Source organism: Streptomyces sp. NPDC048142 (assembly GCF_043202835.1).
GTDB lineage: Bacteria > Actinomycetota > Actinomycetes > Streptomycetales > Streptomycetaceae > Streptomyces.
In genome coordinates this window covers 56,138-113,265 of record NZ_JBIDBC010000025.1, presented here as the reverse complement: position 1 = coordinate 113,265, position 57,128 = coordinate 56,138, and the positions used below count along the sequence as shown (strand labels likewise).

General features: G+C 71.0%; 50 protein-coding genes and 1 pseudogene (2 of these 51 running past the window's edge). 35 read left to right on the top strand and 16 right to left on the bottom strand.

What is annotated here, in order from left to right; all coding sequences use genetic code 11:
• Window positions 1-238, bottom strand: partial view of a pseudouridine-5'-phosphate glycosidase gene (locus ACGF2Y_RS27095; RefSeq protein WP_392952469.1) — the 5' portion only. 764 nt of this gene lie to the left of the window's left edge; 238 of the gene's 1,002 nt are visible here — the first part of the coding sequence; it begins with the start codon at window positions 236-238; its stop codon lies off the left edge, out of view.
• Between the two features lie 104 nt (window positions 239-342).
• On the opposite strand from ACGF2Y_RS27095, the gene ACGF2Y_RS27090 reads away from it, so the two are divergent.
• On the top strand, window positions 343-705 hold the full coding sequence (locus ACGF2Y_RS27090; protein ID WP_392952466.1) for a cupin domain-containing protein: 363 nt from the start codon (window positions 343-345) through the stop codon (window positions 703-705).
• A 512-nt stretch (window positions 706-1,217) separates the two neighbouring features.
• On the opposite strand, the gene ACGF2Y_RS27085 is transcribed toward ACGF2Y_RS27090, so the two are convergent.
• Both ACGF2Y_RS27085 and ACGF2Y_RS27080 read right to left on the bottom strand, forming a co-directional pair.
• On the bottom strand, window positions 1,218-1,775 hold the full coding sequence (locus ACGF2Y_RS27085; RefSeq protein WP_392952463.1) for a methylated-DNA--[protein]-cysteine S-methyltransferase: 558 nt from the start codon (window positions 1,773-1,775) through the stop codon (window positions 1,218-1,220).
• 86 nt (window positions 1,776-1,861) lie between these two features.
• A complete protein-coding gene (locus tag ACGF2Y_RS27080) occupies window positions 1,862-2,737 on the bottom strand; it encodes a glycerophosphodiester phosphodiesterase family protein (RefSeq protein ID WP_392952460.1) in 876 nt (291 codons plus the stop codon).
• A gap of 230 nt (window positions 2,738-2,967) precedes the next feature.
• Between ACGF2Y_RS27080 and ACGF2Y_RS27075 the strand changes: the two genes are divergently transcribed.
• The 5 genes from ACGF2Y_RS27075 to ACGF2Y_RS27055 all read left to right on the top strand — a co-directional run bounded on the left by ACGF2Y_RS27075 (window position 2,968) and on the right by ACGF2Y_RS27055 (window position 10,429).
• On the top strand, window positions 2,968-3,834 hold the full coding sequence (locus ACGF2Y_RS27075; RefSeq protein WP_392952457.1) for an MHYT domain-containing protein: 867 nt from the start codon (window positions 2,968-2,970) through the stop codon (window positions 3,832-3,834).
• A 39-nt stretch (window positions 3,835-3,873) separates the two neighbouring features.
• Window positions 3,874-6,003, top strand: coding sequence for an excinuclease ABC subunit UvrB (gene uvrB / locus ACGF2Y_RS27070; protein WP_392952455.1), 2,130 nt, complete (start codon window positions 3,874-3,876; stop codon window positions 6,001-6,003).
• A 285-nt stretch (window positions 6,004-6,288) separates the two neighbouring features.
• The gene (locus ACGF2Y_RS27065; RefSeq protein ID WP_392952452.1) at window positions 6,289-6,867 is read left to right on the top strand and encodes a TerD family protein; all 579 of its coding nucleotides are present in this window, start codon (window positions 6,289-6,291) and stop codon (window positions 6,865-6,867) included.
• Between the two features lie 298 nt (window positions 6,868-7,165).
• Entirely contained in the window at window positions 7,166-9,169 is a 2,004-nt protein-coding gene (locus tag ACGF2Y_RS27060) for a TerD family protein (protein WP_392952478.1), read from the top strand.
• A gap of 240 nt (window positions 9,170-9,409) precedes the next feature.
• Window positions 9,410-10,429, top strand: coding sequence for a TerC family protein (locus ACGF2Y_RS27055; RefSeq protein WP_392952449.1), 1,020 nt, complete (start codon window positions 9,410-9,412; stop codon window positions 10,427-10,429).
• Between the two features lie 161 nt (window positions 10,430-10,590).
• Here ACGF2Y_RS27055 and ACGF2Y_RS27050 read toward each other — a convergent pair.
• Window positions 10,591-10,776: pseudogene (locus ACGF2Y_RS27050) on the bottom strand (MBL fold metallo-hydrolase); the annotation flags it as partial.
• A 543-nt stretch (window positions 10,777-11,319) separates the two neighbouring features.
• On the opposite strand from ACGF2Y_RS27050, the gene ACGF2Y_RS27045 reads away from it, so the two are divergent.
• Window positions 11,320-12,102 carry a hypothetical protein gene (locus ACGF2Y_RS27045; protein WP_392952447.1) on the top strand — a complete coding sequence of 261 codons (783 nt, stop codon included), beginning with the start codon at window positions 11,320-11,322 and terminating at the stop codon, window positions 12,100-12,102.
• 151 nt (window positions 12,103-12,253) lie between these two features.
• Here ACGF2Y_RS27045 and ACGF2Y_RS27040 read toward each other — a convergent pair whose 3' ends face one another.
• Window positions 12,254-12,907: an MBL fold metallo-hydrolase gene (locus ACGF2Y_RS27040; RefSeq protein ID WP_392952444.1), complete on the bottom strand. Its 654-nt coding sequence runs from the start codon at window positions 12,905-12,907 to the stop codon at window positions 12,254-12,256.
• Window positions 12,908-12,917: 10 nt separating this feature from the next.
• A complete protein-coding gene (locus tag ACGF2Y_RS27035; RefSeq protein ID WP_392952441.1) occupies window positions 12,918-13,607 on the bottom strand; it encodes a maleylpyruvate isomerase family mycothiol-dependent enzyme in 690 nt (229 codons plus the stop codon).
• A 175-nt stretch (window positions 13,608-13,782) separates the two neighbouring features.
• On the opposite strand from ACGF2Y_RS27035, the gene uvrA reads away from it, so the two are divergent.
• Together uvrA and ACGF2Y_RS27025 are read left to right on the top strand one after the other, a co-directional pair.
• Entirely contained in the window at window positions 13,783-16,866 is a 3,084-nt protein-coding gene (gene uvrA, locus ACGF2Y_RS27030; protein WP_392952438.1) for an excinuclease ABC subunit UvrA, read from the top strand.
• Window positions 16,867-17,115: 249 nt separating this feature from the next.
• Window positions 17,116-17,544, top strand: coding sequence for a Rieske (2Fe-2S) protein (locus tag ACGF2Y_RS27025; protein ID WP_392952436.1), 429 nt, complete (start codon window positions 17,116-17,118; stop codon window positions 17,542-17,544).
• A 145-nt stretch (window positions 17,545-17,689) separates the two neighbouring features.
• Here the strand turns inward: ACGF2Y_RS27025 and ACGF2Y_RS27020 are convergent, their stop codons facing one another.
• Complete coding sequence (locus ACGF2Y_RS27020; protein WP_392952433.1) at window positions 17,690-18,616, bottom strand: hypothetical protein; 927 nt, start codon at window positions 18,614-18,616, stop codon at window positions 17,690-17,692.
• Between the two features lie 227 nt (window positions 18,617-18,843).
• Here ACGF2Y_RS27020 and ACGF2Y_RS27015 point away from each other — a divergent pair, with 227 nt between their 5' ends.
• The 15 genes from ACGF2Y_RS27015 to ACGF2Y_RS26945 all read left to right on the top strand — a co-directional run bounded on the left by ACGF2Y_RS27015 (window position 18,844) and on the right by ACGF2Y_RS26945 (window position 34,572).
• Window positions 18,844-19,452 (top strand): papain-like cysteine protease family protein, encoded by a 609-nt coding sequence (locus tag ACGF2Y_RS27015; protein ID WP_392952430.1) that lies wholly within the window; start codon window positions 18,844-18,846, stop codon window positions 19,450-19,452.
• A gap of 4 nt (window positions 19,453-19,456) precedes the next feature.
• On the top strand, window positions 19,457-20,383 hold the full coding sequence (locus tag ACGF2Y_RS27010; RefSeq protein WP_392952427.1) for a hypothetical protein: 927 nt from the start codon (window positions 19,457-19,459) through the stop codon (window positions 20,381-20,383).
• 119 nt (window positions 20,384-20,502) lie between these two features.
• A complete protein-coding gene (gene uvrC / locus ACGF2Y_RS27005; protein ID WP_392952425.1) occupies window positions 20,503-22,542 on the top strand; it encodes an excinuclease ABC subunit UvrC in 2,040 nt (679 codons plus the stop codon).
• Entirely contained in the window at window positions 22,542-23,579 is a 1,038-nt protein-coding gene (gene rapZ / locus ACGF2Y_RS27000) for an RNase adapter RapZ (protein WP_392952422.1), read from the top strand. Before uvrC ends, rapZ begins: the two co-directional genes overlap by 1 nt.
• Entirely contained in the window at window positions 23,576-24,610 is a 1,035-nt protein-coding gene (gene yvcK, locus ACGF2Y_RS26995) for a uridine diphosphate-N-acetylglucosamine-binding protein YvcK (protein ID WP_392952419.1), read from the top strand. Before rapZ ends, yvcK begins: the two co-directional genes overlap by 4 nt.
• Entirely contained in the window at window positions 24,601-25,590 is a 990-nt protein-coding gene (gene whiA, locus ACGF2Y_RS26990; RefSeq protein WP_032790781.1) for a DNA-binding protein WhiA, read from the top strand. The genes yvcK and whiA overlap by 10 nt, the downstream gene beginning before the upstream one ends.
• A 261-nt stretch (window positions 25,591-25,851) precedes the next feature.
• Entirely contained in the window at window positions 25,852-26,862 is a 1,011-nt protein-coding gene (gene gap, locus ACGF2Y_RS26985; RefSeq protein WP_392952415.1) for a type I glyceraldehyde-3-phosphate dehydrogenase, read from the top strand.
• Window positions 26,863-26,977: 115 nt separating this feature from the next.
• Window positions 26,978-28,189: a phosphoglycerate kinase gene (locus ACGF2Y_RS26980; protein WP_392952413.1), complete on the top strand. Its 1,212-nt coding sequence runs from the start codon at window positions 26,978-26,980 to the stop codon at window positions 28,187-28,189.
• Window positions 28,190-28,195: 6 nt separating this feature from the next.
• Window positions 28,196-28,972, top strand: a complete 777-nt coding sequence (gene tpiA, locus ACGF2Y_RS26975; protein WP_392952410.1) for a triose-phosphate isomerase — start codon at window positions 28,196-28,198, stop codon at window positions 28,970-28,972.
• A gap of 115 nt (window positions 28,973-29,087) precedes the next feature.
• Window positions 29,088-29,324 carry a preprotein translocase subunit SecG gene (gene secG / locus ACGF2Y_RS26970; protein ID WP_103535508.1) on the top strand — a complete coding sequence of 79 codons (237 nt, stop codon included), beginning with the start codon at window positions 29,088-29,090 and terminating at the stop codon, window positions 29,322-29,324.
• Between the two features lie 109 nt (window positions 29,325-29,433).
• Window positions 29,434-29,769, top strand: coding sequence for an RNA polymerase-binding protein RbpA (locus ACGF2Y_RS26965; protein WP_078566397.1), 336 nt, complete (start codon window positions 29,434-29,436; stop codon window positions 29,767-29,769).
• Window positions 29,770-29,985: 216 nt separating this feature from the next.
• The gene (gene pgi, locus ACGF2Y_RS26960) at window positions 29,986-31,650 is read left to right on the top strand and encodes a glucose-6-phosphate isomerase (protein WP_392952407.1); all 1,665 of its coding nucleotides are present in this window, start codon (window positions 29,986-29,988) and stop codon (window positions 31,648-31,650) included.
• Window positions 31,651-31,654: 4 nt separating this feature from the next.
• Window positions 31,655-32,161 carry a PH domain-containing protein gene (locus tag ACGF2Y_RS26955; protein WP_392952404.1) on the top strand — a complete coding sequence of 169 codons (507 nt, stop codon included), beginning with the start codon at window positions 31,655-31,657 and terminating at the stop codon, window positions 32,159-32,161.
• Window positions 32,158-33,675 carry a PH domain-containing protein gene (locus tag ACGF2Y_RS26950; RefSeq protein ID WP_392952401.1) on the top strand — a complete coding sequence of 506 codons (1,518 nt, stop codon included), beginning with the start codon at window positions 32,158-32,160 and terminating at the stop codon, window positions 33,673-33,675. The genes ACGF2Y_RS26955 and ACGF2Y_RS26950 overlap by 4 nt, the downstream gene beginning before the upstream one ends.
• Before the next feature lie 57 nt (window positions 33,676-33,732).
• The gene (locus ACGF2Y_RS26945; protein WP_392952399.1) at window positions 33,733-34,572 is read left to right on the top strand and encodes a poly-gamma-glutamate hydrolase family protein; all 840 of its coding nucleotides are present in this window, start codon (window positions 33,733-33,735) and stop codon (window positions 34,570-34,572) included.
• A gap of 21 nt (window positions 34,573-34,593) precedes the next feature.
• Here the strand turns inward: ACGF2Y_RS26945 and ACGF2Y_RS26940 are convergent, their stop codons facing one another.
• Window positions 34,594-34,956 (bottom strand): VOC family protein, encoded by a 363-nt coding sequence (locus tag ACGF2Y_RS26940; RefSeq protein WP_392952397.1) that lies wholly within the window; start codon window positions 34,954-34,956, stop codon window positions 34,594-34,596.
• Between the two features lie 361 nt (window positions 34,957-35,317).
• Between ACGF2Y_RS26940 and ACGF2Y_RS26935 the strand changes: the two genes are divergently transcribed.
• The 4 genes from ACGF2Y_RS26935 to ACGF2Y_RS26920 all read left to right on the top strand — a co-directional run bounded on the left by ACGF2Y_RS26935 (window position 35,318) and on the right by ACGF2Y_RS26920 (window position 40,741).
• Entirely contained in the window at window positions 35,318-35,800 is a 483-nt protein-coding gene (locus tag ACGF2Y_RS26935; RefSeq protein ID WP_392952394.1) for a hypothetical protein, read from the top strand.
• 28 nt (window positions 35,801-35,828) lie between these two features.
• Window positions 35,829-36,170, top strand: a complete 342-nt coding sequence (locus tag ACGF2Y_RS26930) for a hypothetical protein (RefSeq protein WP_392952391.1) — start codon at window positions 35,829-35,831, stop codon at window positions 36,168-36,170.
• Window positions 36,171-36,361: 191 nt separating this feature from the next.
• Complete coding sequence (locus ACGF2Y_RS26925; protein WP_392952388.1) at window positions 36,362-39,862, top strand: ALF repeat-containing protein; 3,501 nt, start codon at window positions 36,362-36,364, stop codon at window positions 39,860-39,862.
• A 102-nt stretch (window positions 39,863-39,964) separates the two neighbouring features.
• Window positions 39,965-40,741, top strand: a complete 777-nt coding sequence (locus tag ACGF2Y_RS26920; protein ID WP_392952385.1) for a barstar family protein — start codon at window positions 39,965-39,967, stop codon at window positions 40,739-40,741.
• A gap of 95 nt (window positions 40,742-40,836) precedes the next feature.
• Here the strand turns inward: ACGF2Y_RS26920 and pgl are convergent, their stop codons facing one another.
• The 5 genes from pgl to tkt are packed head-to-tail and all read right to left on the bottom strand — an operon-like array spanning window position 40,837 to window position 47,446.
• Entirely contained in the window at window positions 40,837-41,619 is a 783-nt protein-coding gene (gene pgl, locus ACGF2Y_RS26915) for a 6-phosphogluconolactonase (RefSeq protein ID WP_392952382.1), read from the bottom strand.
• Complete coding sequence (gene opcA, locus ACGF2Y_RS26910) at window positions 41,616-42,656, bottom strand: glucose-6-phosphate dehydrogenase assembly protein OpcA (protein ID WP_392952379.1); 1,041 nt, start codon at window positions 42,654-42,656, stop codon at window positions 41,616-41,618. The genes pgl and opcA overlap by 4 nt, the downstream gene beginning before the upstream one ends.
• A complete protein-coding gene (gene zwf, locus ACGF2Y_RS26905; protein ID WP_392952376.1) occupies window positions 42,653-44,185 on the bottom strand; it encodes a glucose-6-phosphate dehydrogenase in 1,533 nt (510 codons plus the stop codon). Before zwf ends, opcA begins: the two co-directional genes overlap by 4 nt.
• Before the next feature lie 5 nt (window positions 44,186-44,190).
• Window positions 44,191-45,309, bottom strand: a complete 1,119-nt coding sequence (gene tal, locus ACGF2Y_RS26900) for a transaldolase (protein WP_392952374.1) — start codon at window positions 45,307-45,309, stop codon at window positions 44,191-44,193.
• A gap of 34 nt (window positions 45,310-45,343) precedes the next feature.
• Window positions 45,344-47,446, bottom strand: coding sequence for a transketolase (gene tkt, locus ACGF2Y_RS26895; RefSeq protein WP_392952371.1), 2,103 nt, complete (start codon window positions 47,444-47,446; stop codon window positions 45,344-45,346).
• A gap of 285 nt (window positions 47,447-47,731) precedes the next feature.
• Between tkt and ACGF2Y_RS26890 the strand changes: the two genes are divergently transcribed.
• The 3 genes from ACGF2Y_RS26890 (at window position 47,732) to ACGF2Y_RS26880 (ending at window position 50,461) form a co-directional block, all read left to right on the top strand.
• On the top strand, window positions 47,732-48,685 hold the full coding sequence (locus tag ACGF2Y_RS26890; protein WP_392952368.1) for a heme o synthase: 954 nt from the start codon (window positions 47,732-47,734) through the stop codon (window positions 48,683-48,685).
• An 86-nt stretch (window positions 48,686-48,771) separates the two neighbouring features.
• On the top strand, window positions 48,772-49,149 hold the full coding sequence (locus ACGF2Y_RS26885; RefSeq protein ID WP_392952365.1) for a hypothetical protein: 378 nt from the start codon (window positions 48,772-48,774) through the stop codon (window positions 49,147-49,149).
• Window positions 49,150-49,333: 184 nt separating this feature from the next.
• Complete coding sequence (locus ACGF2Y_RS26880; protein ID WP_392952362.1) at window positions 49,334-50,461, top strand: amidohydrolase family protein; 1,128 nt, start codon at window positions 49,334-49,336, stop codon at window positions 50,459-50,461.
• 99 nt (window positions 50,462-50,560) lie between these two features.
• Here the strand turns inward: ACGF2Y_RS26880 and ACGF2Y_RS26875 are convergent, their stop codons facing one another.
• From ACGF2Y_RS26875 to ACGF2Y_RS26865, 3 genes are all read right to left on the bottom strand, one after another.
• The gene (locus ACGF2Y_RS26875) at window positions 50,561-51,547 is read right to left on the bottom strand and encodes a heme A synthase (RefSeq protein WP_392952360.1); all 987 of its coding nucleotides are present in this window, start codon (window positions 51,545-51,547) and stop codon (window positions 50,561-50,563) included.
• 133 nt (window positions 51,548-51,680) lie between these two features.
• Window positions 51,681-52,448, bottom strand: coding sequence for an ABC transporter permease (locus ACGF2Y_RS26870; RefSeq protein ID WP_392952358.1), 768 nt, complete (start codon window positions 52,446-52,448; stop codon window positions 51,681-51,683).
• Entirely contained in the window at window positions 52,445-53,386 is a 942-nt protein-coding gene (locus ACGF2Y_RS26865) for an ABC transporter ATP-binding protein (protein WP_392952355.1), read from the bottom strand. Before ACGF2Y_RS26865 ends, ACGF2Y_RS26870 begins: the two co-directional genes overlap by 4 nt.
• A gap of 136 nt (window positions 53,387-53,522) precedes the next feature.
• On the opposite strand from ACGF2Y_RS26865, the gene ACGF2Y_RS26860 reads away from it, so the two are divergent.
• The 4 genes from ACGF2Y_RS26860 to ACGF2Y_RS26845 form a co-directional block, all read left to right on the top strand.
• Window positions 53,523-54,266: a helix-turn-helix transcriptional regulator gene (locus tag ACGF2Y_RS26860; RefSeq protein ID WP_392952352.1), complete on the top strand. Its 744-nt coding sequence runs from the start codon at window positions 53,523-53,525 to the stop codon at window positions 54,264-54,266.
• Window positions 54,263-55,684, top strand: coding sequence for a Fe-S cluster assembly protein SufB (gene sufB / locus ACGF2Y_RS26855; protein ID WP_366388483.1), 1,422 nt, complete (start codon window positions 54,263-54,265; stop codon window positions 55,682-55,684). Before ACGF2Y_RS26860 ends, sufB begins: the two co-directional genes overlap by 4 nt.
• A 99-nt stretch (window positions 55,685-55,783) precedes the next feature.
• A complete protein-coding gene (gene sufD / locus ACGF2Y_RS26850) occupies window positions 55,784-56,965 on the top strand; it encodes a Fe-S cluster assembly protein SufD (protein WP_392952347.1) in 1,182 nt (393 codons plus the stop codon).
• Window positions 56,965-57,128 carry the 5' portion of a bifunctional 3-phenylpropionate/cinnamic acid dioxygenase ferredoxin subunit gene (locus ACGF2Y_RS26845; protein WP_003969893.1) on the top strand. The gene runs 154 nt beyond the window's last position, so the window shows 164 of its 318 coding nt (coding positions 1-164); the start codon lies at window positions 56,965-56,967; the stop codon falls past the right edge of the window. The genes sufD and ACGF2Y_RS26845 overlap by 1 nt, the downstream gene beginning before the upstream one ends.

The window sequence follows — 57,128 nt, the reverse complement described above, 5'->3', positions numbered from 1 at the left end:
CGGACCGGACGAGCCGCTCCAGCTCCAGGGCCACGGAGAGGTTGCGGGGGCGCGGCAGACCGTGCGCGATGATCGTCGACTCCAGCGCCACGACGGGCGGACCGGCGCTCAGGGCGGTGCGCACCTCCGCCGAGAGCACCGGCTCGTAGGAGTTCGTCTCCGGGGTCTTCGCCTCCGGGTTCTCCCTCGTCGGGTTCTTGGTCTCCGCGGGACGCTGGGCCGGTGGGTTCTGAGGCATGCCCCATCCCTGTCGCGGGCGGGAGGGGTGCAAACCCCGGGCGGACGTCCGGTGGCGGGTCCTGGTCACGGGTCGGCCGGAAGTGGTCGCTAAGGTGACCGGGCATGACGACAAATGACCAGGCCCCCGCCTCCTTCGCCGTGCGCATACCGGACGCCGAGCTTGTTCCGGAACCCCTCGATCCGGCGCAGATCGTCTCGGGCGATCCCGTGGTGACGGGCAAGGTGCTGTGGGAATCGGCCGACGGCAAGCAGACCCGGGGGATCTGGCAGATCACGCCCGGCGTGGTCACCGACACCGAGGCGAACGAGCTGTTCGTGGTCGTCAGCGGCCGGGCGACGGTCGCGGTCGAGGGCGGGGCGACGCTGGAGATCGGCCCGGGGGACGCCTGCGTCCTGCGGGAGGGCGACCGGACGACCTGGACCGTTCACGAGACGCTCCGCAAGGCCTACCACATCAGCCTCTGACGGCTGCGGCTGCGGCAGTGGCAGTCGCTGTGACTCCCGCTCCCGCTCCTGCTCCGCCGTGACCCCTGCTCCGGCGGCGGTCCTGCGGTGCGTCAGCCGCTGACCGCTTCCGGCCGCCGCGGGCCCCGGCGCAGGGCGTGCGCGGCGACCGGCGGCAGCAGAGCGGCACCGATCGCGTTCAGGGGGCTGTACCCCCACTGGGCGACGCATCACTCCGGCCGCCGCTCCGCCCCACCAACCGCCGAGTACCTGGCTGACGAGGAGCACGGCCGATGTCCGGCGCTGGAGAGCAGGCAGGCCTGCGTCCGTGACTTGAGGAGAAGGGGAGAAGAGGCGTCACCGGCGCGGTGCGCCACCGCTCGGCTGCCGCTGTGCACCCGGACGGGTGAACAGGCCGCGGCGACGCGACGCACCGGCCAGAGGTGCACTGCCGATCAGGCCATGTCCGCGTGCCCCGGCAGGATCTACAGACAGCACCCCCCTGGAACGCCAGATCGACAGACGCCACGCCCCTAGAACAGCGGCTGCGGCAGGATCCCCTCCAGCGCCAGCAGTTGCCGCTTGGTCTCCAGACCGCCGCCGAACCCGCCCAGGCCGCCGTCGCTCTCCACCACCCGGTGACACGGCACCACCACCGGCAGCGGGTTCGCCCCCATGGCCGCCCCCACCGCCTGCGCCCCCTCCGGCCGGCCGACCCGCGCGGCCAGCTCCCCGTACCCGACGACCGTCCCATAGGGCACCCCGGACGCCAGCTCGCGGAGAACCTCCCGATGGAACCCCGAGGTCAGCGACCAGTCCAGATCGAGGTGAAAATCCTGTCGCTCGCCCGCGAAATACGCCGCGAGCCTGCGTATGGGCTCGGCGAGCCGCACCGAGCCGGGCGCCTCCACCGGCTCCGTGCCGAACCGGGTCCGCAACCGGTCGAGCATCGCGTCCCGTACGGCGGGGCGGGCGTGGAAGGACACGCTCACCAGACCGGCCCCGGTCGCGGCGAGCAGCAGCGGGCCGATGCCGCTGTCCACGACGGACCACTCGACGGTCGGCTCGTCACCGATTCCGTAGTTGTTCATGCCGACCACCGTACGACCCGTCACTGACAGCGGCGGGCCCGTCGGCGGGAAGATCCGCCGGGCCCGCCCCTGCCGCCCCTGCCGCGTCAGCTCGTCGCGTCGCGCACCACGTCGGGGAAGTTGGTGATGATGCCGTCGACCCCGTAGTCACGGGCCCTCACCGCGTCCGCCGCCTTGTTGACCGTCCATGTGTTCACCCGCAGACGCTTGCCGTGCGGGCCCTTGAGCCGCTGGACGGCCGCCACGTAGTCGGCGCCGATCGTCGCGTACGAGGGGTTGATCTGATCGGTGAACGCCGCGTACGAGGGCAGGTCGGCCACCGCCGGGGTGCCCAGGAAGCCGGTCGTGACGTCGGGGCGCAGGGTGTGCACCTTCTTCACGCTGGCGGCGCCGAAGCTCTGGACGACCAGCCGGTCCCGTACGTGGGCGCGGTCCAGCCACCCCGACCGCCCCAGCACCCGGATGATGTCCCGCTCGATGCCCGGGTAGGTCGCCGGGCTCTTGATCTCCAGGAGCAGCTTCTGCCGGTTGCGCTCCAGACGGTGCAGGAACTGGGTGAGCGTCGGCACCCGGGCCCCGGTGAACTGCGTTCCGAACCAGCTGCCCGCGTCGAGCTTCGCCAGCTCCGCCGCGGTGAGGTCCTTGACCGCCCACGGCGCCCGGTCGGGGAAGACCTGCTCGACGTCGGTCGTGCGCTTCAGGCTGGTGTCGTGCAGCACGACGAGCACGCCGTCGCGGGTGCGGTGGACATCGCTCTCGACCCAGTCGATGCCGAGGGCGTCCGCGGCGTCGACGGCGGCGAGGGTGTTCTCCGGCGCGTAGCCCGATGCGCCCCGGTGGGCCACGACGACCGGGGCCGTCTGCCGCTCCGGAGCCTCGGGCCGGTCGGCGGGCAGCAGCAGGACGCCGCCGCCGAGCAGGGCGGCGGCCGTACTGGAAGCGGTTGCGGTGCGGACGAACACGGGGACTCCTCACGTTGGGAGTGTGCGGACACGCAGAGAGTGACAGCGGCCCGCCAACGCCCGGAGGGGCTGCGATGGCCGCGGCATGAACGGAACCTTCGGTCCCGGGGACCGCCGCCGGAGCACGGCACGGGGCCGTGCCGATAAAATGTTCTTTCTTTGTCTGCCTGCCGGGACTCGCCCCTTGGGGACCCTCCTCGACCCCGGGCTTTCTCGAAGGGCGTGCGCGCATGCAGGGAACAGTCGACGGATTCACCTACGGCCTGGTGACTCCGGTCGCGGCGTTCCTCATGGCCGCGCTGGGAGCCGCCCTCGGACTCCGCTGCACCACCCGGTCCCTCCACACCGCGCGCACCTGCCGGGCCGGCTGGCTGGTGCTGGGTTCGCTGTCCATCGGCTCCGGGGTGTGGACCATGCACTTCGTCGCGATGACGGGCTTCACCGTCCAGGAGGCTCCGATCTCCTACGACAAGCCACTCGCTTTCGCCGGCCTGGCCGTGGCCGTGGTGATGGTCGGCATCGGCATCTTCATTGTCGGGTACCGGGGCGCGACCCGCATGGCGTTGATCACGGGAGGCGCCATCACCGGCCTCGGCATCGCCTCCCTGCACTATCTCGGCATGGCGGGCATGCGCATGGACGCACGGTTCGCGTACGACACGCCCCTCGTCGTCCTCTCGGTGCTGATCGCCGGGTGTGCCGCCACGGGCGCGCTGTGGGCGGCCGTCACCCTCCGGGGAGCCCTCTCCGGCCTCGGCGCGAGCGTCCTGATGGCCGTCGCGGTGACCGGGATGCACTACACCGGCATGGCCGCGCTCGACGTGCACCTGCACCTGCCGCCCGCCCTGCCGCCCGCCCTGCCGCCCGCCCTGCCGCCGGCCCTGCCGTCCGACCTGGCGGACGTCCTGCCCGGCGACCGGCCCGCCGAGATGATCGGCCCGATGCTGGCAGGCCCCGCCTGCTTCCTGCTGCTCGCCGCGGTGGTGCTCATGTTCGATCTCAGGGCCGTGACGGGCGAACCAGGCCCGTACGCACGGACCGGGCGGCGCTCGCGGAGCACCGCCCGCGGGGGTGCGGGAGGGTCCCGGTACCGCTGATCCGGGGCCGTTGTCAGTGGTGAGCCGTACGGTGGTTGCATGCGGCCCGTTTCCAAGATCGAACGTTCGGTGGCGCCCTTCGAGGTCGTCAGTCCCTACCAGCCCAGCGGCGACCAGCCGGCGGCCATCGCCGAGCTGGAGCGGCGTATCCGCGCCGATGAGAAGGACGTCGTCCTGCTCGGCGCGACCGGCACCGGCAAGTCGGCGACCACCGCCTGGATGATCGAGAAGCTGCAGCGCCCCACTCTGGTGATGGCTCCGAACAAGACCCTCGCCGCCCAGCTGGCCAACGAGTTCCGTGAGCTCCTCCCGAACAACGCGGTGGAGTATTTCGTCTCCTACTACGACTACTACCAGCCCGAGGCGTACGTCCCGCAGTCGGACACCTACATCGAGAAGGACTCCTCCATCAACGAGGAGGTCGAACGGCTGCGCCACTCGGCGACGAATTCGCTGCTCACCCGGCGCGACGTCGTCGTGGTCGCCTCCGTCTCCTGCATCTACGGCCTCGGCACGCCCCAGGAGTACGTGGACCGCATGGTCCGGCTCAAGGTCGGCGAGGAGATCGACCGCGACCAGCTGCTGCGCCGCTTCGTCGAGATGCAGTACAGCCGCAACGACCTGGCGTTCACCCGCGGCACCTTCCGGGTCCGGGGCGACACCATCGAGATCTTCCCGGTCTACGAGGAGCTCGCCGTCCGTATCGAGATGTTCGGCGACGAGATCGAGGCCCTGTCCACGCTCCACCCGCTGACCGGCGAGATCATCAGCGAGGACCCCATGGTCCATGTCTTCCCCGCCAGTCACTATGTCGCCGGGCCCGAGCGCATGGAGAAGGCCGTCGGCGGTATCGAGCGGGAGCTGGAGCAGCGCCTGGCCGAGCTGGAGAAGCAGGGCAAGATGCTGGAGGCCCAGCGACTGCGCATGCGCACCACGTACGACATCGAGATGCTGCGCCAGATCGGCACCTGCTCCGGCGTCGAGAACTACTCGATGCACTTCGACGACCGTGCGCCCGGCACCGCCCCCAACACCCTCCTCGACTACTTCCCGGACGACTTCCTGCTCGTCCTGGACGAGTCCCACGTCACGGTCCCGCAGATCGGCGCGATGTACGAGGGGGACGCCTCCCGCAAGCGGACCCTCGTCGACCACGGCTTCCGGCTGCCGTCCGCGATGGACAACCGGCCGCTGAAGTGGGAGGAGTTCCTGAAGCGGATCGACCAGACGGTGTATCTCTCCGCCACTCCGGGGAAGTACGAGCTCTCGCGCGGCGACGGGTTCGTCGAGCAGATCATCCGCCCCACCGGCCTCATCGACCCCGAGGTCGTGGTCAAGCCCACCGAGGGTCAGATCGACGACCTGGTCCACGAGATCCGCAAGCGCACCGAGCGCGACGAGCGGGTCCTGGTCACCACGCTCACCAAGAAGATGTCCGAGGACCTCACCGACTACTTCCTGGAGCTCGGCATCCAGGTCCGCTATCTGCACAGCGACGTCGACACGCTGCGCCGCATCGAGCTGCTGCGCGAGCTGCGCTCCGGCGAGTACGACGTGCTCGTCGGCATCAACCTCCTGCGCGAGGGTCTCGACCTCCCCGAGGTGTCCCTCGTGGCCATCCTCGACGCCGACAAGCAGGGCTTCCTGCGCTCCGGCACCTCGCTCATCCAGACCATCGGCCGCGCCGCCCGTAACGTGTCCGGCCAGGTCCACATGTACGCAGACAAGATCACCCCGGCCATGGCGCAGGCGATCGACGAGACGAACCGCCGCCGCGAGAAGCAGGTCGCGTACAACACCGAGCGCGGCATCGACCCGCAGCCGCTGCGCAAGAAGATCAACGACATCGTCGCGACCATCGCCCGCGAGGAGGTCGACACCGAGCAGCTCCTCGGGACGGGCTACCGGCAGGGCAAGGAGGCGAAGGCCCTGGTGCCCGCGCTCGGCGGCAAGGCCGCCAAGGGCGGGGCGAAGGGCCGGGCGCCCTCGCCCGGCGCGGTGCTCAGCGACCGGCCCGCGACCGAACTGGCCGGGATCATCGAGGAGATGACCGAGCGGATGCGGGCCGCCGCAGCGGACCTGCAGTTCGAGGTGGCCGCCCGGCTGCGTGACGAGGTCGGTGAACTGAAGAAGGAGCTGCGTCAGATGAAGGAAGCGGGCCTCGCCTGATCCCGGCACCCGGACCGGCACCGCCTTCGCCGCCGATTCCCGCGGCGGCTCCCGCACCGGTGGGTCCTGCGTCTGCTCCTGCGCGGGCGGTTCCTGCGTCGGCTTCCGCGTCCGTTCCGGTGTCCATGCCGGCGTGGATTCCGCCGCACCGGGCATGCCGTGCCGGGTGTGTTGCAAGACCGACACAAAAGCGGACCGAGCCTGCTGCGGCCCGGGGTGGAATGCGTAGGGTGCGGGGAAACCGCACACGGATGGTTGCGGGGCAATGCCGAGAGGGGACAGCGCGTGACGGTCAACATGACCAAGGGTCAGGCCATCAGCCTGCAGAAGAGCGACGGGGGGACCCTGACCGCGGTACGGATGGGGCTCGGCTGGCAGGCGGCTCCGCGTCGCGGCCTGTTCGGCTCGCGCACCCGCGAGGTCGACCTGGACGCCTCGGCGGTGCTCTTCGCCGACAAGCAGCCGGTCGACGTCGTGTTCTTCCGCCACCTGGTCAGCGATGACGGCTCGGTCAAGCACACCGGTGACAACCTGGTCGGCGGCGCGGGCTCCGGCGGCGACGACGAGGCGATCCTCGTCGACCTCCAGCGTGTGCCGGTCCACATCGACCAGATCGTTTTCACGGTGAACTCCTTCACCGGGCAGACGTTTCAGGAGGTTCAGAACGCCTTCTGCCGCATCGTCGACGAGACCAACGGCCAGGAGCTCGCCCGGTACACGCTCGACGGCGGCGGCCAGTACACCGCCCAGATCATGGCGAAGGTGCACCGTGCGGGCAGCGAATGGCAGATGACGGCCCTCGGGAACCCGGCCAACGGCCGCACCTTCCAGGACCTGATGCCGTCGATCCTCCCGCACCTGTAGCCCCCGGGCCGGTCCGGCACGGACCGGCACCATTACGGGCAGGGGCAGCTCCCGCCGGCACCGGCCGCCGGGGGCTGCCCCACGCACGACCACGGCCCGCACGACCACGGCACGGCCGCACATGGTCACGCACGAACACAGCACGGCCGCACATGGCCACGGAATGCCCGGCACTCACAGCCACGGCACACACGGCATGGCACACACGGCAAGCCAGGCATGACACAACAGCATGAACGCGGCATCGCACGGCAGCGCGCCCACGGGCGCGCGGGCCATCGTCGAGGGGGACAGGGCAATGACGGCCGAACTGGTCCGGGGGCAGAACCACACCTTGCCCCAGACCCGTCTGGAGATCCGGGTATCGGCGGGCACGTCCGTCGTGGCCGGAGCCACCCTCGGCGACGAACGGGGCACGGTACGCGGAGTCGAGTGGATCGCCCACCCCGGCTCGCCCCAGCTCCCCGGGCTGGAGGTCTCCCAGCAGGCGGCGGCCGACCACCGGCTCGCCGTCGACCTGGAAGCCCTGCCCGCCGGCGCCCACCGGGTCACCGTGCTGCTCGCGCTTCCCGTCGGAGCCGGCGGCCCGGCGCGGTTCGGCGCGGTCCCCGCCCCCTTCGTCGCCGTCACCGGGCTCGACGGTGCCGAGATCGCCACCTTCACGCTCACCGGCCTGGACGCCGAATCCGCGGTCAGTGCCCTGGAGCTCTATCGCCGCCAGGACGTCTGGAAGGTCCGCGCCGTCGGACAGGGGTACGCCGGCGGGCTCGCCGAGATGCTCGCCGACCAGGGCGTGGCCGAGGCGACAGGACTGGCCGGATCCATCCACGAGGCCGTCACCCGGGGCCTGGCCCGCTCGGTGGCCCCACCGCCGCCCCGGACCCCGGAGGGCGACCGCGTACGGCACGCGACGGGCTCCGCGGACCACCGCCCGCCCACGCCCACGCCCACGCCACCGCCCCCGGCCCCGGGTCCCGCCGAGCCGCTGACCGACCCGGCCAGCACCGCTCAGGGGCCGGCGCACCCCTCCCAGCCGCACACCGCCCCGGGACCGGCCGCCGCGAGATCCACCGGTGACGGTCCCATCAACTACGCGCACCCGGGGCGGCAGCACGCCGCGCCCCCGTCGCCCCCGCCCACCGCGCCTCCCGCCCAGCCCGGACAACCCGCCCAGCCCGTCGCGGGGGACGCCACCGGCTGGTCGATGGACGAGCGCCTCTACAACCAGATCTGGGGCATGTTCGAGGATCTGGCCCGCGCCGTCGCCGCCTACCGCAGCGCCGTCGACTTCGCCGAGTCCCGGATGGACCAGGAGCTCGACCGGGCCCTGTCCGACCCGCGCAACCGGATCGGCGGATCGGGCGACCGCGCCCGCGAGGAGGCCCGCGCCAAGCGCGACGAGCTGACCTCCCGGGCCCGGGAGGTCCTCGACCGCGACCTGGCCCAGCTGGCCGCCGAGTCGGCCGTCGTCGAGCCCGCGCTCCCGGCCGCGTACGCCGGCTGGGGCAACCCCGTCTGGCACGCCCACCGCGTCCCCATGGAGATACCGATGGCCCTGCGCATCGGCGACCTCCATCTTCCCGAGCGCACCGACCTGCGCATCCCGCTGCTCGTCCGGCTGCCGCTGGAGCGCGGCATGTGGGTGGACAGCGGCCGGACGGCGTCCGAAGCGGCCGCCCCGATGGACACGGACCGGCTGCGCCGGCTGGCCATGGAGACCGCGGTCGCCCACGCGGCGCGGCTGCTCGCGGTGTATCCGCCCGGTGAGTTCTCGGTGCACGTCATCGACCCGGCGGGCGCCGCGGCCGGTCCGCTCGCGCCGCTGGTGGCCGCGGGCGTCCTCGCCGGACCGCCCGCCGCCGGCCCCGGGGGAGTGGCCTCGGTCCTCGCCCACCTCACCCGGCGGGTGGACCTGGTGCAGATGGCCGTGCGCGCCGGGGCGGCCGACTCGCTGCCGCCCGACCTGGACACCGGCGAGCAGCTCCTGGTGGTCAACGACTTCCCGCACGGCTTCGACGACCGGGCCGTCACCCAGCTCCGCTATCTCGCCGACGAGGGCCCCTCGGTCGGGGTGCACCTCCTGATGGTCGCGGACCGGGAGGAGGCCAGTGCGTACGGGCCGATTCTCGACCCGCTCTGGCGTTCGCTGCTGCGGATCACGCCGGTCGCCGACAGCCATCTCGCCGACCCCTGGGTCGGGCATGCCTGGACGTACGAGCCGCTGGCGATCCCGCCGGGCAGCCGCGTCCTGGAAGAGGTGCTCGCGGCGGTCGCCGCCGCCCGTCGAGCCGTCGGCCGTTGATGGAAAATCGCTCTGACCTGCTGTTTTGACGACTTCTTTACCCTTCTCTTTACCTTTTCTTGGTGATGTCTGTACTGTTCGGGTTACGGAGGGGAGTACTCCTTACGCGACGTCCCGTCAATACGGACCGTTATCGGTCCCGGGGCGCCGGTCCAGGCGCGCACGCCGTGCGCAGGGATGGAAGAGACCTCCGGCAGCGACGACGCTGATCAGTAGCCGTAGCGAACTGCCGGAGGCGCAGTGGACGTTTCATGGACCCTTTGGGCCCTGACCATCTTTGGTCTGTCAGCCTTGATCGCCGTCGACTTCTTCATCGGGCGCAAACCCCATGACGTGTCGACCAAGGAAGCCGGAATCTGGACGATCGTCTGGATCGTGCTGGCCATCCTCTTCGGAGCCGGTCTCGCGGTCTTCGGTGAGACCCAGGCCTCCGGCGAGTTCTTCGCGGGATTCATCACCGAGAAGTCGCTGAGTGTCGACAACCTCTTCGTCTTCGTCCTGATCATGGCGAAGTTCTCGGTGCCCTCGCACCTCCAGCAGCGCGTGCTGCTCATCGGTGTGCTCATCGCCCTGGTGCTCCGGGCGATCTTCATCGCCGCCGGCGCCGCCGTGATCGCGAACTTCTCGTGGGTGTTCTACATCTTCGGGGCGTTCCTGATCTACACCGCCTGGAAGCTCATCCAGGAGGCGCGCGCCGACGAGGAGGAAGAGGAGTTCGAGGAGAACCGCCTCCTGAAGTCGATCGAGCACCGCTTCGGCGTCGCCGACAAGTACCACGGCACCAAGCTCTTCATCCAGAACAACGGCAAGCGTGTCCTGACCCCGCTGATGGTGGTCATGCTCGCCATCGGTATGACGGACGTGCTGTTCGCGCTGGACTCCATCCCGGCGATCTTCGGCCTGACCCAGGACCCGTACATCGTCTTCACGGCCAACGCGTTCGCGCTGATGGGTCTGCGTCAGCTGTACTTCCTCATCGGCGGTCTGCTGAAGAAGCTGGTCCACCTCAGCTACGGCCTGTCGGTGATCCTCGGCTTCATCGGCGTCAAGCTGGTGCTGCACGCCCTGCACGAGTCCGGGGTGCACGTGCCCGAGATCTCCATCCCGTTCTCGCTCACCGTCATCTGCGGCGTCCTGGTGATCACCACGGTCACCAGCCTCATCGCCAACAAGAAGCAGGCGGCGGCCGAGGCGGAGAAGGACGGGAAGGCGGAGACCGCCGGCCCGGCCGACGAGGAGAGCAAGAGCATCAGCAGCTGACCCGGAGCCGCCCCGAGCGGCACAGGGACACACCGGCAGCGGCCGGGGCGGTAACGGCGAAGGCCGTCCGCCCCGGCCGCTTTCGTGTGTCCGCGCGGGAGACACGAGGCCTCCGCGTGCGGTGCGCGGCAGGCGCGAGGCCTCCGCGAGCTGTGCGCGGGCTACCAGCCGCGGGCGCGCCACTCCGCGAGGTGGGGCCGCTCGTCGCCGAGGGTCGTGTCGTGCCCGTGGCCCGGGTAGACCCACGTCTCGTCGGGCAGCCGGTCGAACAGCTTCGTCTCGACGTCGTGCAGGAGGCTCGCGAACGCCTCGGGATCCTGGTTCGTGTTCCCGACCCCGCCGGGGAAGGGCGGCACCAGGGGCAAGGGCCCGGCGTCCTCGCCCGGCCGGGGAGGGAGCCGTGCTGGCCCCGCTGGGACCACCGCCACGGAACACGTCGACCTGACTGGAAAGTCGAAGCCGGGAGGCAGAGGCACTGCGCCTGGCGCTGCCGGACTGGCACCCGCCTCGGGGTACCGGAAGACCTCCCGCTCCCAAGGTCCGCCAGCGAGCCGACAGTGGCCCCGAGGGAGCGCGGCCTCGCCGCCCCCGGTCAGGGGTTGACCGGCCCGCCGCCGCCGAGAGCACGGGGTGTAGCGCATTCGGATGAGACTGAGACCGAAGTCGGTTGTGATCACTGGATCTGGTGAGGCGCACTGGCGCACGGTCACGCACGGCTCTAGCGTGATCGCGCTGCGCGATGGAGTCGCGCTTTCACAGATCGGGTTTTCATGAGGTTTGGGCAGCAGTCCCTTTCCCGTCTCGCGTCCCGGCTCGCCGTCTGCGCTGCGGCGGCCGGGCTCGCGATGTCGGCCGCCGTGCCGGCGCAAGCAGCCCCCAGCGCTCCGGGCGTGCCCACGGCTCCACGGCTGGCCGATGTCGAGATCGTGCAGACGACCGAGACCGTTGGTGACTACGAGGAGGTGCGTGTGTTCTGCCCGGACGGAAAGGTCGTCATCAGTGGTGGCGCTGAGGCGAAGGCGGACGGCTCCCACAACGAGTCGCTGGCCGTGGTCTCCAGCTATCCGGAGTATTTCCCCTGGCAGCAGGAGTCAAGGCTCTGGGTCGCCAGCGCCCGGAACTTCTACGGGCAGCCGAGCACCGTCACCGCCTGGGCGGTGTGCGCGACGCGTCCCAGCGGCTACGAGGTAGTACAGACGCCGCTGTCCGAGGTTCCGGTCGACCAGCCGGTCACGGCTTCCTGCCCGGCGGGCAAGGTCGCGCTCGGCGGCGGAGGCGCCATCCAGGGCGACCGCAGCGCCCTGAACAAGTCGTACCCGGCCGCGTTTGATTCGTCCGGGCAGCCCGCCCAGTGGGTGGTGTCGGGCCGGAAGGGCGCGAACACCACGGTCGGGGTCGTCGCCACTGTGACGTGCGCTGACCCGATCCCTGATACCACCTGGTCGACGGGCAAGGCGACGTCTAACAGCCCGGTCGGTGGGTTCCTCGCGTGTAAGGACGGTCGGCAGGTCGTGAGCGGTGGCACCTCTGCGAAGGGCCAGGAGACCGTCCTGACCGCGTCGAGGCCCGGACTCCAGAGCGAGGGTGCTGTCAGTGACGGCTGGTGGGGCCAGGCGGGCAGCTTCTACGAGCCGTTCGAGGCTCAGGTGTACGTGATGTGTACCAGCCGGTAGCGGACCCGGCAGGAGCGTAGGAGGGCCCGCAGACCTTGACCGGTCATGCGGGCCCTTTGCTGTGCCGGGGCCGATGCGCTGAGGCTGCCGGCTGCGTCGCGTTCTCCTGGCCCCGTGGTGCAGTCGTGCAGAAGCAGCCGTCGTTGGATGGTCACCAGCCTCGCGTGCGCCACTCCGTGAGTTGGGGTCGCTCCGCGCCAAGGGTGGTGTCGTTGCCGTGCCCGGGATAGACCCACGTCTCATCGGGCAGGACGTCAAACACCTTGGTCTCCAGGTCGTCCATCAGGGAGTTGAACTCCTCCGGCTCTGTTGTCCGTCCAGGACCGCCAGGGAAGAGACAGTCCCCGGTGAACAGGTGCGGGGCGCCGTGCGGGTCGTCGTAGACCAGGGCGATGGAGCCCGGGGTGTGACCGGCCAGATGGCGGGCGGTCAGCTCGACCCGGCCGACGGTGACGGTGTCGCCGTCCTCGACCAGCACATCGGTCGGGACCGGGATGCCCTCGGCGTCGTAGCGGCCCGCGTACGTCCGGGCGCCGGTCGCCCCGACCACCTCGGCCAGTGCCTGCCAGTGGTCCCCGTGCTGATGGGTGGTGACGACGGACGCGATGCCGTCGTCACCGATCAGCGCGAGCAGGGTCTCCGGCTCGGCGGCCGCGTCGATCAGCAGCTGCTCGCCGGTCGCCCGGCAGCGCAGCAGATAGGCGTTGTTGTTCATCGCCCCGACGGCCACCTTGGAGATCATCAGATCCGCCAGTTCGTGCACGCTCGCCGGCCCGCCGACCTTCACCGCTCCGCTGTACGTCATACGTCTCAGCCTATAGCGGGGGCAGTGAGGGCAGCGGGCCACCGGCCGCAGTCAGGGCGGAGCCGTCACGACGGCCGCAGAGCCAGCCCAGCAGCTCGACGGCGGGCCCCTGGACGGTCACCAGGGCGCTCGCCGGTCCGCCGCCCGTGTTCCAGGTGTGACCGTCCTGGTCGGTCAGCGCGGTGGCGGGCACGTCCTGGTTGCCCAGGAAGCGCTCGGCCAGGAAGGCGATCTCCCGCGACACGAATTCCGCGGGCAGGTCCTCCAGCTCGTAGCCGACGTCGAGGTCGACGTGGTGCAGCTCCAGCTCGACCCAGCGCCGGAAGGGGATCCGGGCCGCGGAGTCCGTCACGCCGTTGCGCAGGGCGACCGTACGGGACCAGTCGGCCGGTTCGGCGGCGGCCGCCAGGAAGCCGTCCGCGCTCTCCCGCAGGTCGGTCAGCTGTTCGGCCGCCGGGCGGGGGGCGCCGTCGGCGATGTCGGCGTCCCGGGTTTCGCCGCTCGCATACATCGGGAGCCCCCGGAGAACATTTCCGAGCGCGTCGGCGTTACGTGAGAGGTGGGCCAGTACGTGGCCCCGACTCCAGCCGGGCAACCGTGACGCCCCGGCGACCGAGGCGTTGTCCAGTTTGCCGGCCGCGTCGAGCAGCCGTTCGGTCGCACCGCGTACAGCTCCCAGGTCGTGCGCATGATCAATCATGTGACCGAGCCTAGCTCCGCCACTCATTCGGGTGAAGGAGTCGGAGGTCGGTCATAAATCGAATGTGCGTGCTATACGCTCGGAATCGAAAGCTTCTCACACCGCTGTGGCGCCCCCCATACCCTGGGAGAGGGGCTCAGTTCCCCCGCTTCTCTCTAGAAAGGTTCGGACCGGCGTGGCCGACCGTCTCATCGTCCGTGGCGCGCGCGAGCACAACCTGAAGAACGTCTCGCTCGACCTGCCCCGCGACTCCCTCATCGTCTTCACCGGGCTCTCCGGGTCGGGCAAGTCGTCCCTCGCGTTCGACACGATCTTCGCCGAGGGGCAGCGCCGCTACGTGGAGTCGCTCTCCTCGTACGCCCGGCAGTTCCTCGGCCAGATGGACAAGCCGGACGTCGACTTCATCGAAGGCCTCTCCCCGGCGGTCTCCATCGACCAGAAGTCGACCTCGCGCAACCCGCGCTCGACGGTCGGCACCATCACCGAGGTCTACGACTACCTCCGGCTGCTCTTCGCCAGGATCGGCAAGCCGCACTGCCCCGAGTGCCACCGGCCCATCTCCCGCCAGTCGCCGCAGGCCATCGTCGACAGGGTTCTCGGCCTGCCCGAGGGGAGCCGCTTCCAGGTCCTCTCGCCGCTGGTGCGCGAGCGCAAGGGCGAGTTCGTCGACCTCTTCGCCGACCTCCAGACCAAGGGCTACAGCCGGGCCAGGGTCGATGGCGCCACCATCCAGCTCGCCGAGCCGCCCACGCTCAAGAAGCAGGAGAAGCACACCATCGAGGTGGTCGTCGACCGCCTCACCGTCAAGGACAGCGCCAAGCGCCGGCTGACCGACTCGGTCGAGACCGCGCTCGGCCTCTCCGGCGGCATGGTCGTGCTCGACTTCGTCGACCTCCCCGAGGACGACCCCGAGCGCGAGCGGATGTTCTCCGAGCACCTCTACTGCCCGTACGACGACCTCTCCTTCGAGGAGCTGGAGCCGCGCTCCTTCTCCTTCAACTCGCCCTTCGGCGCCTGCCCCGACTGCACCGGCATCGGCACGCGCATGGAGGTCGACCCGGAGCTGATCGTCCCGGACGAGGAGAAGTCCCTCGACGAGGGCGCGATCCACCCCTGGTCCCACGGCCACACCAAGGAGTACTTCGGCCGCCTGATCGGCGCGCTCTCCGAAGCCCTCGGCTTCCGTACGGACATCCCCTGGGCCGGGCTGCCGCAGCGCGCGAAGAAGGCCCTGCTCTTCGGCCACAAGATCCAGACCGAGGTCCGCTACCGCAACCGTTACGGGCGCGAGCGCGCCTACACCACCCCCGCCTTCGAGGGCGCGGTGCAGTTCGTCAAGCGGCGGCACACCGAGGCCGAGAGCGACTCCAGCCGGGAGCGCTTCGAGGGCTATATGCGCGAGGTGCCCTGCCCGACCTGCGAGGGCACCCGGCTGAAGCCGATCGTCCTCGCGGTGACGGTGATGGAGAGGTCCATCGCCGAGGTCGCCGCGATGTCGATCAGCGAGTGCGCCGAGTTCCTCGGCCGCCTCAAGCTGAACGCCCGCGACAAGAAGATCGCCGAGCGGGTCCTCAAGGAGGTCAACGAGCGGCTGAAGTTCCTCGTCGACGTCGGCCTGGACTACCTCTCGCTGAACCGCGCGGCCGGCACCCTGTCCGGCGGCGAGGCCCAGCGCATCCGGCTGGCCACCCAGATCGGCTCCGGTCTGGTCGGCGTGCTGTACGTCCTGGACGAGCCGTCCATCGGCCTGCACCAGCGCGACAACCACCGGCTCATCGAGACCCTGGTCCGGCTCCGCGACATGGGCAACACGCTCATCGTCGTCGAGCACGACGAGGACACCATCAAGGTCGCCGACTGGGTCGTCGACATCGGCCCCGGCGCGGGTGAGCACGGCGGCAAGGTCGTCCACTCCGGCTCGCTGAAGGAGCTGCTGGCCAACAAGGAGTCGGTCACCGGCCAGTATCTGGCGGGCAAGCGGTCGATCCCGACCCCCGACATCCGCCGCCCGGTCGACCCGGCCCGCAGCCTCACCGTCCACGGTGCCCGGGAGAACAACCTCCAGGACATCGACGTCTCCTTCCCCCTCGGCGTCCTCACCGCCGTCACCGGCGTCTCCGGCTCCGGCAAGTCGACCCTGGTCAACGACATCCTCTACACCCACCTGGCCCGCGAGCTGAACGGCGCCAAGTCGGTCCCCGGCCGCCACACCCGGGTCGACGGCGACGACCTCGTCGACAAGGTGGTCCACGTCGACCAGTCGCCGATCGGCCGGACCCCCCGGTCCAACCCGGCCACGTACACCGGAGTCTTCGACCACGTCCGCCGGCTGTTCGCCGAGACGATGGAGGCGAAGGTGCGCGGCTATCTGCCGGGCCGCTTCTCCTTCAACGTCAAGGGCGGCCGCTGCGAGAACTGCTCCGGCGACGGCACGATCAAGATCGAGATGAACTTCCTGCCCGATGTGTACGTCCCGTGCGAGGTCTGCCACGGAGCGCGCTACAACCGGGAGACCCTGGAGGTCCACTACAAGGGCAAGTCCATCGCCGAGGTGCTGGACATGCCGATCGAGGAGGGCCTGGAGTTCTTCGAGGCCGTCCCGACGATCGCCCGCCACCTCCGTACGCTCAACGAGGTCGGCCTCGGGTATGTGCGGCTGGGCCAGTCCGCACCGACCCTCTCCGGCGGCGAGGCGCAGCGCGTCAAGCTGGCGAGCGAGCTCCAGAAGCGCTCCACCGGCCGCACGGTCTACGTCCTGGACGAGCCGACCACCGGTCTGCACTTCGAGGACATCAGCAAGCTGATCACCGTGCTCTCCGGCCTGGTGGACAAGGGCAACACGGTGATCGTCATCGAGCACAACCTCGATGTCATCAAGGTCGCCGACTGGGTGGTCGACATGGGCCCCGAGGGCGGCAACGGCGGTGGTCTGGTCGTCGCCGAGGGAACCCCGGAGCAGGTCGCCTCGGTCCCAGCGAGCCACACCGGGAAGTTCCTCCAGTCCATCCTGGACGCGGACCGGATCAGTGAGGCGGCGGTGCCCTCCGGACGGGGGACGGCCCGCAAGCCGGCCGCCCGCAGGACCACGCCGGCGAAGAAGACGGCCGCCGCGGCCAAGAAGGCCACGACGGTCAAGGCGAACGCCACGGTGACCAAGGCCGGTACGGCCAAGGTGGCCGTCACCAAGGCGGCCACCGCGAAGAAGGCCACCACCAAGGCGGCTGCCGTGAAGAAGGCCACCCGCGCCCGCAAGGCCTGAGCGAGGGACCGGGCGGCTCCGCCCGGCCCCGCAGCCGCCCACCCCTCGCCGACGACGGCGGTCCCCGCAGCACGAAGGGGGCCGCCGTCGCCCGTCGAAGGGGGGCGTCCGGCCCGGTCGCAGGGCTTCCGATCCCCGCCGGTATCGTCGGTTCTGTCACCGGCACACGGGGCCGTCGTCTTCGCGCCGCCCTGTCCGGCGATCCCGATCCACCGTGATCCACCCCGAACAACGACCCGTGGAGCCCGCATGCCCGGTCTGCCCGCCGCCCGCCGTACCGTGCTGAAGGGTGCCGCGCTCGCCGGTGCCGCCGGGCTGGGAGCGGCCGCCTGCTCCACCGATTCCAAGCTCGGCCACGCCAAGAACCCCACCCCCACCGCGCCCGTCGACCTCGGGGCTGCCTCGGAGGTGCCCGTCGGCGGAGCCAAGCTCTACCGCGAGCAGCGCCTGGTCGTCGTCTGCCCGGCGAAGGGCGAGTACAAGGCGTTCAGCGCCCAGTGCACCCACGGCGGCTGTGTGCTGGACAAGGTCGAGGGCACCGAGGGGCACTGCCCCTGCCACGGCAGCCGCTTCGACATGACCACCGGCGAGCCGGTGAAGGGCCCGGCCACCGTGCCGCTGCCCGCCGTCCCGGTCACCGCCGAGGGCGGAAAGCTCGTCGCGGGCCCCGACGCCTGACGGAATCGTGGGGCCCCGGCGCCGGAGGCTCCACAGCCCCCGGCCCCGGCGCCCGAGCCCCTGCGGCCCCCGGCGCCCGAGGCTCCCCGGCCCCCGACGCCGCGCAGGCGGTTCGAGGCCCCGGCAGGCGTACGGCCGCCGGCCCTCACTCCCAGTCCCAGTCGATCCCGATCAGGCCCGGCCGTACGCTTTCCTCCACCAGGTGCACGGTCCGGTGCCGGCCGGTCAGCGTGAGGTCCCTGCGGGCCCCGCGCGCCGCCCCCGCCGACGCCTGGGCGAACCGGCGGCACCGCACCGGGAGCGCAGCCTCGTCGAAGCCGACCTGGAGCACGTACTGCCCGCCCCCGAAGGTGAAGCCGCGTACGTACTCGTCGCCGGCCCCGCCCGTACCGTCCTCGAAGCCGTAGCCGAAGAGGTACGTCTCGCCGGACCGCAGCCGGGTGTCGAAGAGCAGCTCCGCCACCAGCACCCCCGCGTCCGGGTCCCAGCGGACCCGGCCCGTCCGGCAGTTCTCCAGGGCCCGCACCACGATCCGCGACGGGTCGCAGCCGGGGTCGCCCCGGTGCACCGCGAGATAGCGGTCGACGCCGTCCCGGTGTGCGCGCACCACGTGCCGGGAGCTGCGGCCCGCCAGCTCGCGCCGCGCCCCGATCCGGACCCGCTCCTGGTGCCCCACGGTGTGCAGCCCGCCGTCCACGGGTGACTCCATCGCCGCGAGGAGCCGCTCCACCGAACCCGACGCCTCCATCAGCGAGCGGTACGAACGGGACGCCGGACGGTCCCCCTCCGCGAGGGCGTCGCCGTCGCGCAGCAGCCGCAGCAGCGAGCCGTCCGGCAGTGCGAGCACCTCCTCCAGCGCCCGCACCGCCCGCAGCGACTCGGCCCGCCGGGGGCGGCGCACCCCCTGCTGCCAGTAACTGAGGCTGGTCACCCCGAGCTTGACGCCCCGGTGCGCCAGATGGTGCTGCACCCGCTGGAGCGGCAGCCCGCGCACCGACAGGGCCGTGCGCAACGCCAGATGGAACGGCCCGGTCCGCAGTACCTGCGTCAGTTCGGTCTCGGTCTGCCGCATGGCGGGCCTCCGGTGAACGTTCACGTGGGGAGTGGCGACATCGCCCCCGGGGGATGCGGGGGAGCAGGTGACCGGGGCGGGGCCGTTCACACGGACGCCGTGCCGTTCACACCGTGATGTCACCTCGCATTGAAGCGTCTTGACCTGCTCCGGACAACGCCGGATGCTCATCGTCAGCGTCCGGACGCGCTCCTCCGATCCCCGCCCCCCGCCTTGGGAGGAACGCCATGCGCAACCGAAGAGTCAGGCCCGGAAGGTTCTCGTTCACCGCCCTCCTGGCCGCCGTCCTGCTCGCCGTCCCCGCGGGCACCGCCACCGCCGCCCAGTCCCCGGACGGAGCCGGCAGCACCGTCGCGGCCGCCCAGCGGCTCAACATCACCATGCAGGCGCAGCAGCGGAGCAACTGGTGCTGGGCCGCCGGAGGCAACACCATCGCCGCCTGGTTCGGCCGCGACTACTCCCAGAACCAGTTCTGCAACGCCGCCTTCAACCGCAACCAGAACTACCAGTGCCCCAACTGGCAGGCCACCCTCGGCAACGTCCAGACCGGCCTGTCCTGGGCCGGGATCAGGCCCGGCAGTTACGTCACCGGCTGGCTGCGCTACCCGACCGTGCAGGCCGAGATATCCGCCCAGCGCCCCATCGAGACCCGTATCCAGTGGTCGTCCGGCGGCGGCCACATGCATGTCATCTACGGGTACGACGACGCCAACAGCTGGGTCTACTGGGGCGATCCATGGCCCTCCAGCGACCGCTACAACTGGGCCTCGCACGCCTGGTACGTCAACAACAACGAGTTCTCCTGGACCCACTCGCTCTACCGGATCGGGGCGTGAGGACATGAACTCCACCACCCGGCGCGTCGCCGCCGCCACCGCCCTCACCGGCGCCGCCCTGTTCGCGGCCGCCGCTCCCGCCCTCGCCGACGACGGCCGGGCGGCCCCGCCGAAGCTGACCGCCGCGACCCTCGAAGCGGCCCACGAGGCCGCCACCGAGCCCGCGACCCTGGCCACCCTGTCCCGGTTCTTCGCCCGGGAGGGCGCGGTGAGCAGAGCGGCGAGCGCACCCCGGATCGAGGGGAAGGCCGTACCCGTCCGCACGCTCTCCGCCGCTTTCGTCGCTGGAAGGCCCGGGGCCGCCCCGAGCACCCTGGACTACCTGGCCAGCACCGCCGTCTCCTCCGACGGCCAGAAGGCCTCCCTGTGGACCGTCCCCCGGGCGGACAAGGGCGCTCAGTGGCAGGTGGTGAACATCGCCACCGGTGACGACGAGGCCCGCTACACCGCACAAGGAGCCCGCGCGCTCCCCGGCGGCACCGTCTTCCGTGAACCGCAGATCGACGCCTGGTACGTCCACGACGGCTCCCGGGTGCTCCCGCTGGACGAGGACGCGAAGGCCGCCGTGGGCGCACGCGGCACCGCGCTCAGCGCCTACCGGACCCGGGTCCAGGAGGCGTACGGAGACAAGCTGCCCGGCTCCGGATACGCCCGCTCCGGCAAGGCGGGCGGCTACGGCCCCGAGGCGGCCACCGGCAACGGGGAAGCCCCGCAGCCCGCACCCGGCCCGGTCCGGGCCCCGGCGGCGGACCAGGCCCCGGACACCGCCGGCAGCTCCGCGCTCGCCGGTGCGGCACAGGGCCCGGACACGGCCCTGACCGCCGTCTCCACCACGGCCGGGGCCGGGGCGCTGCTCGCCCTGGTCCTGTGCGGGGCCGCCGCCGTACGCCGCCGGAACCGTACCGGGCGACCCCCGGTCACGGACGCCTGAGCAGCGGCTCCACCGGCTCACAGGCCCGCGCTCCGGGGTCCGGACACCGCACCGCGCTCCGGAGCGCGGCACCACCCGAGGACGACGCGCTGTCACTGCCCGCAAGTAGGGTGTGAGACATGGCAGACCCCTCCAGCTACCGCCCCAAGCCGGGACAGATCCCCGACTCCCCGGGGGTCTACAAATTCCGCGACGAGCACCGCCGGGTGATCTACGTCGGGAAGGCCAAGAACCTGCGCCAGCGCGTGGCCAACTACTTCCAGGACCTGGCCAACCTCCATCCGCGTACGCGCACGATGGTCACCACCGCCGTCTCCGTCGAGTGGACGGTCGTCTCCACCGAGGTCGAGGCGCTCCAGCTGGAGTACTCCTGGATCAAGGAGTTCGACCCCCGGTTCAACGTCAAGTACCGCGACGACAAGAGCTATCCCTACCTCGCGGTCACGCTCAACGAGGACTTCCCCCGCGTCCAGGTCATGCGCGGCGCCAAGAAGAAGGGCGTGCGCTACTTCGGTCCCTACGGCCACGCCTGGGCGATCCGCGAGACGGTCGACCTGATGCTGCGCGTCTTCCCCGTCCGCACCTGCTCCGCCGGGGTCTTCAAGAACGCCGCGCGCACCGGCCGCCCCTGTCTGCTCGGCTATATCGGCAAGTGCTCGGCCCCCTGCGTCGGCCGGGTCACCCCCGAGGAACACCGGGAGCTGGCCGAGGACTTCTGCGACTTCATGGCCGGACGCACCGGCACCTATATCCGCCGCCTGGAGAAGGACATGACGCAGGCGGCCGAGGAGATGGAGTACGAACGGGCCGCCCGCCTCCGCGACGACGCCGAGGCCCTCAAGCGGGCCATGGAGAAGAGCGCCGTCGTCCTGGCCGACGCCACCGACGCCGACCTGATCGCCGTCGCCGAGGACGAGCTGGAGGCCGCCCTCCAGATCTTCCACGTGCGCGGCGGCCGGGTGCGCGGCCAGCGCGGCTGGGTCACCGACAAGGTCGAGGCGGTCGACACCTCCGGCCTCGTCGAGCACGCCCTCCAGCAGCTGTACGGGGAGGAGCGCGGCGAGGCCGTCCCCAAGGAGGTCCTGGTCCCGGCCCTGCCCGAGGACGCCGAAGCGGTCTCCCAGTGGCTCGCCGAGCGCCGGGGCTCCCAGGTCAGCCTGCGCATCCCGCAGCGCGGCGACAAGAAGGACCTCATGGTCACGGTCCAGCGCAACGCCCAGCAGGCGCTCGGGCTGCACAAGACCAAGCGCGCCTCCGACCTGACCACCCGCTCCCGCGCCCTGGAGGAGATCGCCGAGGCGCTGGGCCTGGACACCGCCCCGTTGCGCATCGAGTGCTACGACATCTCCCACCTCCAGGGCGACGACGTGGTCGCCTCCATGGTGGTCTTCGAGGACGGCCTCGCCCGCAAGAGCGAGTACCGCCGCTTCCAGATCAAGGGTTTCGAGGGCCAGGACGACGTCCGCTCGATGCACGAGGTGATCGGCCGCCGCTTCAAGCGCTACCTCCAGGACAAGGAGCGCACGGGGGAGTGGGAGGAGCAGCAGGCGGCCGCCCCGGCCGCCGGGCCCGCCGCGACCGGCCCCGTCCCCGCCGTCGTCCCGGCCGCCGACGACGGTGAGCCCAGGGAGGACGACGGCCGGCCCAAGCGGTTCGCCTACCCGCCGCAGCTCGTCGTCGTCGACGGCGGGCAGCCCCAGGTCGCCGCCGCCCGGCGCGCCCTGGACGAGCTGGGCATCGACGACATCGCCGTCTGCGGTCTCGCCAAGCGCCTCGAAGAGGTCTGGCTCCCCGATGACGACGATCCCGTGGTCCTGCCCCGCACCAGCGAGGGCCTCTACCTCCTCCAGCGCGTCCGGGACGAGGCCCACCGCTTCGCCATCACCTACCAGCGCGCCAAACGCGCCAAGCGCATCCGCTCCAGCCCCCTCGACGACGTGGCCGGCCTCGGCGAGACCCGGAAGCAGGCCCTGATCAAGCATTTCGGCTCGGTGAAGAAGCTCCGGCAAGCGACAATCGACGAGATCTGCGAGGTCCCCGGGATAGGGCGAAGGACGGCGGAATCAGTGGCCGCGGCCCTCGCCTCGACCACTCCCGCGGCACCTGCCGTGAATACGGCCACAGGAGAGATCATTGAAGAGGACGACGGGGGAAACTGATGACCGAGAAAAGCCACGAGACCGCACAGAACACCACGGACCGAAACACCGCGAGCACCGCAGAAGCAGCGGACAGCGCAGAAGCAGCGGGCAGCGCGGGATCAGCGGACACCACAGACCGAGCAGACGGAGCAGCAGACGTGAGTACGAACACCCCGAACGAGACGGGTGAAGCGGCCATCCCCGAGCTGGTGATCATCTCCGGGATGTCGGGCGCCGGCCGCAGCACCGCCGCCAAGTGTCTGGAGGACCTCGGCTGGTTCGTCGTCGACAACCTGCCGCCCGCGCTGATCCCCACCATGGTGGAGCTCGGCGCCCGCTCGCAGGGCAACGTGGCCCGGATCGCCGTCGTCGTCGACGTGCGCGGCCGGCGCTTCTTCGACAACCTCCGCGAATCCCTCGCGGACCTGGAGTCCAAGCACGTCACCCGGCGGATCGTCTTCCTGGAGTCCTCCGACGACGCCCTCGTACGCCGCTTCGAGTCCGTCCGCCGCCCGCACCCCCTCCAGGGCGACGGCCGCATCGTCGACGGCATCGCGGCCGAGCGCGACCTGCTGCGCGAGCTGCGCGGCGACGCCGACCTGGTCATCGACACCTCCAGCCTCAACGTGCACGAGCTGCGGGCCAAGATGGACGCCCAGTTCGCGGGCGACTCGGAGCCGGAGCTGCGCGCCACGGTGATGTCCTTCGGCTACAAGTACGGACTGCCCGTCGACGCCGACCTGGTCGTCGACTGCCGCTTCCTGCCCAACCCGCACTGGGTCCCCGAGCTGCGCCCCTTCACCGGCGTCAACGAGGAGGTGTCCGACTACGTCTTCGACCAGCCGGGCGCCAAGGAGTTCCTCAACCAGTACACGGAGCTGCTCCAGCTGATCGCGGCGGGCTACCGCCGCGAGGGCAAGCGGTACGTCACCATCGCGGTGGGCTGCACCGGAGGCAAGCACCGCTCCGTGGCCATGTCGGAGAAGCTCTCGGCCCGCCTCGCCGCCGAAGGCGTCGAGACCGTCCTCGTACACCGGGACATGGGGCGAGAGTGACCGGACGCAATCTGCGGATGCGGCGCCTGAGCCGCGCCACCTCGGCGCTCTCCGGCCGCAAGCGCGGTGCTCAGCCCAAGGTCGTCGCGCTCGGCGGCGGCATGGGGCTCTCGGCGTCCCTGACGGCGCTGCGCCGGATCACCGGCGATCTCACGGCCGTGGTCACCGTCGCCGACGACGGCGGCTCCAGCGGCCGGCTGCGCGAGGAGCTGGGCGTCCTGCCGCCCGGCGACCTGCGCAAGGCACTCGCCGCGCTGTGCGGCGACGACGACTGGGGCCGCACCTGGTCCCGGGTCATCCAGCACCGCTTCGAGTCGAAGGGCGACCTCCACGAGCACGCGGTCGGCAATCTGCTGATCGTGGCCCTCTGGGAACAGCTCGGCGACCACGTCCAGGCGCTCGACCTGGTCGGCAAGCTGCTCGGCGCGCACGGACGGGTGCTGCCGATGTCGGCCGTTCCGCTGGAGCTCCAGGCGCTGGTCAAGGGCCACGACCCCGACCTGCCCGACGCGATCGTCACCGTGCGCGGCCAGGCCACGGTGGCGCTCACCCCCGGCGAGGTGCAGTCCGTGCACGTGGTCCCGCCCGACCCGCCGGCCGTCCCGGAGGCCGTGCAAGCGGTCCTGGACGCCGACTGGGTGGTGCTCGGTCCCGGCTCCTGGTTCTCCTCCGTGATCCCGCATCTGCTCGTACCGGAACTGCTCGACGCCCTGGTCACCACGAAGGCCCGCAAGGTCCTCTCGCTGAACCTCGCACCCCAGCCCGGTGAAACAGATGGCTTCTCACCGCAGCGTCATTTGGAGGTTTTGGGGCGACACGCCCCTAAACTCGCCTTGGACGTGGTGCTGGCCGATGAGGCCGCCGTGCCCGACCGTGAGTCCCTCGCCGACGCCGCCAAACGGCTCGGAGCCGCGGTCGAGCTGGCGCCGGTGGCATCGCCCGACGGCGTTCCGGTCCATGATCAGGAGCTGTTGGCCGCCGCGTACGACCGTATTTTTCGGATGCATGGAAGGATCGGCCCATGGCGATGACGCCAGCGGTGAAGAACGAAATCTCTCATCTTCCCGTCACCCGGACCTGCTGCAGGAAAGCAGAGGTCTCGGCGATTCTTCGGTTCGCGGGCGGGCTGCACCTGGTGAGCGGCCGGATTGTGATCGAGGCGGAGCTGGACACGGGGAACGCGGCCCGCCGGCTCAAGCGCGACATCCTGGAGATCTTCGGGCACAGCTCGGAGCTGATCGTGATGGCCCCCGGCGGGCTGCGGCGCGGCTCTCGCTATGTCGTACGGGTGGTGGCGGGCGGCGACCAGCTGGCCCGCCAGACCGGTCTGGTGGACGGCCGCGGCCGTCCGATCCGGGGACTGCCCCCGCAGGTGGTCTCGGGGGCCACCTGCGACGCCGAGGCGGCCTGGCGCGGAGCCTTCCTCGCCCACGGCTCGCTCACCGAGCCCGGCCGCTCCTCCTCGCTGGAGGTCACCTGCCCGGGGCCCGAGGCGGCTCTCGCCCTGGTCGGGGCGGCGCGCCGGCTCTCCATCGCCGCCAAGGCCCGCGAGGTGCGCGGCGTGGACCGTGTGGTGGTCCGTGACGGCGACGCGATCGGCGCCCTGCTGACCCGCCTCGGCGCCCACGACGCGGTGCTCGCCTGGGAGGAGCGGCGGATGCGGCGCGAGGTCCGCGCCACGGCCAACCGGCTCGCCAACTTCGACGACGCGAACCTGCGCCGCTCGGCCCGCGCGGCGGTCGCCGCAGGGGCCCGGGTGGGGCGCGCGCTGGAGATCCTCGGCGAGGAGGTCCCCGAGCACCTCGCCGCCGCGGGACGGCTGCGCATGGAGCACAAACAGGCCTCGCTGGAGGAGCTGGGCGCGCTCGCCGACCCGCCGCTGACCAAGGACGCGGTCGCCGGCCGGATCCGCCGGCTGCTCGCGATGGCCGACAAGCGGGCCCAGGATCTGGGCATCCCGGGGACCGAGTCGACCCTCAGCGAGGAGCTCGCCGACGGACTGGTCGGCTGACCCGGCGGCGAGCGCGGGACGTTGGTCCCGGACCCGTCGGGACCCAGGTCCCGCGTCACCGGGACCCAGGTCCCGACCGGCGAACGGAGGCCCGTGGCCCTACTGGCGAGTACGGGCCTCCGGCCGCGTCCGCGTGGCTCGTAGGGGCCCTCTCGATGTCACTCCCGGGCCCTTGGAGAGGTAGGGTCGGAAGCGGTCGGGGACATCCCTATACAACTCGCCGGCGTCGAAAACCGGCGTACCTAACGAGGAGATCGGTTCGTGACGATCCGCGTAGGCATCAACGGCTTCGGCCGCATCGGCCGCAACTACTTCCGCGCACTGCTCGAGCAGGGTGCGGACATCGAGATCGTGGCTGTCAACGACCTGGGTGACACTGCGACCACGGCCCACCTGCTGAAGTACGACACCATTCTGGGTCGTCTCAAGGCAGAGGTCAGCCACACCGCCGACACCATCACCGTCGATGGTCACACCGTCAAGGTGCTCTCCGAGCGCAACCCGGCCGACATCCCCTGGGGTGAGCTGGGCGTCGACATCGTCATCGAGTCGACCGGCATCTTCACCAAGAAGGCCGACGCCGAGAAGCACATCGCGGGCGGCGCCAAGAAGGTCCTCATCTCGGCTCCGGCCAAGGACGAGGACATCACCATCGTGATGGGCGTCAACCAGGACCAGTACGACGCGGCCAACCACAACGTCATCTCCAACGCCTCCTGCACCACCAACTGTGTGGCGCCGATGGCCAAGGTTCTCGACGAGAACTTCGGCATCGTCAAGGGCCTGATGACGACGGTCCACGCGTACACCAACGACCAGCGGATCCTGGACTTCCCGCACTCGGACCTGCGTCGCGCCCGCGCCGCCGCCGAGAACATCATCCCGACCACCACCGGTGCCGCCAAGGCCACCGCCCTGGTCCTCCCGCAGCTCAAGGGCAAGCTCGACGGCATCGCGATGCGCGTCCCGGTCCCGACCGGCTCCGCCACCGACCTGGTCGTCACCCTCCAGCGCGAGGTCACCAAGGACGAGGTCAACGCCGCGTTCAAGAAGGCCTCCGACGACGGCGCCCTCAAGGGCTTCCTGACGTACACCGAGGACCCGATCGTCTCCTCGGACATCGTCGGCGACCCGTCGTCCTGCACCTTCGACTCCTCCCTGACCATGGTCCAGGAGGGCAGCACGGTGAAGATCCTCGGCTGGTACGACAACGAGTGGGGCTACTCCAACCGCCTCGTCGACCTCACGGTCTTCGTCGGCGAGCAGCTCTGATCCCCGGATCGGCAGGCACATCGATGTGAGCTGAGGGGCTCGGCCGGCGCAACGGAGCGCCGGCCGAGCCCCCCGGCATGCCCATCCGTCCTTGCAAGGAGTAACGGAAGACCAGATGAAGACGATCGACGAACTTCTCGCCGAAGGGGTCGCGGGCAAGCGGGTATTCGTCCGCGCCGACCTCAATGTGCCGCTGGACGGCACCACGATCACCGACGACGGCCGTATCCGCGCCGTCGTCCCGACGGTCGCCAAGCTCGCCGAGGCCGGCGCGCGCGTCGTCGTCGCCTCGCACCTCGGCCGCCCCAAGGGCGCCCCGGACCCGGCCTACTCGCTGGCGCCCGCCGCCGCGCGCCTGGGCGAACTCCTCGGTGCCGAGGTCGTCTTCGCCACCGACACGGTCGGCGAGTCCGCCCGCGCCGCGGTCGCCGCTCTCACCGACGGTCGGGTCGCCGTCATCGAGAACCTCCGCTTCAACGCCGGCGAGACGTCCAAGGACGACGCCGAGCGCGGCGCCTTCGCCGACCGGCTGGCCGAGCTCGCCGACGTCTACGTGGGCGACGGCTTCGGCGCGGTGCACCGCAAGCACGCCTCGGTCTTCGACCTCCCGGCCCGGCTCCCGCACTACGCGGGCTACCTCATCGCCACCGAGGTCGGCGTCCTGAAGAAGCTCACCACCGACGTGAAGCGGCCGTACGCGGTCGTCCTCGGCGGCGCCAAGGTCTCCGACAAGCTCGGCGTGATCGACCACCTGCTGGAGCGGGCCGACCGCATCCTGATCGGCGGCGGCATGGCGTACACCTTCCTCAAGGCCCAGGGCCACGAGGTCGGCAGCTCGCTGCTCCAGGAGGACCAGATCCCGGCCGTGCGGGAGTACCTGCGGCGCGCCGAGGAGAAGGGCGTGGAGTTCGTCCTCCCCGTCGACGTCGTCGTGGCCCCCGCCTTCCCCGACCTGAAGACCAAGGCCCCGGCCCATCCCACCACCGTCGCCGCCGACGCCATGCCGGCCGGCCAGATGGGGCTGGACAACGGGCCGGAGACCAACAAGCTCTACGCAGCGAAGCTCGCCGACGCGGCCACCGTTTTCTGGAACGGCCCGATGGGCGTCTTCGAGCACCCCGACTTCGCCGACGGCACCCGCGCGGTCGCCCAGGCGCTCGTCGACTCGTCGGCCTTCAGCGTCGTCGGCGGTGGCGACTCCGCCGCGGCCGTTCGCATCCTGGGCTTCGACGAGAATGCTTTCGGACATATTTCGACCGGTGGCGGCGCGAGTCTCGAATACCTCGAGGGCAAGACGCTTCCCGGCCTCGCCGCACTGGAGGACTGACCCGCAATGACCACCCGTACCCCGCTGATGGCGGGCAACTGGAAGATGAACCTCAACCACCTCGAGGCCATCGCCCACGTCCAGAAGCTCTCCTTCGCCCTGGCCGACAAGGACTACGACGCCGTAGAGGTCGCCGTCCTGCCGCCCTTCACCGACCTGCGCTCCGTGCAGACCCTGGTCGACGGCGACAAGCTGAAGATCAAGTACGGTGCCCAGGACATCTCGGCGCACGACTCCGGCGCGTACACCGGTGAGATCTCCGGCCCCATGCTCGCCAAGCTGCGCTGCACGTACGTGGCCGTCGGCCACAGCGAGCGCCGCCAGTACCACGACGAGAACGACGAGATCTGCAACGCCAAGGTGAAGGCCGCCTACAAGCACGGACTGACCCCGATCCTCTGCGTCGGCGAGGGCCTGGACGTCCGCAAGGCCGGCAACCAGGTCTCCCACACGCTCGCGCAGCTCGACGGCGCCCTGAAGGGCGTCCCGGCCGAGCAGGCCGAGACCGTCGTGATCGCCTACGAGCCGGTCTGGGCCATCGGGACCGGCGAGGTCGCCACCCCCGAGGACGCCCAGGAGGTCTGCGGCGCGATCCGCCGCCGGCTGGCCGAGCTGTACTCGCAGGAGCTGGCCGACGCCGTCCGCATCCAGTACGGCGGCTCGGTGAAGTCCGGCAACGTCGCGGCCATCATGGCGCAGCCCGACGTGGACGGCGCCCTCATCGGCGGCGCCGCACTGGACGCCGACGAGTTCGTCAAGATCGTCCGCTTCCGCGACCAGTGAGTATGCGGTAGCGCGGATCCGTCGTACCCTTGCGGGGGCCGAGGGGGTTGTCACCCTCCGGCCCCCGCTGTACGTACAGGCAGTAATCGAGAAATCCGGAAAGTAGGGACCAGCCGTGATTCTGGCGTTCCAGATCGCCCTGATCGTCTTCAGCCTGCTGCTGATGCTGCTGGTGCTCATGCACAAGGGCAAGGGCGGCGGTCTCTCCGACATGTTCGGTGGCGGAATGCAGTCCTCCGTCGGTGGCTCCTCGGTCGCCGAACGTAACCTCGACCGGATCACCGTGGTGGTCGGTCTGGTCTGGTTCGCGTGCATTGTCGTCCTCGGTCTGCTCATCAAGCTGGACAACTGACCCGTCGTCCGCGATTCCCGGTGAGGGTGTAACTCCTTTCACTGGACGCGCGTTGGGCCTTACGTAGACTGGGGCATCCTCGAGCACCATCACGCAGGGAGTTACGACCGTGGCAAGTGGCAACGCGATCCGGGGAAGCCGGGTCGGAGCGGGGCCGATGGGGGAGGCCGAGCGGGGCGAGTCCGCACCGCGCGCCCGCATCTCCTTCTGGTGCTCGAACGGGCACGAGACGCAGCCCAGCTTCGCCCATGACGCGCAGGTGCCGGACATCTGGGACTGCCCGCGCTGCGGTTTCCCGGCCGGCCAGGACAAGGACAGCCCGCCCGACCCGCCCCGCACCGAGCCGTACAAGACGCATCTGGCGTACGTACGCGAGCGACGCAGCGACGAGGACGGCGAGGCGATCCTCGCCGAGGCGCTGGCCAAGCTTCGCGGCGAGATCTAGCGGCCGCCTCCCTCGTAACGGGCTCCACGGAACAGGCTCCACGGAACAAACTCCACGGACCACCCAGTCGTTCACCGGCCGGACACCCCACGGGTGTCCGGCCGGATCGCGTTCCCGCGTCACCGCCCTCCGTCACGCCGCCCGCCTCCTCGATCAATTAGGTTGGAGGGGCAGCGGGGATGCTGAGTGACGAGAAGAAGTGGGCTGATATCCGGGATGAACGCAGCAAGCCGAACCAAGCTCAACCAGATGCCCGAGTGGACGGCTCTCGCCAAGCACCGTGAGGAGCTCGGCGCTCCCCGGCTGCGCGAGCTGTTCGCGCGCCGGCCGGACCGCGGCACCGCCTGCACCCTGCGGGTCGGCGACCTCCACCTCGACTACTCCAAGCACCTGGTCACCGACGAGACGCTGCGCCTGCTGCGCGAGCTCGCCGCCGCCACCGGGGTCGCGGAGCTGCGGGACGCGATGTTCCGCGGCGAGAAGATCAACACCACCGAGGACCGGGCGGTCCTGCACACCGCGCTCCGCGCCCCGCGCGATGCGGTCGTCGAGGTCGACGGCGAGAACGTCGTACCCGCCGTGCACGCCGTCCTGGACAAGATGGCCGGCTTCGCCGAGAAGGTCCGGTCCGGGCAGTGGACCGGCCACACCGGCAAGCCAGTCAAGAACATCGTCAACATCGGCATCGGCGGCTCCGACCTCGGACCCGCCATGGCGTACGAGGTGCTGCGCTCCTTCACGGACCGCGCGCTCACCGTCCGCTTCGTCTCCAACGTCGACGGCGCCGACCTGCACGAGGCCGTCCGCGACCTCGACCCGGCCGAGACGCTGTTCGTCATCGCCTCGAAGACGTTCACGACGATCGAGACCATCACCAACGCCACCTCCGCCCGGGACTGGCTGCTGACCGAGCTGAAGGCCGGTCAGGACGCCGTCGCCCGGCACTTCGTGGCACTGTCGACCAACGCCGAGAAGGTCGAGGAGTTCGGCATCGACACGGCCAACATGTTCGAGTTCTGGGACTGGGTCGGCGGCCGCTACTCCTACGACTCGGCGATCGGCCTCTCGCTGATGGTCGCCATCGGCCCGGACCGCTTCCGCGAGATGCTGGACGGCTTCCACCTCGTCGACGAGCACTTCCGCACCGCCCCCCCGGAGGAGAACGCCCCGCTCCTGCTGGGCCTCCTCGGCGTCTGGTACGGCAACTTCTTCGACGCCCAGGCGCACGCGGTGCTGCCCTACAGCCACTACCTGTCCAAGTTCACCGCGTACCTCCAGCAGCTCGACATGGAGTCCAACGGCAAGTCCGTCGACCGCGACGGCGACCCCGTGGACTGGCAGACCGGACCGGTCGTCTGGGGCACGCCCGGCACCAACGGGCAGCACGCGTACTACCAGCTGATCCACCAGGGCACCAAGCTGATCCCGGCGGACTTCATCGGCTTCGCCGCCCCGGTCCACGATCTGCTCCCCGGGCTGATCGCCCAGCACGACCTGCTGATGGCCAACTTCTTCGCCCAGACCCAGGCCCTCGCCTTCGGCAAGACGCCCGAGGAGGTCCGGGCGGAGGGAGTGCCGGAGGAACTGGTCCCGCACAAGACGTTCCGGGGCAACCACCCCACGACGACGATCCTCGCCGACAGGCTGACCCCCTCGGTCCTCGGCCAGCTCATCGCGCTGTACGAGCACAAGGTCTTCGTCCAGGGCGCCATCTGGAACATCGACTCCTTCGACCAGTGGGGCGTCGAGCTCGGCAAGGTCCTCGCCAAGAAGATCGAACCGCTGCTGACCGGTGACGAGGGCGCGGCCCCGGACGCCGGGGAGCTGGACAGCTCCACCGCCGCGCTGGTCGCCGCCTACCGCACCCTGCGGGGGCGCTGAGCCGATGCCACAGGGAGAGGGGACGACGGTACGGCTGCGGCCGCCGCGCAACACGCTGAACGAGCGTGCCGTCGGCTGGTGGCGGGTCCAGTGGCTGCTGATGACCGCGCTGCACGTCGTGCCGCTCGCGGTGCTGGGCGCGCTGATCGGCCCCGCCCGCTTCTGGCTGCTGCTGTCCGCCGCGGTCCTGGCCGCGGCGGGGGCGGCGGCCACCGTCCTCTTCCCCCTGTGGTGGTTCCGTACGCACCGCTGGGAGGTCACCGAGGACGCGGTGTACGTCCGCACCGGGTTCTTCTGGCAGGAGTGGCGGATCGCCCCGATGTCCCGGATCCAGACCGTGGACACCGTGCGCGGCCCGCTGGAGCAGCTCCACCGCCTCGCCACCGTCACGGTCACCACCGCCTCCGCCAAGGGCGCGGTACGGATCCAGGGGCTGGACCACGAGGTCGCCGCCGACCTGGCCGGGCGGCTCACCCGTATCACCCGCGGCACCCCCGGCGACGCCACATGAGCACCGTCGCCCCGGAAGGCGACTGGCGCCGCCTCGACCCCCGTACGGTCCTGGTCACCGCACTCGTCGTGGCAGGCGTCGTCGCGGGAGCCGCCATCCCCGTCACGCTCGGCCTCACCCGATGGTTCGGCCTCCCGGCCGCCGTGCTCCAGGTGCTCGCCGGAGCCGTCCTGGTCGTCGGGGCCGCGGCGGGCGTCGACCGGATCCGCTGGCACCGCACCCGCTACCGCGTCGGCGAGGAGCGCGTCGACCTCCACACCGGCCTCCTCCTCGTCAAACGCCGCTCCCTGGCCCGGACACGTATCCGCACGGTCGACCTCACCGCCAACCTGATGCTGCGCCTCCTCGGCCTGGTCACCGTCCGGATCGGCACCGGCGAACAGGGCCACGACTCGACCCTCCGGCTGGACCCGGTCACCCGCGCCGAGGGCGAACGGCTGCGCCGCCTCCTGCTGGAACGCGCCGGCACCGCACACTCCGGCGTCCACCGCGAAGGGGAACTGGCCGTCCTGGACCCCCGCTGGATCCGCTACGCCCCGGTCTCCTTCGTCGCCCCCATGCTCGGCGGCGCCGCCGTCGGAGCCGTGCTCCAGGTCAGCGACTGGATCGGCGCCCAGGGCGAGGTCATCGAGTGGGCCGGCGACCGCTTCCGGGACACCCCGCTGCTCTGGGTGATCGTCGGCCTGGCCCTGGCCGCCCTGGTCGCGGGCGTCGCCGGAGCGCTCGTCCTCTGGATCGAGATGTGGTGGAACTACCGCCTGGAGCGTGAGCCCGGCGGCACCCTGCGGGTCCGGCGCGGACTGTTCACCTCCCGGTCGATCTCCGTCGAGGAGGCCCGGCTGCGCGGTGTCGACCTGGTCGAGCCGCTGGGCGTGCGGCTGCTCGGCGCGGCCCGGCTGGACGCCATCACCACCGGCCTCGCCAAGGACCACGAAGCCAAGAAGGCCGACCACGACACCCTGCTCCCGGTCGTGCCCCGGACCCGGGCCGACACCGTCGCCGCCGACGTGCTGCGCGCGGCGGTCACCCCGACCGGCGCCGAGCTCGTCCGCCACCCGCGCGCCGCCCGGGGCCGCAGACTGCGCTGGTCGCTCGCCGCGGTCCTCGGCCCGGTTCTCGTCCTGGCCGTCCTCGGGGCGCTGCTCACCCCCGTGCTGCTGGGGATCGCGCTCGGCTGCGCGGTGGTGCTCGCCCCCGTGGCGGTGGCGCTCGCCCTGGACGCGTACCGGGGGCTCGGGCACGCGCTCTCCGGGCGCTACCTGGTCACCCGCTCCGGTACGGTCCGGCGCTCCACCGCCGCCCTGGAGCGGGCCGGGGTGATCGGCTGGACGGTCAAGCAGTCGGTCTTCCAGCGGCGGGCCGGGCTGCTGAGCATCACGGCCACCACGGCCGCGGGCGCGGGCGCGTACACGGCGTACGACACCGACGCGTCCGAGGGCCTCACCTTCGCCGCCGAGGCCGTACCGGGGCTGCTGGAACCCTTCCTGGAGCGCTCCGGGCACACCGGACCGTGACGGACGGCACAGGGTGAGTCCTGTGCCGTCCGGCCCGGGTCGGCGACGATATCGATCATGACTTCCACCAGCCGTCGTACGGTCCTCACCGCCCTCGCCACCGCAGCCGTCAGCGGTCCGCTGCTGGGCTCGCTCACCGCGACCGACGCCCACGCCACCGGTGACCTGGACATCTACACCTCCAACACCGACCTCTACAGAAAGCTCGCCGGACAGGAGGGCGTCGAATTCGCCCGCCGCTACCGGAGACACGAGTACGCCGACCACTCGCTCCCGCAGAAGTACCCGTACAACCGGACCACCGTCATGGCCCTGCACGGCGGCGGCATCGAGATGGGCACCTCCGAACTCTGCCTCGCCATCGCCGGCTACCACCCGGACACACTCGCCCCGCTGACGGACGGCCACGGCACGTTCGACTACTGGATGTTCGAAGGACTGCGCTCATCCGGCAACCGCGACCTGCACGTCACCTCGAAGAACTGCGACGACCACGTCGCCGTCTCCATGGCGGCGAGCAGCCTCAACGTGCTGAGCCTGCACGGCTGTACGGCGGCGCAGGCGGGCACCGCCCCGCAGGCCGTGGTCGTCGGAGGCCGGAACACCCGCTTCAAGACCCTGCTCAAGGCCGAGTTCGACGCGATCGGCATCGCCTGGCGGGACGGCGACGAGGTGCCCGCCCTGGCCGGGGTCAACACCGACAACCCGGTCAACCGCACCATGCTCGCCAAGGGCGGTCAGCTGGAGCTCACCACGGAGCTGCGCGCCGCCATGTTCACCGTCAACACCCGCGCGGGCCGGGCCGGCAGCACGACCCCGCTCTTCGACCGCTTCGTCGGCGCCTGCCGGGCCGCGATCACGAACCTGGAGCAGGGAACGGACCAGGTCGTCCTCTGACCCCGGGATCCCTGGGCCGGCTCAGCCGCCGTACGTCGTGTCGATGACGCAGAAGCGGTTGCCCTCGGGGTCGGCGAGCACCACGAAGTCCGGGTCCGGAGGGTAGAGGTCCCACTCCACCCGGACCGCGCCCAGCCCCACCAGCCGCTCCACCTCGGCCTCCTGCGTATCGGAGTAGAGGTCGAGGTGGACCCGGGGGACCTCCTGCACGGGGGAGGTGGAGCGGCCCAGCGACAGCCCCACGCCGGGTCCGCCCACCGGGACCAGGACCACCCAGTCGTCCGTCCCCGGCTCGCGCTCGGTGTACTGAAGCGCCGCCTTCCAGAAAGCGGCGGCCCGCCGTACGTCGGACGCGCCCATCACCACGGTTCCGATATGCACCATGGGGCGAGCCTTTCACGCGACTGCGCCGCTGTGGGGTGGCGGTGTTCGTGGACAGTCGTACAGCCTTTCCGGAGAGTGTCGGGGGTCACAGAGAGGTGCCGCCGTTCGCCCCTTTTCGGCGTATCCGTACGGTGGACAAGATGTGGGCGGCCGGGCAATATGGCTGCGCCGAAGTTGATCTTCGGAGCAGGGCCGGGGGGTTCGCGTGTCGCATGCCGCATCAGGGTGAAACATCTTGTCGCCGTTCTCGCTCCGGCCTCTTCGGCGGACCGAGCGAAACCCGACCAGGTGAGGCACCCGAGTGAAGGCACATATCGCAAACCGGACGAAGTCGCGGTGGCGGAGACCTCTGACGCAGGCCATGGCCGCAACGGTCGCGGGCGGATCGCTGGCCTGGCTCGTGCTCGCGGGGGGAGCCTCCGTGGCGGCCGAAACTCCGGAGGCCGCTGCCGCCGACGAGGCGCCGGGTTACGCGGTGGAGGACTTCTCCTACCCGCAGGCCGACAAGATCCTCGCGGAGCAGGGGATCCTGCTGAAGCGCGGAGACGGCCACATCGTCCTCGTGGAGTGCGCCGGCGGCACCGGTCTCATCGAGGTGTGGGCACGCCGACAGGACAACAAGAAGATCTGTTTCCGCGCCACCGGGAACTCGGGGTGGCTGACGATGGAGATCCCGGCGGTGCATTCCATCAAGGGCAACGACTACACGACCGAGGTCGACATGACCGTCGGCAGCGAGAAGAAGTCGTTCGACATCACCAGCAACGCATGGACCTCGGTGGGTGAGAGCGCGGACGAGCAGGGCCGTGAGCACATGCTCGTGGAGATCCGGACCGCCAAGTAGTCCCGGAGCGGCCCTGGTTCGCATCGCGATGGAGGAACGCCCGGGCGGCGCGGCCACCGGAACGGGTGTCCGGGCGGGCCCGGCCTGCCCGCCCTCGGGCTCGGCCGGCGCCACCGACCGGCGGATCGAAGCCGGCGACGGTGTCCCGGGCGCCCCGGGCGCCGGTCAGTACCCGGGCAGGAGCGTCCACTTCACGGATGCGCCCCCGTACGCCGGCATGGCGTACGGCCCCACCGCGCCCGCCGCCCGCCGCGCCCTGCCGATCCCCGGCGTGTCCACGGGCGGCGCGGTCGCCCCGGCGACCACGCACCGGCCCGGCACCGGCCGACTCCCGGTGTCCGGCGCGGGTTTCGGCCGCCCGGCACGGTAAGGGCTGTCCACCGCTCCGACCGAAGGCTGACGGAGTCCCCGAAGGCAACGGCCCTCGGGGACTCCCGCTTGTCGGGGGCCCTCACCGGAAGCGGCCCCGTCGGCGAGCCCCACCAACACCCGCCCAAGAGCGAACGAAGGAGCAAGGCATTGAATGCCAGGTTGCGAGCCGCGCTGTCATGGCGTGGCGCCGTGGCGACGCTGATAGCCCTAGTGATGGTCATGGGCATCGATATGCGTCCTGCCGCGGCCGAGGACGAACCGTGGGTGTACGACAGAACCGACGTGCTGGAAGCCTGGAAGTACGGCGGCCCGGGTGTGCGCGAGGCGGCCGCGGTCGCCCTGACCGGTTCCGACCAGGACATCCAGACGTTCATGACCCAGGACCTGCCGAGCATCTGGGAGGACGACCTGCGGGTCCAGGTCGCCCAGGTCATGGGCAAGGGCGGCCCGGCCGTGCGGGACGCGGCCAACACCGCCATGGACGGCAACGCCACACAGCTCAAGGCCTTCCTGGGCACCACACTGGCCCCGGCGCACGACGAGGACCTGCGGGTCAGGGTCTCGACGGTGATGGCCACGGGCGGCCCGGGTGTGAAGGCAGCGGCCGGCGCCGCGCTGGACGGCACGGCCGACGACTGGAACGCGTTCCTCCAGGACGGCCAGTACAAGGCGCGCAACGACGACAACCGCGTTCTCGTCTCCCGGCTGCTGGGATCGGGCGGCCCGAACGTACGGAAGCTCGCGAACCAGGCCATGGACGGCACGGACGCGGACATCCAGGAGTTCCTGGACCACGGGTGGGCGATCGCGTCGGCGCGCGACCAGGAGACGCTCACCGTCGCGGAGTTGGCCGCCGTCGCCAGCCACGCGCAGAAGCAGGCCAAGAGGCTCACCGAGACCGCCAAGGACGAGGCGGACAAGGCGGAGAAGGCCACGGCGGCGGCCAAGACAGCGGCGCTGCTCGCGGCCAAGGAGGCGAAGGAGTCGCAGGAATCGGCCGGGAAGGCCGCGGCGGCCGCCTCCCGGGCCGCGGCAGCCGCGACCCGCGCCGCTCAGTCGGCCCGCACCGCGGTGTCGGCGGCCGCCGCGGCGAACGCCACGGCCCGCGTGGCGGCCACCGCAGCGGCGCAGGCGGCCTATGCCGCCAGCCGGGCGGGCAACGCGGCGGCGCTGGCCCGGTCCGCGGCCGGTGCGGCCGCCGGTGACGCCTCCCTCGCCAAGAAGGCCCGGAAGGCCGCCGAGAAGGCGCGCGACGCCGCGGACGGGGCCGAGGACGCGGCCGACGCCGCCGAGCAGGCCGGTGTCGCCTCCGAGGAGGCCGCCAAGTCGGCCGGAGCGGCGGCCAGCGCGGGGGCCAACGCCGCAGCGGCGGCAGCGGCGGCAGCCGACGCCGGCCGATGGGCCGGCTCGGCGGGCGCCAGTGGCGACAAGGCGGCCGCGGCGGCGGCCAAGGCCAAGCGGCTCGCCGACCAGGCGACGAGGGCGGCCAGAGCCACCCAGATCAACGCCAACCAGGCCGCCACGGCCGCCCGGCAGTCGCGTGACGCGGCCAATGACGCGGCCACGCACGCCCGAGCCGCGGCGAAGGCGGCGGACAAGGCCGCCGACGAGGCGGGCAACGCGGTGGATGCCGCGGAGGCGGCCACCGCCGCCGCGAACGCGGCGACGAAGTCCGCCGACAACGCGCTGAAGGCGGCGCGACAGGCCATGACCGTGGTGGACCTCGCCCGCAAGACGGACGCCGAACGGCTGGCCCAGCAGCAGGACGAGGAAGTGCTGGCCGCCGAGGAGGCCAACCGGGCCCACGAGGCCCGCACGGCCGCCGCCCAGTGGCAGGTCGGCCGCATCCAGGAACTCACCGCGCGGACCCGGACGCTGCTGGCGGAGGCCAAGGCGGCATCCGACCCGGCGATCACCGCCACCAAGGGCCGGCAGGCCGCGGTCAACATGCTCCGCAGCAGCGGCACCTGGGTGCGGAGCGCCGCCGAAGCCGCGCTGTCGGGCACCGACGCCGGTGTGTCCGAGTTCGTGCACACCACGCTGGCGGTGGCGCTGGAACAGGACGATCGCGCCAGCGTCGCCCACATCGCCGCCACCAGCGAGATTCCGGCCCAGCAGCAGGCGGCCCTGGACATGGTCGACGAACCGGTCGAGCGGGTACGGGAGTTCCTTCGCACCCGCGCGTATCCGGGCAAGGGGGACGACGACCGGGTCGCCGTCGCCAAGCTCCTCGCCGAGGGCGGCCCCGGTGTGAAGGCCGCCGCCGGCGCGGCGCTCGACGGCACCGACGCCGATGTGGCGCGGTTCCTGGAGACCGGGCAGCACACGGCCCGGGAGGACGACGACCGCGTTCTGGTCAGCAAGGCCCTCAGTACCGGTGGCCCCGAGGTCAAGGCCGCGGCGCAGGCCGTGCTGTCGGGTCCGCCGAGCAGGCTGCGCCCCTTCCTGGAGATCGGTCTCCACCGGGCACGGCAGCGTGACGCCAATGCCGGAGCCCACATCGCGGAGGTCAACACGCTGCTGCTGGCCGCCTACAAGTCGGCCCACCTCGCACAGAAGGACGCCCACCTGGCCCAGAAGGTGGCCGCGGACGCGCGCAAGAACGCCGCGGACGCCGTGAAGTGGGCGAACAAGGCAGCCGACTCCGCCAAGGACGCGAACAACTACGCCAAGCAGGCCGATGCGTCGGCGAACGAGGCGGCCGCGTCCTCCGAGAAGGCGGCCGAATCCGCCCGGACAGCGCGCAACGCGGCTGCGGCGGCGCAGAAGGACGCCCAGTCGGCGGCCCGCTCCGCGGAACGCGCCCAGCACTCCGTCGGCGTCGCCGGGAACTACGCGTACCAGGCCGGGATCTCGGCCTATCAGGCCGGAATCTCGGCAGCGGCCGCGGACAAGGACGCGGTCGCCGCGGCCAAGGCCGAGACCGAAGCCCTGAAGATCGCCGCCACCAAGCTGATCGCGGAACTGCAGGAGCAGATCCGGGCGGAGATGAAGGACCCGAGCAAGCCGATCTCCGACGACGAGATGCGCAAGGCGGTGCAGAAGCGGTTCGTCGAATTCCGCCAGGGGCTGCTGGACAACGAGGAGCTGAGGCCGGGTGACACGGTCCTCATCTGCGTCTCCGACGGTGCCGGCGGAATGGGCTGCAGCGAGAGTTCCTACATCGACCAGATGGTCGCCTGGTACATCGGCGCCGACGAGATCGAGAACTGCCTCGCGAACAAGTCGCTCTCGTGCGTCGACGATCTCATCCTGAGCGCCCTCAAGCTCAAGATCCTCAAGAAGCTCCCCTGTAACGGCACGGGAGCATCGGGCGCACGGGTCATGACGGGCGAGGTCCGGACCGTCGCGTTCCAGGCGGGCAAGGGCAAGGGCAAGAAAAAGTGCCCCGGCAACCGCCTGTCGGACGATCTGCCCACGGGGATGAGCTGGGAGATCGCGGAGGCGTACGACCTCTACAAGCAGGGCGGGCTCACCTCCCACGACACCTACAAGGGCAAAGAGTGGCCGAAGTGGGCCGGAGCCAAGGAGTACGCGGTTCCGAACGCTTCCGACAAGCAGAGGATCCTGGTCAAGACCCTGCCGAACGGGATTGAGATGATCGGGTGGACCTCGACCCACTACAAGAAGATCCAGCGCTTCACGGCTCCGCACTTCCCTGACTGGGGCTGGAACAAGAAGAAGAAGTAGACAGCAGTCGGCACACAGTCGAAGCCGCGTGACACAGCGTCGGGAGTTCCGGCGAAGGGGTCGCGCGGCTTCGGCCTTCCCCGTTGAACGGATCGGTTACGCATGAACCCCGAACGTGAAGGCATCGACGATTCGCAGGACGTCCTGTATCGACTTGTCGATCAGGAATCCGGAGCGGTCCTGATCGCTGCCGAAGACCTGCTGAACTACTTCATGGAGGAGGACCGGGAGCCGCCGGAGACCGTCACCTTCGTCCGGGTACACCAGGTCGGCCGTGGCCGGCGGAAGACCGAGCGCGCCGAACTGCAGGTCGTCGACCGGCAGGGGAGAACGATCGGGGCGTACTACCTCGGGAGGGTGGCCGCCGAGTTCCGGCACGAGCTCGTGTCGTCCGGCGCGGACCGCCCCGACCTCGACTACTCCATCGGACACATCTGCGAGTACCCCCGGGCCGGAGAGATCTGGCGGAAGTGGGCCACGCGTCGACCCGTCGAGCGCGGGGAATGGGCCCACTACCCGTCCGACTGGCACGAGAGCTGGCTGCACGTCGTGCAGACCGCCTGGTTCGACTCCGGGCGGGACGCGACCCGCTACGGTACCGACGGGACGGCGGTCATCGACAGCACCGCAATCACCACGAGGGACGGCTTCTACTGCGCCCTGGGAGAAGCCGTCAACGGACCCGGCGGCTACTTCGGTTCGAACCGCGACGCGGTCTTCGACTGCCTTCGGACCATGCGGCGCGACGGAGCGACGCCGTTCCGCCTGGTGTGGCGGAACTACGCGGCCTCCCGCGAGGCGCTGGGCAGCGATTTCACCGAGAGCGTTATCTCTCTGTTCGAGGAGTGCGGTGTGGAGACCGAGCTGTCCTCGGAGTGATGTTCCGCGCCGCTCCTTGAACGGCGCGTCCGTCACGCCGCAGGCCCGGACCGCTCGGTAGGAAGCGGTCCCGGGCCTGCGAGGTTCTGCGACGCTCAGGCGGAAGCCGGCGGATACAGCGCGCGCGGCAGTCGCGAGGCCGCCGCCGCGTCCAGCAGCCACAGCGTGCGGCTGCGGCCGTAGGCGCCCGCCGCAGGGGCCTGGATCTCCCCGGCCCCGGACAGGGCGATGGCCGCGGCCTCCGCCTTGTCCTCGCCCGCCGCCAGCAGCCACACCTCGCGCGCCGCGCGGATCGCGGGCAGGGTGAGCGAGACGCGCACCGGCGGCGGCTTGGGAGCCCCGCGCACACCGACGACGGTGCGTCCGGTCTCCCGTACCGCGGGCAGCTCCGGGAAGAGCGAGGCCACATGCGTGTCCGGGCCGACGCCCAGCATCAGCACGTCGAACGTGGGCACCGAGCCGTGGTCCTCGGGGCTCGCGGCGGCGGCCAGTTCGGCGGCGTAACCGGCTGCCGCCGCGTCCACGTCCTCGCCGTACGGCCCGTCGGACGCGGGCATCGCGTGCACCCGGGCCGGGTCCAGCGGCACCGCGTCGAGCAGCGCCTCGCGGGCCTGGGTGGCATTGCGCTCCGGGTCGCCCTCGGGCAGGAACCGTTCGTCGCCCCACCACAGGTCCAGGCGCGCCCAGTCGATCGCGTCCCGGGCGGGCGCGGTGGCGAGCGCGGCCAGCAGGCCGTTGCCGTTGCGCCCGCCGGTCAGCACCACCGAGGCGTGGCCCCGGGAGGCCTGGGCGTCCACGATCTTCGTGATCAGCCGGGCCGCCGCGGCCTGCGCCATCAGCTCCTTGTCGCGGTGCACGACCAGTTGGGGAGGCGTCACTTCGAGGCCGCCCTCTTGGCCGGGGCCTTCTTCGCGGCGGCACCCTTCGGCTCGGCCGCCTTCTCCGCCTTCTCCTCGGCGGCCCCCGCGGGAGCGTCCTTGCCCGCGCCGGGAGCGTGCAGCCGGTCGACGCCGAACTTCACCGCGGACGCGTAGGTGTTGTCCGGGTCGAGCCGGCGCAGCTCCTCCGCCAGCAGCTCGGCGGTCTCCCGCCGCTTGAGCGCCACCGCGCGGTCCGGCTGGTTCTGCATGGAGAGGGTGGCCAGCGAGCCGTCGGGCCGGTCCAGGACGATGACGCCGTTCTTCGTCTCCATCCGGACCGCGGTGAGACCGGGCCCCCGGGAGAACGTGCGCTCCACCGGAACGCCGAGCCGGTCCGCGAGCCACATGGCGAGCAGCTCGCAGCTCGGGTTGTCGCTCTCGCCCTCGACGGTCGCGCCGATGACCTCGGCAGGCTGCTGGTCCAGCGCGGCGGCCAGCATCGAACGCCACGGCGTGATCCGGGTCCAGGCCAGATCGGTGTCCCCCGGGCTGTACGTCGCCGCCCGCACCGCCAGTTCGTCGAGCGGACGCTCGGCCGAGTAGGTGTCGGTGATCCGGCGCTGGGCGAGGGCCCCGAGCGGGTCCTTCGCCGGGTCGGAGGGCGCGCCCTCGGGCCACCACACCACGACCGGGGCGTCCGGCAGCAGCAGCGGGAGGACCACCGACTGCGCGTGGTTGGCCAGTTCGCCGTACAGCCGCAGTACGACGGTCTCGCCGGTGCCCGCGTCGGAACCGACCCGGACCTCGGCGTCGAGGCGGGCGTCGCGGCGGGCCCGGGGCGAGCGGCTGACCCGCTTGATCACCGCGATGATCCGCGAGGGGTGCTCGCGGGAGGCGTCACCGGCCGACTTGAGCGCGTCGTACGCGTTCTCCTCGTCGGTGACGATGACCAGCGTGAGCACCATGCCGATGGCGGGGGTGCCGATGGCCCGGCGGGCCGAGACCAGCGCCTGGTTGATCTTGCTGGACGTGGTTTCCGTGAGATCGATCTTCATGGCCGCCTCCAGCTCCGTCCGTCACGTGCGAGCATCTCGTCGGCCTCGGCCGGACCCCAGGTGCCGGCCGCGTACTGCGCGGGCTTGCCGTGCTTGTCCCAGTACTCCTCGATCGGGTCGAGGATGGTCCAGGAGAGTTCGACCTCCTGGTGGCGCGGGAAGAGGTTGGCGTCGCCGAGCAGGACGTCCAGGAGGAGCCGCTCGTACGCCTCCGGACTGGACTCCGTGAACGACTCGCCGTACGCGAAGTCCATCGTGACGTCCCGGACCTCCATCGAGGTGCCGGGCACCTTGGAGCCGAAGCGCACGGTGACACCCTCGTCCGGCTGGACCCGGATGACCAGGGCGTTGCCGCCCAGCTCCTCGGTGGCGCCGGACTCGAAGGGGAGGTAGGGGGCGCGCTTGAAGACGACCGCGATCTCCGTGACCCGGCGGCCGAGCCGCTTTCCGGTGCGGAGGTAGAACGGCACGCCCGCCCAGCGGCGGTTGTTGATCGTCAGCTTGATCGCCGCGTAGGTGTCGGTCGTCGACTTGGGGTCGATACCGTCCTCTTCCAGATAGCCGGGGACCTCCTCGCCGCCCTGCCAGGCGTGCGCGTACTGGCCGCGCACGGTGTGCTTGCCGAGATCCTCGGGCAGCTCGACGGCGGTGAGCACCTTGAGCTTCTCGGCGACCAGGGCCTTCGGGTGGAAGGAGCCGGGCTCCTCCATCGCGGTCAGCGCCAGCAGCTGGAGCAGGTGGTTCTGGATGACGTCACGGGCGGCGCCGATGCCGTCGTAGTAGCCGGCCCGGCCGCCGATGCCGATGTCCTCGGCCATCGTGATCTGTACGTGGTCGACGTAGGACCGGTTCCAGATCGGCTCGAACATCGTGTTGGCGAACCGCAGCGCCAGGATGTTCTGGACCGTCTCCTTGCCCAGGTAGTGGTCGATCCGGAAGACCTCGTTGGGCGGGAAGACGTCGTGCACGAGCTGGTTGAGCTCCTGCGCGCTGGCCAGGTCGTGGCCGAACGGCTTCTCGATGACGGCACGCCGCCAGGAGCCCTCGCTCTGGTCGGCCAGGCCGTGCTTCTTCAGCTGCTGGACGACCTTGGGGAAGAACTTCGGCGGCACGGACAGGTAGAAGGCGAAGTTGCCCCCGGTGCCCTGTGCCTGGTCGAGCTCCTGGATGGTCGCCTTGAGCGTCTCGAACGCCTCGTCGTCGTCGAAGTTGCCCTGGACGAAGCGCATCCCCTGGATGAGCTGCTGCCAGACCTCCTCGCGGAACGGCGTACGGGCGTGCTCCTTGACCGCGTCGTGGACGACCTGCGCGAAGTCCTCGTCCTCCCAGTCGCGGCGCGCGAAACCGATGAGCGAGAAGCCCGGCGGCAGCAGGCCGCGATTGGCCAGGTCGTAGACGGCGGGCATCAGCTTTTTACGGGACAAATCGCCCGTGACGCCAAAGATGACCAGGCCCGACGGCCCCGCGATACGCGGGAGCCGTCGGTCCTGTGCGTCACGGAGCGGGTTGGCTCCGGGAACAGCAGACAAAGTGGTCAGCCCTCCGAGGGGGCGAGGCGCGAAAGCTCCGCCTCGGTCGACTTGAGCAGATCGTTCCAGGACGCCTCGAACTTCTCGACGCCCTCGTCCTCCAGCACCTGCACGACGTCGTCGTAGGAGATGCCGAGCTTCCTGACCGCGTCGAGGTCGGCGCGCGCCTGGTCGTAGCCGCCGGTGACGGTGTCACCGGTGATCTCACCGTGGTCGGCCACCGCGTCCAGCGTCGCCTCCGGCATGGTGTTCACCGTGTTCGGCGCCACCAGGTCGTCGACGTACAGCGTGTCCTTCAGGGCCGGGTCCTTGACGCCGGTCGAGGCCCACAGCGGGCGCTGCTTGTTGGCCCGCGCCGTGTCCAGGGCCGCCCAGCGGTCGCCGGAGAAGACCTCCTCGTACGCCTCGTAGGCCAGCCGGGCGTTGGCCAGCGCGGACTTGCCCTTGGCCGCCTTCGCCTCGTCCGAGCCGACGGCGTCCAGCCGCTTGTCGATCTCGGTGTCCACGCGGGACACGAAGAACGAAGCCACCGAGTGGATCTTGGAGAGGTCCAGGCCCGCGGCCTTCGCCTTTTCCAGGCCCGCCAGGTAGGCGTCCATGACCGCGCGGTAGCGCTCCAGCGAGAAGATCAGCGTCACGTTGACGCTGATGCCCCGGCCGATCGTCTCGGTGATCGCCGGCAGACCGGCCTTCGTCGCCGGGATCTTGATGAGCGTGTTCGGCCGGTCGACCAGCCAGGCCAGCTGCTTGGCCTCCGCGACGGTGGCCGTGGTGTTGTGCGCCAGGCGCGGGTCCACCTCGATGGAGACCCGGCCGTCCTGGCCGCCGGTGGCGTCGAAGACCGGGCGCAGGATGTCGGCGGCGTCGCGGACGTCCGCCGTCGTGATCATGCGCAGGGCTTCCTCGACGGTGACCTTCCGGGCGGCGAGGTCGGTGAGCTGCTGCTCGTAACCGTCGCCCGAGGAGATCGCCTTCTGGAAGATCGACGGGTTGGTGGTGACGCCGACGACATGGCTCTGGTCGATCAGCTCGGCCAGGTTCCCGGACATGATCCGCTTGCGCGACAGGTCGTCGAGCCAGATCGCCACGCCCGCCTCGGAGAGGCGCTTGAGTGCGTCTGTCATGAGTTGCATCTCCTACTGGTCGTATATACCGGCGTCAGCGTGCTGCGGCGGCGAGGGATTCCCGTGCGGCGGTGGCCACGTTCTCGGGAGTGAAGCCGAACTCGCGGAAGAGGACCTTCGCGTCGGCGGAGGCCCCGAAGTGTTCCAGCGAGATGATCCGGCCGGTGTCGCCGACGTAGCGGTGCCAGGTGAGGCCGATGCCCGCCTCGACCGCGACCCTGGCCTTCACCGACGGCGGCAGCACATGGTCCTTGTACGCCTGGTCCTGCTCCTCGAACCACTCGACGGACGGCATCGAGACGACCCGGGTCGGGACTCCGCCGGCCTGGAGCTGCTCGCGTGCCTCGACGGCGAGGTGGACCTCGGAGCCGGTCGCGATGAGCAGCACCTGCGGCGCCGTGTTCTGCCCGGAGGGCCCTTCGGCCTCGAACAGGACGTAACCGCCCTTGGCCGCGTCCTCGTTCGCCTCGTACGTCGGCACGCCCTGCCGGGTCAGCGCGAGGCCGTGGGGTGCGCCCTCGCCGAACACCTTGGTGTAGCGGCGCAGGATCTCGCGCCAGGCGATGGCGGTCTCGTTCGCGTCGGCCGGGCGCACCAGGTTCAGGCCCGGGATGGCGCGCAGCGCGGCCAGGTGCTCGACCGGCTGGTGGGTGGGGCCGTCCTCGCCGAGACCGACCGAGTCGTGCGTCCACACGTACGTCACCGGCAGGTGCATCAGCGCGGACAGCCGCACCGCGTTGCGCATGTAGTCGGAGAACACCAGGAACGTGCCGCCGTAGATACGGGTGTTGCCGTGCAGCGCGATGCCGTTCATCGCGGCGGCCATCGCGTGCTCGCGGATCCCGAAGTGGACCGTGCGGCCGTACGGGTCGGCCTCCGGCAGCGGGTTGCCCGCCGGGAGGAACGACGACGTCTTGTCGATCGTCGTGTTGTTCGAGCCCGCGAGGTCGGCGGAGCCGCCCCACAGCTCGGGCACGATCTCGCCGAGCGCCTGGAGCACCTTCCCGGACGCGGCACGGGTGGCCAGGCCCTTGCCGGGCTCGAAGAAGGGGATCTTCTCCTCCCACCCCGCCGGGAGCTCGCCCGCGGCGATCCGGTCGAAGTCGGCGGCCCGCTGCGGGTTGGCGGTGCGCCACGCGGCGAACGACTTGTCCCACTCGGCGCGGGCCTCACGGCCGCGGTCCAGGGCCTGCCGGGTGTGGCCGATGACCTCCTCGGAGACCTCGAAGCTCTGCCCGGGGTCGAAGCCGAGGACCCGCTTGGTCGCCGCGACCTCGTCGTCGCCCAGCGCCGAGCCGTGCGCGGCCTCGGTGTTCTGGGCGTTCGGGGCGGGCCAGGCGATGATCGAGCGGGCCGCGATGAACGAGGGACGCCCGGTCTCGGCCTTGGCCGCCTGGAGCGCCGCGTACAGGCCGGCCGGGTCGAGGTCGCCGCTGGGGAGCTGGTCGACGCGCTGGACGTGCCAGCCGTAGGCCTCGTACCGCTTGAGGGTGTCCTCGGAGACCGCGGTCTCCGTGTCGCCCTCGATGGAGATGTGGTTGTCGTCCCAGAGCAGGACCAGGTTGCCCAGCTTCTGGTGCCCGGCCAGCGAGGACGCCTCGGCGGAGATGCCCTCCTGGAGGCAGCCGTCACCCGCGACGACCCAGACCATGTGGTCGAACGGGGAGGTGCCCGGGGCCGCGTCGGGGTCGAAGAGCCCGCGCTCGTAGCGGGCGGCCATCGCCATGCCCACCGCGTTGGCGACGCCCTGGCCCAGCGGCCCGGTCGTCGTCTCCACACCGGTCGTGTGGCCGTACTCCGGGTGCCCCGGGGTCTTGGAGCCCCAGGTGCGGAAAGCCTTGAGGTCCTCCAGCTCCAGGCCGTAACCGGCGAGGTAGAGCTGGATGTAGAGCGTCAGGCTGGAGTGGCCGGCGGACAGGACGAACCGGTCACGACCGGTCCACTCCGCGTCCGCGGGGTCGTGCCGCATCACCTTCTGGAAGAGGGTGTACGCGGCAGGAGCCAGGCTCATCGCCGTGCCCGGGTGGCCGTTTCCGACTTTCTGTACGGCGTCCGCAGCGAGGACGCGGGCGGTGTCCACGGCCCGCTGGTCCACATCGGTCCACTGGAGGTCTGTGGTGGTCGGCTTGATGCTCACCCTGAGTCAGGGCTCCTCTCCACTGTCGTAAACCGGTGACTGTTACCGCACCGGGCGCTGTCGAGCCTACCCCCGTTGGCAGGCACGCTTTCCGAGCACTTTCCAGGGTGTGGGCGACCCGTGGAGTTCGCCTCCCGGCGGAATGGCCGTCCGGCGAACAGTCACCCCCAACACGACCCCACCCCCGCGAGGGAGGGCGTATCCGCTACGTCTAGAGTGAACGGGTTCGCGCAAGTCTTCACCGGGCCTCCTCGCCCGGAGCTTGCTGGGATTTCTCTGTCAGGGGTGTGCGTGACGGCCGTCGAGTCCCGACCCGCAGGGGTCGCCTTGACTCCCAGCCCGGGGGGCCATCGCCCGTCCGGGGCCCGCGTCAAGGCCTTCGTGGCTCTTACCAAGCCACGGATCATCGAGCTGTTGCTCATCACCACCGTTCCGGTGATGTTCCTCGCTGCCCAGGGTGTACCCGACCTGTGGCTCGTCCTCACCACCACCATCGGCGGATACCTCTCCGCCGGCGGTGCCAACGCGCTCAACATGTACATCGACCGGGACATCGACGCGCTGATGGACCGTACGTCCCAGCGCCCGCTGGTCACGGGCATGGTCAGCCCCCGCGAATGCCTGGCCTTCGGCATCGCCCTCGCGGTGATCTCCACGCTCTGGTTCGGGCTGCTCGTCAACTGGCTCTCGGCCGCTCTCGCACTCGGCGCGCTGCTCTTCTACGTCGTCGTGTACACGATGCTGCTGAAGCGCCGCACCTCCCAGAACATCGTCTGGGGCGGCATCGCGGGCTGCATGCCGGTCCTCATCGGCTGGTCCGCCGTGACGAACGAGCTCTCCTGGGCCGCCGTCATCCTCTTCGCCGTCATCTTCTTCTGGACGCCGCCGCACTACTGGCCGCTGTCGATGAAGGTCAAGGACGACTACGCCCGGGTCGGCGTCCCGATGCTCCCGGTCGTCGCCTCCAACCGGGTGGTCGCCCGGCAGATCGTCCTCTACAGCTGGGTGATGGTCGCGGTCTCGCTGCTGCTCACCCCGCTCGGCTACACCGGCTGGTTCTACACCGCGGTGGCGCTGCTGTCCGGCGGCGCCTGGCTCTGGGAGGCCCACGGCCTGCAGAACCGGGCCAAGGCCGGGGTGACCGGGGCCAAGCTCAAGGAGATGCGGCTCTTCCACTGGTCCATCACCTACGTCTCGCTGCTCTTCCTGGCCGTAGCGGTGGACCCCTTCCTCCGCTGAGGTCCTCCCGCACGGGCGGGTCACGTGGCACAAGCCACGTGACCCGCCCGTCGCCAGTTCATCTACCCGTCGGTAGCATCCTGTTCATGGCAGAGACGGCAGCAGACGCAAGCGACACCGGGCAGACCTCGCGGACGGACGCCAGGAAGGCGGCCCGCGCGGAGCGCAGGGCGGCGAAGCTCGCCCACCAGATCGGCGCCTTCGCCAAGGAGCACGGCGGCGCCGAGGGGCAGCTCGCCTACCTGGGCCAGGCGGGCGCCCGTATCGTCCTGGTCGGCGAGGACGGCGCCTGGGGCGACCTCGTGGCCCCGACCTACGCGGTGGCCGAGAGCGCGGCCTCGAAGTCCGGCATCACGATGCACGAGGAGTTCGACGGCGAGTTCGCGCTCAAGGTCCGCACCGGCCCGTACGAGTGGTCCCGGATGGCCGGGATCCAGGTCGGCGGCCCCTCCAACGACCGCTGACGCGGCTCTCTTCACCCCGTGGTGGCGTCTCTCGCCGGTCGGGGCCGGGTCCGCGAAGCCCGGCACGGCACCGGCCGCCGCGGCACTTTCCGGCCCTGATCGACGAGACAGCCGCTCGGGCAACACCTGACCCGGGGCTCACCCGTTAGGCCGTGCACACGCACGCCGTCCCAGGGAGCCCCGGATGACCGAGACCGTGCCCGTGGCCGACCTGGTCGACCAGAACTGCCACGGCGTCCTGCGCACCGAGCTGGGCCTCGGCACCTTCGAGGCCCGGCTCGGTACCGCCGGCGGCGCACCGGCCGCCCCCGGCACCACCTTCTTCGACACCCAGACCGGCTTCGCCGTGCGCCGCTGGTGCCCGCCCCTCCTCGGGCTCGAAGCCCACTGCCCGCCCGCCCGCTACCTGGCCCGCCGCCGGGAGCTGGGCGTCGCCGAGACCTCCCGCCGCCTGCTGCGCGCCGCCGGGGTCTCTGCCCACCTCGTCGACACCGGCCTCCCCGGCGACCTCACGGGACCGGCCGAGATGGCCTCGGCGGCCGGCTCCGAGGCCCGTGAGATCGTCCGGCTCGAAGTCCTCTCCGAACACGTCGCCGACACCTCGGGCACCGTCGACGCCTTCCTCGTCAACCTGGGCGAGGCCGTGCACACCGCCGCGTCCTCCGCCGTCGCGTTCACCTCGGCCGGCGGGGGCGCCCCCTACGCCGCCCCCGAGCCGCCGGGACCGGTCCGGGTGCGGGCGGCGGCCGGACGCTGGCTGGCCCGGCGGGAGGCGGAGCGCCGGGCAGCCCGACGGGGCGCGGGGAACCGGGGGTGCGGCGGGGCGCCCGTCGAGCCGGAGCTGCTGGACCATCTGCGCTGGTCAGCGGTGGCGTGCGGGCTGCCGCTCCAACTGCGCCTGGGCACCGCGGACCCGGCCCGCTTCGCCGACTTCGCCGCCGCGACCGAGGGGCACGGCTGCGACCTCGTCCTCCTGCACGGTTACCCGTACCACCGGCAGACCGCCGCGCTGGCCGGCCGGCACCCGCATGTCTACGCCGACCTGGGGGCCGTACCGGCGCGGACCGGGGCACGGGCGGCGGGCGTCCTGGCGGAGATCATGGAGCTCGCGCCGTTCGGCAAGCTGCTGTACTCCAGCGGGGCGCGGGGGCTGCCGGAACTGCACCTGGTGGGTGCGCGGCAGTTCCGCGAGGCGCTCGGGCGGGTGCTGGGCGGCTGGGTCGCGGACGGCGCCTGGACCCGGCAGGACGCGGCCCGGGTCGCCGCGATGATCGGGTCGGGCAACGCACGCCGGGTGTACGGGCTGGGGTGAGGTGCGGGGCGTACCGGAGGCGTCCGGGGCGTACGGGAAGGGCGGCGGGCCATCGGCCCGCCGCCCCTCACCCGCCGTATGTCCGTCCTCCGCCCTCCGTCAGACGGCCGTCGCCGGTGCCGTCTCCGGCCGGCCGGCGGAGGGGCCGGGCAGCGGGGCGGGCACCTCGTCGCCGCGCTCGCGCATGCTCAGTACGAGCCGGATCACGGCGATCCACATGATGGCCGAGCCGAACATGTGCACGCCGACCAGGATCTCGGGGACGTCGCTGAAGTACTGGACGTATCCGATCGCACCCTGGGCGAGCAGCACGACCAGCAGGTCGCGGGCGCGGGCTCGGGCGTCCGCGGGGGCGTCGACCACCCGCAGGGCCAGCCACATCGCGATGGCCAGGGCGCAGACCACCCAGGCGGCGATGGCGTGCACATGGGCGGCGGCCGACCAGTCCCACGGCATGCGCGGTACGTCGCTGCTGTCGCCGGCGTGCTTGCCGGAACCGGTCACCGAGGTGCCCAGCACGATCAGGACCACCGTGGTCGCCACGATCGCCCACGCGAGACGCCGCACCGGCAGCGGGGTCCGCGGGCGCGGCGGGCCGTCGCCCTCGCCGACCCGCACCCAGGTGATCACGGTGACCGCGAGGAGCGCGTTGGCCAGCAGGAAGTGCCCGGCCACCGTCCACGGGTTGAGGCCCGCCCAGACCGTGATCCCGCCGAGTACGGCGTTGCCCAGCACGATCCAGAACTGCGACCAGGCCAGCCGGGTCACCTTGCGGCGGCGCGGCTTGACCGAGCTGACGGCGATGATCGCCCAGCCGACCGCGGCCGACAGCACATAGGTCAGCATCCGGTTGCCGAACTCGATCGCGCCGTGCAGCCCCTGCTCGGGCGTCGCGAACAGGCTGTCGTCGGTGCACTTGGGCCAGGTGTCGCAGCCGAGGCCCGAACCCGTGAGCCGGACGGCCCCGCCCGTGACGATGATGAAGACGCTCATCATGACGGCGGAGAGCGCGGCGCGCTTCACCACCCGGGTGGACGGCGTCCAGCGCTTGGCGATGAGGGAGATGGGGGTTTCCACGCGGACCATCGTAGGACGGGGCTTGTGCATGTTTTCACGAGGGGGTGTCGTGCCGGGCGTCGTGGACCCGGCCCTGATCGACGCGACATCCCCTGGGGGTGGGTTCGTACCCGCTTGCCCGGGAAGATCCCTGCTGCCGGCCCTACTCCCAGCGGAAGAACCTCGCCGCCGCGCCGAGCCCCAGCACCGCCCACACCGCGAGGATCCCGGCCTCGGCCCACGGCATCGACGCACCGTGCTGGAGGACGTCCCGCAGGCCCTCGGAGAGCGCCGATACGGGCAGCAGCTCCAGCGCCGAACGCACCGCGTCCGGGAACCGGTCCAGCGGCACGATGACCCCGCCGCCGACCAGCAGCAGCAGGAAGACCAGGTTGGCGGCGGCGAGCGTCGCCTCCGCCTTGAGCGTCCCCGCCATCAGCAGTCCGAGCCCGGAGAACGCGGCGGTGCCCAGGACGAGGAGCAGGAGCACCCAGAGCGGGTTGCCCTGCGGCGACCAGCCGAGCGCGAGGGCGATGACGGCCAGCAGCACGATCTGGAGCACCTCGGTGACCAGCACCGACAGCGTTTTCGCGGTCATCAGGGCCCAGCGGGGCAGCGGGGAGGCCCCGAGCCGCTTGAGGACCCCGTAACGGCGTTCGAAGCCGGTGGCGATGGCCTGGCCGGTGAAGGCCGTGGACATCACGGCGAGCGCCAGGATGCCCGGGGCCAGGAAGTCGACCGACGCGCCCGCGCCGGTGTCGACGATGTCGACCGCGCTGAACAGCACCAGCAGCAGCGTCGGGATGATCACCGTCAGCAGCAGCTGCTCGCCGTTGCGCAGCAGCATCCGGGTCTCCAGCGCGCTCTGCGCGGCGATCATCCGGGGGAGCGGGGCGGCGCCGGGGCGCGGGGTGTACGTACCGGCGCTCATGCGCGCAGCTCCTTGCCGGTCAGCTTCTTGCCGGTCAGTTCGAGGAAGACGTCCTCCAGGGTGTGCCGCTCCACTGAGATGCCTTCGGGCATCACGCCGTGCTGGGCGCACCAGGAGGTGACCGTGGCCAGCAGCTGCGGGTCGATGGTCCCGGTGATCCGGTACGTCCCCGGCAACGGCTCGGCGGCCTCGGAGCCGTCGGGCAGCGCCTTGACCAGGGAGCCGAGGTCGAGCCCGGTACGTCCGGTGAAGCGCAGGGTGTTCTCGGCGCCGCCCCGGCAGAGCTGCTCCGGGCTGCCCCGGGCGATGACCCGGCCCGCGTCGATGATCGCGACGTCGTCGGCGAGTGTCTCGGCCTCGTCCATGAAGTGGGTGGTCAGCACCACGGACACCCCGTCGGCGCGCAGTTCGCGCACCAGGTCCCAGGTGGAGCGGCGGGCCTGCGGGTCGAGCCCGGCGGTCGGCTCGTCCAGGAAGACCAGCTCGGGCCGGCCGATGACCGCCATGGCCAGGGAGAGGCGCTGCTGCTGGCCGCCGGAGAGCCGCCGGTAGGCGGTGCGGCCGCAGTCGCCGAGGCCGAGACGTTCGGTCAGGGCGTCCACGTCCAGCGGGTGGGCGTGCAGTTTCGCCATGTGGCGGAGCATCTCGTCGGCGCGTGCCCCCGAGTAGACGCCGCCGGACTGGAGCATCACCCCGATCCGCGGACGCAGCCGCTCCGCGTCGGCGACCGGGTCGAGTCCGAGGACCCTTACGGTGCCCGCGTCGGGGCGGCGGTAGCCCTCGCAGGTCTCGATGGTGGTGGTCTTCCCGGCACCGTTCGGGCCGAGGACGGCGGTCACCGCGCCGGTCGCGACCACCAGATCGAGGCCGTTCACCGCGGTCTTCGTGCCGTACCGCTTCACCAGGCCCTTGACCTGTACGACGGGCTCGTTCTCCATGGCGCGTAAGTCTAGGCAGGGCCCCGGAGCAGACGTCTCCCGGGGCCAGATTAGGTAACCCTAAGTGACGAACCACACCGTAGATCATTCCGGACCGTGGTTGTCAGGGGCGAATGAATTACGCAACAATGGTGTTGTGAAATACGACGGACGGGCTCCTCAGGAGGAACTCGCGACCGGTGAGCGTTCGACGCGCAACCGGGTCGCGCGCTCCATTCTGGACCACGGCCCCTCCACCGTCGCCGATCTCGCCAAGCGCGTAGGCCTCACCCAGGCCGCCGTCCGCCGCCACCTCGACGCCCTCGTCTCCGACGATGTCGTCGAAGCCCGTGAACAGCGGGTCTACGGGGCGCGGACCCGCGGCAGGCCCGCCAAGGTGTTCGCCCTGACGGACTGCGGCCGGGACGCCTTCGACCAGTCCTACGACAAGCTGGCCGCCGACGCCCTGCGCTTCATCGCCGAGTCCGGCGGGGACGAGGCGGTCATCGCCTTCGCCCGCGCCCGGATGGCCGCGACGGGCGAGGCGTACCGCGCCGCGGTCGAGGCGGCGGAGCCCGGGGGCCGCACCGAGGCCCTCGCCAGGGCCCTGTCCGCCGACGGGTACGCTGCTACGGCGCGAAGCGCGCCGGGCCCCCAGCAGGGCGAGCAGCTGTGCCAGCACCACTGCCCGGTGGCGCATGTCGCCGAGCAGTTCCCACAGCTGTGCGAGGCGGAGACGGAATTCTTCTCCAGCCTCCTCGGGACCCATGTGCAGCGTCTGGCCACCCTCGCCCACGGCGACGGTGTGTGCACGACCTACGTGCCACGCAGTGGCCACGCCGCACCCCCACAGACCACCCATTCAGCATCTGCAAGCACGGCCGGGAGGAACCCCGCATGACGCTCCCCACGGAGACTGCCCACCCTGAGCTCGAGGGTCTGGGTACGTACGAATTCGGCTGGGCCGACTCCGACGCGGCAGGCGCGGCGGCGAAGCGCGGTCTGTCCGAGGCTGTCGTCCGCGACATCTCGGACAAGAAGAACGAGCCCGAGTGGATGCTGAAGCTGCGTCTCAAGGGCCTCAAGCTCTTCGGCAAGAAGCCCATGCCGAACTGGGGCTCCGACCTGTCGGGCATCGACTTCGACAACATCAAGTACTTCGTGCGGTCCACGGAGAAGCAGGCGGCCTCCTGGGAGGACCTGCCCGAGGACATCAAGAACACGTACGACAAGCTCGGCATCCCCGAGGCGGAGAAGCAGCGCCTCGTCGCCGGCGTCGCCGCGCAGTACGAGTCCGAGGTCGTCTACCACCAGATCAACGAGGAGCTGGAGGCGCAGGGTGTCATCTTCATGGACACCGACACCGCGCTGAAGGAGCACCCGGAGCTCTTCAAGGAGTACTTCGGCACCGTCATCCCCGTCGGTGACAACAAGTTCGCCTCGCTGAACTCCGCGGTGTGGTCCGGGGGCTCGTTCATCTACGTGCCCAAGGGCGTCCACGTGGAGATCCCGCTCCAGGCCTACTTCCGTATCAACACGGAGAACATGGGCCAGTTCGAGCGGACGCTGATCATCGTCGACGAGGACGCCTACGTCCACTACGTCGAGGGCTGCACCGCCCCGATCTACTCCTCGGACTCGCTGCACAGCGCCGTGGTCGAGATCATCGTGAAGAAGGGCGGCCGCTGCCGCTACACGACCATCCAGAACTGGTCGAACAACGTCTACAACCTGGTCACCAAGCGGGCCGTGGCCTACGAGGGCGCGACCATGGAGTGGGTCGACGGCAACATCGGCTCCAAGGTGACCATGAAGTACCCGGCGGTCTACCTGATGGGCGAGCACGCCAAGGGCGAGACCCTGTCCATCGCCTTCGCGGGCGAGGGCCAGCACCAGGACGCCGGCGCCAAGATGGTCCACATGGCCCCGAACACCTCCTCCAACATCGTCTCCAAGTCGGTGGCGCGGGGCGGCGGCCGCACGTCCTACCGCGGACTGATCGAGATCGGCGAGGGCGCGCCGGGCGCGAAGTCCAACGTGCTCTGCGACGCTCTGCTCGTCGACACGATCTCCCGCTCGGACACCTACCCCTACGTCGACGTCCGCGAGGACGACGTGTCGATGGGCCACGAGGCGACCGTCTCCAAGGTCTCCGAGGACCAGCTCTTCTACCTCATGAGCCGCGGGCTCACCGAGTTCGAGGCGATGGCGATGATCGTGCGCGGCTTCGTCGAGCCGATCGCCAAGGAGCTGCCCATGGAGTACGCCCTGGAGCTCAACCGGCTGATCGAGCTGCAGATGGAGGGTTCGGTCGGCTAGGTCCTCACCCGAGGACCACCGGGACGGCCGTCCGCGGCCGTCCCCGCCCCACCGAATTCCCCGAGTTCTTGACTGAAGAAAGCGAGCACTACGACAGCCATGGCTGAGGCTCAGAACACTCCGGCGGGCTCCACCACCGCCGGCTCCATCGCGGTGGCCGCCGAGTCGACCGTCGCCACCCGTATGAGCGCACCCCCGTCCTTCGACGTCGCGGACTTCCCCGTCCCGCACGGCCGCGAGGAGGAGTGGCGCTTCACGCCGCTGGAGCGGCTGCGCGGGCTGCACGACGGAACCGCCGTAGCGAACGGCGGAGGCGTGAAGGTCGCCATCGAGGCCCCCGAGGGCGTCACGGTGGAGACCGTCGGCCGCGACGACTCCCGGCTCGGCAAGGCCGGCACCCCGGTGGACCGGGTCGCCGCCCAGGCGTACAGCTCCTTCGAGCAGGCCTCCATCGTCACGGTCGCCAAGGAAGCCGTGCTCACCGAGCCGATCCGGATCGCCGTGCACGGCGAGGGCGGCGTCGCCTACGGCCACCAGCTCATCCAGCTCGGTGCCTTCGCCGAGGCCGTCGTCGTCATCGACCACACCGGTGACGCGGTGCTCGCCGCCAACGTCGACTACGTGCTGGGCGACGGCGCGAAGCTGACCGTCGTCTCCGTCCAGGACTGGGACGACACGGCCGTCCACGTCGGCCAGCACAACGCGCTGGTCGGCCGGGACGCCTCGTTCAAGTCGATCGTCGTCACCTTCGGCGGCGACGTGGTGCGCCTGCACCCCCGGGTCGCCTACGCGTCCACCGGCGGCGAGGCGGAGCTCTTCGGTCTGTACTTCACCGACAAGGGCCAGCACCAGGAGCACCGCCTCCTGGTCGACCACAACACCCCGCACTGCAAGTCCAACGCGGTGTACAAGGGCGCCCTCCAGGGCGACGGCGCGCACGCCGTCTGGATCGGCGACGTCCTCATCCAGGCCGCCGCCGAGGGCACCGACACCTACGAGATGAACCGGAACCTCGTCCTCACCGACGGCGCCCGGGTCGACTCCGTGCCCAACCTGGAGATCGAGACCGGCGAGATCGTCGGCGCAGGCCACGCCTCGGCGACCGGCCGCTTCGACGACGAGCAGCTCTTCTACCTCCAGTCCCGCGGCATCCCGGCCGAGGAGGCCCGCCGTCTCGTCGTGCGCGGCTTCTTCGCCGAGCTGGTCCAGCAGATCGGCCTGCCGGACGTCGAAGCGCGCCTCATCGAGAAGATCGAGGCCGAGCTGAAGGCGTCCGTCTGATGTCCTTCGTCAAAGCCTGTGCGCTGAGTGAGCTGGAGGACGACACCCCCAAGCGGGTGGAGCTCGACGGCACACCCGTCTCCGTCGTCCGCACCGAGGGCGAGGTGTTCGCGATCAACGACATCTGCTCGCACGCGAACGTGTCCCTCTCGGAGGGCGAGGT

Excerpts from the sequence above, each read along its gene's own strand:
- ACGF2Y_RS27090 (WP_392952466.1), top strand. The coding sequence starts at position 343 with ATGACGACAAATGACCAGGCCCCCGCCTCCTTCGCCGTGCGCATACCG.
- ACGF2Y_RS27085 (WP_392952463.1), bottom strand. The coding sequence starts at position 1,775 with ATGAACAACTACGGAATCGGTGACGAGCCGACCGTCGAGTGGTCCGTC.
- ACGF2Y_RS27075 (WP_392952457.1), top strand. The coding sequence starts at position 2,968 with ATGCAGGGAACAGTCGACGGATTCACCTACGGCCTGGTGACTCCGGTC.
- uvrB (WP_392952455.1), top strand. The coding sequence starts at position 3,874 with ATGCGGCCCGTTTCCAAGATCGAACGTTCGGTGGCGCCCTTCGAGGTC.
- ACGF2Y_RS27060 (WP_392952478.1), top strand. The coding sequence starts at position 7,166 with ATGACGGCCGAACTGGTCCGGGGGCAGAACCACACCTTGCCCCAGACC.
- ACGF2Y_RS27040 (WP_392952444.1), bottom strand. The coding sequence starts at position 12,907 with ATGACGTACAGCGGAGCGGTGAAGGTCGGCGGGCCGGCGAGCGTGCAC.
- ACGF2Y_RS27035 (WP_392952441.1), bottom strand. The coding sequence starts at position 13,607 with ATGATTGATCATGCGCACGACCTGGGAGCTGTACGCGGTGCGACCGAA.
- ACGF2Y_RS27025 (WP_392952436.1), top strand. The coding sequence starts at position 17,116 with ATGCCCGGTCTGCCCGCCGCCCGCCGTACCGTGCTGAAGGGTGCCGCG.
- ACGF2Y_RS27020 (WP_392952433.1), bottom strand. The coding sequence starts at position 18,616 with ATGCGGCAGACCGAGACCGAACTGACGCAGGTACTGCGGACCGGGCCG.
- ACGF2Y_RS27015 (WP_392952430.1), top strand. The coding sequence starts at position 18,844 with ATGCGCAACCGAAGAGTCAGGCCCGGAAGGTTCTCGTTCACCGCCCTC.
- ACGF2Y_RS27010 (WP_392952427.1), top strand. The coding sequence starts at position 19,457 with ATGAACTCCACCACCCGGCGCGTCGCCGCCGCCACCGCCCTCACCGGC.
- uvrC (WP_392952425.1), top strand. The coding sequence starts at position 20,503 with ATGGCAGACCCCTCCAGCTACCGCCCCAAGCCGGGACAGATCCCCGAC.
- rapZ (WP_392952422.1), top strand. The coding sequence starts at position 22,542 with ATGACCGAGAAAAGCCACGAGACCGCACAGAACACCACGGACCGAAAC.
- whiA (WP_032790781.1), top strand. The coding sequence starts at position 24,601 with ATGGCGATGACGCCAGCGGTGAAGAACGAAATCTCTCATCTTCCCGTC.
- ACGF2Y_RS26980 (WP_392952413.1), top strand. The coding sequence starts at position 26,978 with ATGAAGACGATCGACGAACTTCTCGCCGAAGGGGTCGCGGGCAAGCGG.
- tpiA (WP_392952410.1), top strand. The coding sequence starts at position 28,196 with ATGACCACCCGTACCCCGCTGATGGCGGGCAACTGGAAGATGAACCTC.
- pgi (WP_392952407.1), top strand. The coding sequence starts at position 29,986 with ATGAACGCAGCAAGCCGAACCAAGCTCAACCAGATGCCCGAGTGGACG.
- ACGF2Y_RS26955 (WP_392952404.1), top strand. The coding sequence starts at position 31,655 with ATGCCACAGGGAGAGGGGACGACGGTACGGCTGCGGCCGCCGCGCAAC.
- ACGF2Y_RS26950 (WP_392952401.1), top strand. The coding sequence starts at position 32,158 with ATGAGCACCGTCGCCCCGGAAGGCGACTGGCGCCGCCTCGACCCCCGT.
- ACGF2Y_RS26945 (WP_392952399.1), top strand. The coding sequence starts at position 33,733 with ATGACTTCCACCAGCCGTCGTACGGTCCTCACCGCCCTCGCCACCGCA.
- ACGF2Y_RS26940 (WP_392952397.1), bottom strand. The coding sequence starts at position 34,956 with ATGGTGCATATCGGAACCGTGGTGATGGGCGCGTCCGACGTACGGCGG.
- ACGF2Y_RS26935 (WP_392952394.1), top strand. The coding sequence starts at position 35,318 with ATGGCCGCAACGGTCGCGGGCGGATCGCTGGCCTGGCTCGTGCTCGCG.
- ACGF2Y_RS26930 (WP_392952391.1), top strand. The coding sequence starts at position 35,829 with ATGGAGGAACGCCCGGGCGGCGCGGCCACCGGAACGGGTGTCCGGGCG.
- ACGF2Y_RS26920 (WP_392952385.1), top strand. The coding sequence starts at position 39,965 with ATGAACCCCGAACGTGAAGGCATCGACGATTCGCAGGACGTCCTGTAT.
- opcA (WP_392952379.1), bottom strand. The coding sequence starts at position 42,656 with ATGAAGATCGATCTCACGGAAACCACGTCCAGCAAGATCAACCAGGCG.
- tal (WP_392952374.1), bottom strand. The coding sequence starts at position 45,309 with ATGACAGACGCACTCAAGCGCCTCTCCGAGGCGGGCGTGGCGATCTGG.
- ACGF2Y_RS26885 (WP_392952365.1), top strand. The coding sequence starts at position 48,772 with ATGGCAGAGACGGCAGCAGACGCAAGCGACACCGGGCAGACCTCGCGG.
- ACGF2Y_RS26880 (WP_392952362.1), top strand. The coding sequence starts at position 49,334 with ATGACCGAGACCGTGCCCGTGGCCGACCTGGTCGACCAGAACTGCCAC.
- ACGF2Y_RS26875 (WP_392952360.1), bottom strand. The coding sequence starts at position 51,547 with ATGGTCCGCGTGGAAACCCCCATCTCCCTCATCGCCAAGCGCTGGACG.
- ACGF2Y_RS26870 (WP_392952358.1), bottom strand. The coding sequence starts at position 52,448 with ATGAGCGCCGGTACGTACACCCCGCGCCCCGGCGCCGCCCCGCTCCCC.
- ACGF2Y_RS26865 (WP_392952355.1), bottom strand. The coding sequence starts at position 53,386 with ATGGAGAACGAGCCCGTCGTACAGGTCAAGGGCCTGGTGAAGCGGTAC.
- sufB (WP_366388483.1), top strand. The coding sequence starts at position 54,263 with ATGACGCTCCCCACGGAGACTGCCCACCCTGAGCTCGAGGGTCTGGGT.
- sufD (WP_392952347.1), top strand. The coding sequence starts at position 55,784 with ATGGCTGAGGCTCAGAACACTCCGGCGGGCTCCACCACCGCCGGCTCC.